This window comes from Pseudomonas sp. SMV71, from assembly GCF_052042015.1.
In the GTDB taxonomy this organism is placed as follows: Bacteria; Pseudomonadota; Gammaproteobacteria; order Pseudomonadales; family Pseudomonadaceae; genus Aquipseudomonas.
The window spans coordinates 57,672-115,342 of record NZ_JBKGGU010000018.1; the positions used below are offsets into that span (position 1 = coordinate 57,672).

The following is a 57,671-nucleotide window of genomic DNA, read 5'->3' on the forward strand; positions in this document are numbered from 1 at the left end:
TGGGTGCCGATTTCGTTCCATGGGTAGATCGACAGGATTACGAACAACGCGCCGACGTAGAACAGCAGAATCCGCCAGAACACCGAGCCGATAGCGTTGGGGATGGTTTTCTGTGGGTTCTTCGCTTCACCGGCGGTCAGGCCGATCATCTCCACGCCCAGGTAGGCGAACATCACCATTTGCAAGGACATCAACACGCCCTGCACGCCGTTGGGCAAGAAGCCCCCGTGGGTCCAGAGGTTGGAAATGCCCAGGGCCACGCCGTCGTTGCCGAACCCGAAGGCAATGATGCCGACGCCACCGATGACCATGGCGATGATGGTGACGATCTTGATCAGGGCGAACCAGAACTCGAATTCACCGAAGGCCTTGACCGCGATCAGGTTGATCGCCCCCATGCTGGCCAACGCGGCCAATGCCCAGATCCAGCGGGGCACATCGGGAAACCAGATGCCCATGTACACCGCCACGGCGGTGATTTCCGCCACGCAGGTCACCAGCCACAGGAACCAGTAGTTCCAGCCGGTCAGGAAGCCGGCCAGCGGACCGAGATAATCCTGGGCGTAACGGCTGAACGAACCGGCCACCGGGTTATGCACGGCCATTTCGCCGAGGGCGCGCATGATCACCAGGATCGCCAGGCCACCAATGATGTAAGAAAGCATGATTGCCGGGCCGGCCATTTCAATGGCCTTGGCCGAACCGAGGAACAGCCCGACACCGATACAGGCGCCGAGCGCCATCAGGCGGATATGCCGCTCGCCGAGTTCACGTTTGAGCGGACCACCCTGAGCGGTCTCGCCATGGGGCAGATGATTGCCGACAGGCATAGGTACAACCTCGTCTTGTTATTGGATTGACCACCGAGTTTCCAAGGCGCAAGCGGGTAAGCCTGCCACCTTGCCGAAACCGGGCCTGTCTCGTGGACAGACCGTCCTGTAGGACAACAGAACAGGATCAGCGGGCCGTGCAGTATAGGAAGCCAAGGATAGAGAGATTCACTGTAAAACCGAATAAATTCAGGCAAAAACCAAAAAAAATACTGTTTTTTGAGAGCCATTGACTGATATTGCCCCCCCTTGAACACATACCCCCGTGGCGAGGGAGCTTGCTCCCGCTCGGCTGCGCAGCAGACGCATAGCCCGATACCTGGGCAATTCAGGTGGCTTAAGAAAGAGCGAGGGCGGCTGCGCCACCCAGCGGGAGCAAGCTCCCTCGCCACAAAAGCGGATCAGTCCTAATAGCGATCAAAGCCAGACAGCATCCCAAAGTGGGTAATCGCCGATGCGCTTAACCAACCCGGCACGAAGAGGACTGGCAATGATGTAGCGGGCAAAGGGCAGCAGATCCTGGTTGTCACGGATCGCGCGGTCGTGAAAGCCGCTTTGCCAGAACGCACCGTTTCTATTCATGGCTCGGTTGACTGCAAGGGTGCTGCGGGATTTAACCGTCTGCATCACTTGAGTAAGCGGGACTTTCTCCAACTGCACCAGCCAATGCAAATGATCGGGCATTACAACCCAGGCAAGTGAGGTGACCTGTCCTCGCTCATGAGCCTGGCGCATTTGTGCAACCAGTAAGCGACCCAGTCTCCAGTTGCGGAAAATAGGCGCACGTCCGTGGACGACCGTTGTAATGAGATAACCGCGTCCATGCTCAGAAGAGCGGCCGCGACGCAATCGATGAGAGTTTGGACGTAGGCGACGCATTCCTTGGCTTCCTGCGATTTAGTTACTGATCACGATAGCGTTACCCAGGACAGTCCGGCGCGCTGATGACGGAACGAAACTTCCGAAAAAAACGTAGTACCCGTGGCGAGGGAGCTTGCTCCCGCTCGGCTGCGCAGCAGACGCATCGACCGATACCTGGGCAATTCAGGTGGCTTAAGAAAGAGCGAGGGCGGCTGCGCCACCCAGCGGGAGCAAGCTCCCTCGCCACAAGAGCCTGTCGACCTGAATACCTTGACCGGATCCCTGCAAAACAGTTGCCCGGCAATTTCCCTCCCCCCACGCCAACCACCGTCTAAGCTTCAAGCAAGTCCGATCAATCTGCTTGAATGGATCAGTCGACTATGGGCGCTTTGTGGCAAACCGATTCGAATAAACCTGTGGTCCCGACTGAACGTATGGAAGAAGCGCCTACACCCCAGAAAAAACGCCGCGCACGGCATGGCTGGCGGGCGTTCTGGTTGTTGCTGTTGATTATCGTCGTGGTAGTCGGCCTGGCGGTGGCCAAGGAAATGCGCACGGCGCAGTTCCAGTCCCGGGAGCTCAGCAAATACGCCGCGTCCCTGAGCTACTCGGTGCAACCGGGGCCCAGCGATTCGATTGTCTATCCCGGTGCAGGCCCATTCGACCGACGGCTGGGCTACAGCGCCCTGGGGGAGTTCCTGCCGCGCCTGCTCAAGCGCGACTACGTGATCCAGGCCCAGGCCCGTTTCTCGCCGGCTCTGATGAGTTACGTCGATAAAGGCCTGTTCGTACCCTACGCAGAAAAAATCCAGGCCGGGCTGACCATCACCGATTGCCGCGCTGCCCCGGTGTATCAGTTCAAATACCCGCAGCAGTTGTATTCAAGTTTCGACGCCATCCCGCCGGTGGTGGTGCAAAGCCTGTTGTTCATCGAGAACCGCTTCTTGCTCGACCCCAAACAACCCTTGGCCAACCCGGCGGTGGATTGGCCGCGCTTCGCCATGGCGGCATGGTCGCAGGTGGCCAAGCTGCTGAGTCTGCCGGGCCAGTCCGCTGGGGGCAGTACGCTGGCGACGCAATTGGAAAAGTACCGCCACTCTCCCGAAGGCCTGACGGTGTCCGGCGCGGAGAAAATCCGGCAGATGATTTCCGCCAGCGTGCGTGCCTACCAGGCCGGCCCGCAGACCCTCCAAGCGCGGCAGCGGGTGGTCCGTGACTACCTCAACAGCGTGCCGCTCTCCGCCGTACCGGGGCATGGCGAAGTGCATGGCATGGCCGAAGGCTTGCGGGTGTGGTACGGGGCCGATTTCAACCGGGCCAATGAACGGCTGTTCAGCACCGCCACCGACCCACAGGCCATGGCGGAAAAAGGCCTCGCGCTGCGGGAAATGCTCTCGTTGATGATCGCCCAGCGCCGCCCTTCCCATTACCTGACCAAGGGCCACGATGAACTGGCAAGCCTGACCGACAGCCACATCCGCCTGCTGGCGCAAAACGGCGTGATCGACGGTGCAATGGCCCAGGCCGCGCTGGCGAGCAAGGTCAGTTACCGCGACTGGGTCCAACAACCGACCATCCAGCCCATCGAAACCAACAAAGGCATCAGCGCTGCCCGCAGTCGCCTTGCCACACTACTCAATCGGCCACTTTACGACCTCGATCGCCTGGACCTGTCGGCGACCAGCACCTTGCAAAGCGATTTGCAGGCCCAGGCCACTGAGTATCTCAAGCGCTTGGCCGACCCGGCGTTCGCCGCCGAGATCGGCCTGATGGGAGAACGCCTGCTGACCCCCACCAGCACCACCCAGGTGCGCTACAGCTTCACACTGCTGGAACTGACCCCGGACGGCTCACGGGTGCGGGTACAGACCGACAGCACCGACCAGCCCTTCGACATCAACGAAGGCAGCAAGCTGGAGCTGGGCTCGACCGCCAAGTTGCGGGTCCTCACGACCTACCTGCAGATCATCGCCGAGCTGCATGATCGCTATGCCCGGCAGACCCCGGCCGAGCTGAAGAAAGCCGACATCGCCGAGCAGGACCGCCTGTCCCGCTGGGCCGTGGATTACCTGATTCAGAACGGCGACCGCGACCTGTCGAAAATGCTCGAGGCGGCGCTGGATCGCACCTATTCAGCCAGCCCTGGCGAGGCGTTTTTCACCGGGGGCGGGCTGCACACCTTCCACAACTTCCGCAACGAAGACAACGGCCGCAACCCCACCTTGCGCGACGCCCTGCGGGAGTCGATCAACCTGCCCTTCATCCGCCTGATGCGGGACCTGGTACGCTATTCCACCTATGGCGGTCCGGATAACAGCGCCGAACTGCTCAAGGATGACAAGGACCCGCGGCGCCAGGAATACCTGGCCCAGTTCGCCGACCGCGAAGGTACTTCGTTCCTGCTCAGGTTCTGGAAGAAGTATCAGAAAAAGGACACGGCCCAGCGCCTGGAAACCTTTCTCGACAGCATGCACCCCACGGCAATCCGCCTGGCCGCCGTGCACCGGTACTTCTTTCCCAATGACAGCCAGGAGAGTTTCAACCTGTTCGTGCGCTCGCACCTCAAATCAGCCAAGAGCAGTGAAAAGCTCACCGACGAACGCCTGGAACGGCTCTACCAGAGCTACGGCCCCGGTGCCTATGACCTGCCGGACCAGGGTTTCATCGCCAAGGTGCACCCGCTGGACCTGTGGTTGATGGGCTACCTGTTGAACAACCCCGACGCCAAGTTCAGCCAGATCGTCAAGGCCAGCCAGTTCGAGCGCCAGGAGGTCTACAGCTGGTTGTTCAAGAGCCGGCACAAGAGCGCTCGTGACAGTCGCATCCGCACCATGCTGGAGATCGAAGCGTTCCTGGATATTCATCAACGCTGGCAGAAAGTCGGCTATCCGTTCGACCATCTGGTGCCGTCACTGGCGACCGCCATCGGCAGCTCCGGTGACCGCCCTGCCGCGCTGGCGGAACTGGTGGGCACCATCCTCAACGACGGGATCCGGCAACCGGCGCTGCGCGTGGACAGCCTCGACTTTGCCGTCGGCACGCCCTACGAAACGCGGCTGGTCAGCAATCCGGACAACGGCAAGCGGGTGATGCCGGTGGAAGTGGCCCGGGCCCTGCGCGGCGCGCTGTCCCAGGTGGTGGATGCCGGCACCGCGAAACGGGTGGCCGGCAGTTTCAAACTGGCCGACGGCACGCCGCTGGCGATGGGGGGCAAGACCGGCACCGGCGACAACCGCATCGAAGCCATCGGCGCCGGCGGACGGATCCTCAGTTCCAAATCCATCAACCGCACCGCCACCTTTGTGTTCTACATCGGCGACAGCCATTTCGGCACCCTCACCGCCTACGTCCCGGGAGCTTCGGCGCAGAACTTCAAGTTCACCTCAGCCTTGCCGGTGCAGGTGCTCAAGGGCATGGCGCCGTTTCTCACCTCTTACTTGCAACCGGGGAGTCATACTCAGTGCAAGCCGTTGGTGGCGCGGCAATGAGTCACGGGAATGTGGTGCAAGGCCCCTGTGGCGAGGGGATTTATCCCCGCTGGGCTGCGCAGCTGCCCCCAAAAAGCGCGCCATCAACCTGATCCACCGTGGTGTCGGCTTTCAGGGCTGCTGCGCAGCCCAGCGGGGATAAATCCCCTCGCCACAAAGTCAGGGGTAGCCCCAGGTCAGGGGTTGACGCGAGGCACCGCATCGAAAATTACCGTGAAGTCCGCGTTATACACGCCGGGAGAAAGGGGGCGGGTAGGCGAGTTTGCAACAACGACACGCATGTCTGCCTGGGTCCCAGGTGTGGACGTGGCATCGTCCACGACTTCCTGAGGCCGGTCATCCAAGGGTACACCGTTGAATAGAACCCTCAGGGACACAATATCGACGCCGTTAGTCAGGTGGATGGCACCTGTCTGGTTAGCATTCTCGATGTACGCGTGGACCGAACCGTCGGTGTTCTTCACATCAAAGGTGTGGCGCAAAGACGTGAGTTTATAGGTGATGGGGTCGTAGTACATGTACTCATCCTTGCCAAACTCCGGATCCCGCGGCTGCACATGGAACTGCTGAGTCGGAATTTTCGCCTCGATATGAATGGCCGAATGTGCATCATCGGCCCCCAAGGCCAGCGCAGGACTCAAGGCCGCGGCGGCCAGAGCGGTAACGGACATAAATTTCTTCAACATGTTTTAACTTCCTTTTTTTCATCGTTATTGGAGAAGCGGCGAAGCAGCATCGGTGCGCCGGCGACGCCGATTGCCCTTGTGGCGAGGGAGCTTGCTCCCGCTCGACTGCGCAGCAGTCGCAGCGACGGCAAGGCCGGAACAAGCACGGGCAGCTTCGCCCGAAGCGTCGAACCGTCCCAATGGGTGCAAGCTCCCTCGTCACGAAGGTTTCGTACTGGCTCGACGAGTGCCGGTCGCCTAGGGCGCGGTGGCGTCGAACACCATGTGCACCGTGCCGTAGTAATCCCCTGGCTTGTAATCGTCATCGGGAGGGACAGCGGCGATCTCCAGTGGCACCTGGCGGCCTGGCCGGGCTTCAGTGGCCGAGACCACCTGAGTCGAATCCAGGGTCAGCTCGACGCCGTTGAACCGTACGCGCAAGTCGATGCGATCACGGCCATTGGACAGGTAGGCCTCCTCCCCGAGGCGCGCGCCAATGGAGCCGTTGCTGTTTTTCACTTCATACGTGGCTCGCAACGGGCTCAGCTGCGAAGTGACCGTGCTGAACGGCAGGCGCTGTTCGCGCTGGACCAGTTGCGGGTCGAGGGGCAACACATAGAAGTCGGCCGTCGGGATGGTCACGTAGAGCTCGAACGTCTCCCGCTCGACAGCCCCCCAGGTCGACGACCAGGGCATGACCAGGGCGGTCAGTGCGAGGGGGCGTAGCCGTGTCTTGATCATTTTGATTTACCTCTTGCGTCAACGACGGTGCGGCGGCGGCAGCCGTCAGCCCTTGATCTCGACGTTCTGGGTTTTGCTGCCTTCGATCAGGGTGAAGCGATACTCACGCCCCGCTTCCTTGTCGAAGGCGAACGTGCGGCCCTTCATCACGTGATGCTTGGTAGTCGGGCGGCAATCGTTGTCCTTCTTCGCCTCGCAGTCCTTGAACTCATCGATCACCACCACGCTGTTGCCGTTGTTGCGCAGTTGGTAGCGCTGGGCGTTGTCATCGATCACGGTGTCGAAGCGGGTGTCCTTGGGCCGCACGAAGAACACCGTGCCGTAGCCCGCCAACACCTTGACCCCGGCCGCCACCCGCTCTTTCTTATAGGCTTCGCGTTCCTCGGCGCTGACGGCGAATTCGTCTTCCGCTTCGGGCACCACCGGCACGAAACGCACGCGGAAATAACGCTCCTTGTCGCGGTTGCCCATGAACAGCAACCGCGTGCCCTGCACCCCGTTGGCCGGCACGATCAGGCGCGCCGGGCTGGCCATCAGGCCATCCCGGGCCTGGGCACTGGCCTGGTTCTGCAGCGGCACCTCGCTGTAGGTGCCGTCTTTGTTGTAGATGATTTCCAGGATGTTCACCTTGACGAAAGCCGTAGACGACCCGCCGTTGAACACCCGTTTCATGTAGGTGGTCTTGTTGCCGTCCAGGTAGTCATAGACCACCCCGACACCGATCTGCGGACCGGCCTGGGCCGCGCCGCAAAACAGGGAAAACCCTACCCATGCCCATAATTGTTTCATCACTTGCTTAACCTCATGCATTGAACGCAACTCACAAAAAACAATTGGCCGACGGGCCGTTCAGACTTCCGAATCCCAGATCACCGTGACGCTGCCGGAATAAGCCTTGGCGCCGGTGTCCAGCATCTGCTCGACGCTGCCTTGGGCCACTTCGAAGTGCAGCATTCCAGACCGACGATCGACGTAGACACTCGGCTGGAACAGCTCGGTGCCGCTGCCGTCACGCAACAGCGGACGACGGACCACCGGCTGCCCGCTGGCATCTGCCAAGCCGTCGGGCAAGGTCACGCTGACGTTCACCGGCACGGCGTGGCCGGTGCCGGTTTCAGAAATCGCGCAGGTATTGCCGCTGACGGCCTGGCATTCGATTGCCATCTTGAAACGTGAAGAGGCCGAGATATGGAAGCGCTGGTCACGGAACAGCCGCGTCGGTTTGCGTCCGCTGTTCAGCCAGGCTTGCCAGCCTTCCTGAGGAACCAGTTCGACACGGTTGCCGCCAGGGGGTACCTCCACCTTGAGGGTGTGCTCGACGTCCAGTTTGAAATTGAGGGTGATCACCGAGTCAGTGGGCATCATCACGTCGCCCATATCGAAATCCTGCCCCGGGCCAACACCATAGGACACTGACCCGATGTACTGGCCAGACGACATTTTCAAAGGATTGGGGGTGCGCAATTCGTAGGCAAAGTCCAGATGACGGTAGGACAGGCTGGGAATCAGGTAACTGGCTTTTTTTGCGCACACGCCTTCGACTGGCGTCTTCCAGAAGAAGTTATAAATCAGGTGATTCAAGGTACCAAAATTGGTGGATCGACAAGGCGCTGGGGCATATCTCCAACTGGAACCGCCCCACAACCGGTTGTGAGCGGTCACGATATCTACACCTCCTCCAACGAGTTCTACCACACTGGTCGGGAGCTGATAGCGCGAACCGATACCGGAAATGCGGACTTGAACCATTTCGGTTTCGCCAGTATCGGTATGAGTCACCTGGGCCAAACGCCAGGTTGCCGGTACATCGAACATTGCACCATGCCGAGTGCTGCCATGGTTGGCCTGGATGGGTCCGGACGAATTGAACGCGATGGGTAGCTGTAGGCTGAACATGTTTTCTCGCTGGCATACGTCCGGATACAGCGCGCAATACCCTGAAATCGGCGTGGTGTTGCGAAACGTATTCTCATTGGGTTTCGAGGGATCAGGCCTGAATAGGGCGTTGATATCCTTGCTGACAGCACTGGCCGTCGACGCACCGGCCAACAGCATCACCGAAACCACGCTGCGCATTGCTATGGGTAAAAGCTTCATATGTCCCTCACCGTCCTTCGCTCAGGCAGGCCAATCCGTGCCCTTAAACTTCCGAATCCCAGATCACCGTGACGTTGCCGGTGTAGGCTTTGGCGCCGGTGTCGAGCATTTCTTCAACGCCGCTTCGAGCCACCTCGAAGTGCAGCATCCCCGATCTGCGGTCGACATACAGGCCCGGCTGGAACAACTCGGTACCACTGCCGTCGCGCAGCAATGGTCGACGGTTGACCGGTTGCCCGGCGCCGTCGGTCAAGCCGTCGGGCAAGGTCACGCTGACGTCCACCGGCACGGTGTGGCCGGTGTCGGTTTCGGAGATCGCGCAGGTGTTGCCGCTGAGGTATTGGCATTCGAGCGCCATCTTGAAGCGCGAAGAAGCGGAAATATGGAAACGTTGATCGCGAAACAGCCGCGTGGGCTTGCGCCCGCTGTTGAGCCAGGATTGCCAACCTTCCTGAGGTACCAGCTCGACGCGATTGCCGCCGGGGGGGACTTCGACCTTGAGGGTGTGCTCGACGTCGAGCTTCAAATTGAGTGTGATCGTCGAATCATTGGGAATCATGACATCGCCCAGATCGAGGTCCTGCCCCGGTCCAACGGTATAGGTCAGCGTCCCCGTGTATCGACCGGATGACATCTTCAACGGGTTCGGGGTGCGCAATTCATAGGCAAAATCCAGGTGGGCGTAGTTCATGGACGGAATCGTATAAAGCGCTTTCTTGGCACACACACCCCCCACCGGCGTCTTCCAGAAAAACTCGTAGTCACTGGGGGTCAGGTAGCCCACACCACTGTAGCGGCAGGGTGTCGGTGCGTTGACCCAGCTTGAACCATTCCATAACTTTCTATGAGCGTCGCGAGCGATCACGCCCCCACCGACCAAATCGATGACGCCCCCAGGAATTCGATATTTCGAGCCAAAACCGGAAAAGCGCACTTCAACGACTTCAGTTTCGCCCGTAGCGGCATGAGTGACCTGTGCTGAACGCCAGTTGGTGGGCACTTTGAACATTGCACCTCGGCGAACATCTCCATGATTGGCTTGAATAGGAGCGGTGGAGTTGGCGGTCAGGGGCAACCGAATGCTGAACATCCTGGCGGTCCCACAATCCTGTGGATGACTTGCACAGTAACCACTGACAGGCGTGGTGTTGAGAAAGGTATTTTCCTGAGGTTTCGAAGAGTCAGGCCTGAATATCGCAGTAATATCTCGGCTCACGGCATTGGCAACGGGCACGCAAGCAAACAACAACACTGAAACCAGGCTGCGCGCGGCTACCGATAAGGGTTTCATCTATACAACCTCATACATCAACGCGAATCCCTGCAAGTTGTGGGAAGAATCCTCTGGCGGGGAGCGCCCTGCTCCCCGCGCCATATGAGAACTCAGGAGCGCTGCCGGCCCTCGTGGGCCGCAGCCAGCGAGCTGTCGGCCAGGCTGTCCGGCGTGCAGCGCAGGTCGCCGATCATCAGCACATCGCCTTCGTTGGTAGCGGTTTCCGGGTCGAGGCGGAAGCGGCAGAACAGCTCGTCGCCATAACGCACTTCCAGGGTCGGCGAGGCAGCATTCATCTCCATGGAGAAGAACCCGTCCGCCTCGCTGACGCCGCGGCTGGCGTGGTTGATCACGTGATGCCCCTTGAGCGGTTCGCCCTGCGGGTCCAGCAGGCGCCCAAGCACGGTCACGGTTTTCATCACGCTGATCTTGCGGTAGTCCACGCCACCCTTGTTCAAGTGATAGCGGGTGCGTGCCGGCTCGATGTTCGCCGCCGGTGGGTGCACGCCCTCGAAATCGAAGGTCACCATGCTGTTGCGGTAGGCGGTGATCGGCACGAAGTTGCGGCCCGGATGCAAGGTAGTGGTGCCGCCGGTCAAGTCGTCGGCGCGCAGGACGATGTCATCCAGGTCGGTTTCCACGTCGACGATCATCCCCGCGCCGCGGCCATGCGGCAGGCCGGTGAAGGCGGCTTTCTGGCCGCCGACCGCCACGGTGCTGCTCAGGTTCAGGCCGCCGGTGAGGTTGTCGTTATAGGACGAGCGCTGGAGGAAGCCGTCGCCGTAGAGCGATTCGGTGCTGAAGCTGGCCATGCTGGACAGGCCCACGCCATAAGTGTCGACCAACGCCGTGGCAGACACGTTTTGCAGGACATGATCCTCAAGGTCCCGGCGGTAGGTCAGCGAGGCATTGTTGTCCCGGTCGCCTTCGCGGGAAGTGCGGGTGCCGATGCTGCCCGACCAGTATTCACCCGGTCCGCCCAGGGCAACGCTGACGCTCAAGTCCACGCCGCGGTTGCGCTGGTCATTGGTGCTTGACGTGCCGGGGCGGTCGAACACCGACAGGCGCCAGTTGGCGTCGCTGCCGCGCAGCTTGCCGCGCTGGGTCCAGCCCAGGTCCAGGCCCAGGCCCTCGACGTTGCCCTCGCTGTAGGCCAGCCGGCCGTTGATCGACGACTTGTTGCTCAGGCGATGGTTGACCGACAGCGACGAGTTGCTGGTCTGGCCGACGAACACGTTGCGCTGGCGAATGCGAGTACCATCCGGCAGGGTCTCGTAGGTGTTGCGGGTATCCAGCCAACTGCGGTTGTGGCTGGCGACGACGCTGCCCTGGCCGTAGCTGTACAGGGCCTGCACGTCCATGCCGTTGCCGTACTGTTCGGTGTGGTAGACGTTGGCGTACAGGTTGGTGTGGGAGGCCAGGGTCCAGTCGATCGACGTGCCGACCTGCAGCTTGTCCTGCACCTGGCGCGTGGAGCCGCCAAGGATCACCCGCGGATGCAGCAGGTAGTTGACGCCAACCCCCGCGGTCGTGAACCCCGAGGGCTGGTCTTCCCAGTTGCTCCAGAGCCGGGTTTCGCGGCCAGCGAACAGGTTATAGCGCCAGCGTTCCTCGGTGCTGCTCCAGTTGTTCGGCTTGTAGACCAGTTCCTGGCTGGTGGCGGTGGTTTGCCCGTCTTCGATCAGACGCACTTCCACTTCATAGATGCCGCCGGGCAATGGGCGGGTGTCCAGGCTCTGCAAGCCGGCGCTGACGGCCTGGGTGTTGATCAACAGGCCGTTGCGATAAATTTCCACCGACGCCTGGCGGCTGGCGGTGACATAAATGGGGTAGACGCTGGGTTTCGGATTGTCGATCACCAGGCTGTCGGAACTGCCGTACATCACGCCCAACGCAGTGTCAGGGTTGGCACCGAACGAGCGGATCTGTCGGTTCAAGCCATCGGAGCTGGGGGTGAAATACCCCAGGCGCAGGAAATTGCCTTCCAGTTCGCGTTGGGTAAAGAGTTCATGGACGGCGTGGTAGAGCTTGTCGTCCGGTCCGCCCAGGCGCGAGAGCTGAAGGTCCAGGGACTGGCTCCAGTTGCCCACGCTGGAAATGGCGTTGAGGCCATAGCGCCCACCTGTGTCCTGCTCCTGGCCACCGTTGAGATTGAGTTGGTTATTGAAGATCAGGCCCAGGCTGCCGTCCTGGGGTTGATCGTGATAACGCAAGGGTTCGGTGCCGCGCTCCACATCTCGGGTGAGGATCGAAACCAGGGAGTTTTCCAGGCTGTAGTGCACGGCAAGCAGCCCGGCGGTGCAACTCCGTTCACAGGCGCCTAACGCCTGTCCCTGCTTGAGTGTCTGCTCCCACTGGTCCCGCTCGACGGCCTTGATCGTGCTGTCATGGGTGTCGGTGAATTCAAGCAGGGTAATGCGATCATCCCGCGTCAAGACCACCATGGCTTCACCGAGGTACTGCTGATTGAGCTCGATACGAACAGCCAGTGGTACATCGAAGAAGTGCGCTTCAAATTCCGCCGGCAGGCCCTTGGCCTGACCCAGCAGGCTACTCGGCGTGGTACCGGGGGCAGTCGGCGCGGCCAATGCATTCGCGCACAACAACAGCGCGAGCGCACCCGCGATGGGTGTCATCGGTAACATCAACGGACTCTCATGATCAGCGAGCTTTCGGGGTGTTTCGGATTCAGGCCGACCGGCCGGGGAGAACCGGTCGACCTGCTGCTGCCCGGTGACGAGGTGAGCGTCACCGGGCGGCGAACGGCCTTACGGGCGCGGCACGGCGTCGAAGATGACGGTCATGTCGGCGGTGTACAGGCCGTTCTGGGTTGCCAGCGGCTTGGCCGGGGTGATGGTCATGTCGGCCTGGGTGCCCGGAGTGGAGGTGGCGTCGTCGACCACTTCCTGGGGCATGGCGGTCAGAGTGACGCCGTTGAAGGCCGTGGTCAGGGCGATCGCATCGCGGCCGTTGTACAGCGAAGCCGGGCCGCCTTCGATGTAGGCATTGACCGAACCTTCGGTGTTTTTCACGTTGTAGGTCTGACGCAGCGAAGTCAGGGTGCCGCTGACCGTGTTGTAGGTCATGGTTTCATCCTTACCCCAATCGGCGTTAGTTGGCTGCACATGGAACTGCTGGCTCGGGATGTTCGCAGTGATGTGGATGGACGAGTGCGCCTCGTCAGCCGCGAACGCCAGCGAAGAACTCAGGGCCGCAGCGGTCAGGGAAGCGGCGGTTACGATTTTCATGAGCATGGGTTAACACCTGTTCATAGCAATAAAGAGAGAAGGGTTGAAGTGGCAGGCCCAATACAACTTGGCGTGCCCCCTCAACGCCGCTGCATGATCGTCGCTCTTTAATTAAAAATAAGCAGGAAAGTTCACCTGTACTTGTAGTAAATCGCGCACGCGGAACTGCGAAAAATCCGCGATTTTTGATAAACCGTAACTTTTAATGTAAGAGACTTCCCACAATCCCGCTAGTTGCGGTTGAAATACCCTTACGCCCATCCGGTTTCGTCCCGCAAACATAAGGGACTGCGCTATGGTCATATTTCATTTGTTGTAGGAACAAACTAAGATATATCGCTTACACAAGATATATCTATATAGGCGAAGATATATCTGAAGTCAAAGATATATCTCAGTTCTATTTATGCAGAACAGAGAGCAGATAGATGACAGTCCTTTATTCCCCTACCACTCCAGAACCCGGTCACCGCGATGGCTTCGACCGGCGCCCTCCCGGTCGCGAGCGCGGCGGCCGCGGCCCCCGGGTCTTCGCTGCCGGCGACCTGAAATTGTTGCTGCTGGCGCTGATTGCCGAGAAGCCCCGCCACGGCTACGAGCTGATCCGCCAGATCGAGTCCATGTTCGACGGCGCCTATACCCCCAGCCCGGGTGTGATCTACCCGACCCTGACCCAGCTTGAAATGGGTAAGATGATCAGCGGCGACGCCGAGGGTGGAAAAAAATGCTACAGCGCGACCGATGCCGGACGTCTATTCCTGCAAGACCAGGCCGAAGCGCTGGATGCCGTGCGCATGCGCATCGAGACCAGCAAGCGCACCCTGCGCGACCAGGATCGGCCGGCGGACATCCATGAGGCGGAGGGCCACCTTCGCCAGGCCTTGCAGAAGCATCAAGGCCGCTGGAGCCCGGAAGAAATCCTGCGGGTACGCGCTCTGCTGAACGACACCGTCAAAGCCATCGTCGACGGCCCCGCCCGTCCTTCTGAATCGGAGTCAAGCCATGACTGAAATCGATCCAAACACCATTCACCGCGTCAATCACCCAATCAAGCGCCGACGCCTGCAAGTATTGCGAGTGATCGACCTGACCCCGCGCATGCGCCGTATCACCGTGGGCGGGCCGGAACTGGCGGGGTTCGTCAGCCTGGGCACGGATGATCATGTAAAGGTGTTCTTTCCTCAGAACGCCGAGGAACACGCCGCGCTGGAATCCTTCGACCCCAGTGCCGGCAAGGACCAGGGACCATTGCCGGCGATGCGCGACTACACTCCGCGCCGCTATGACCTGCAAACCTTGGAGCTGGACCTGGACTTCGTGCTCCACGGCGACGGACCGGCCGCCACCTGGGCAGCCCAGGCCCGGCCCGGACAATACCTGAACATCGGCGGGCCTCGCGGCTCGATGATCGTGCCGGACATCTTCGACAGCTACCTGCTGATCGGCGACGAAACCGCCCTGCCCGCCATCGCTCGCCGCCTCGAAGGCCTGGCGCCGAACCGGCGGGCGCTGGTGGTGGTGGAAGTGGCGAACGGCGCCGAGCAGCAGCTCCTCCAGAGCCCGGCGCAGGTGCACGTGATCTGGGTGCTGCGCGAAGGCCGCCAGGACAGCCTGCTCACCACCGTGCAACATCTGGACATGCCGGGCGGCAAGCTCTACGCCTGGGTCGCGACCGAAAGCAGAGTGTCGCGGCAGATTCGCAAGGTACTGCTGGAGGAGAAAGGGCTGGATCAGGCGTTTGTGAAGGCGGTGGGTTATTGGAAGGCAGAGGGTAGTGACGAGCCATGAACCCACTACAGACTGAACACTTACCCGTGGCGAGGGAGCTTGCTCCCGCTCGAGTGCGTAGCGCTCGCAGGCTCTTTGGGGCCGCTGCGCGACCCAGCGGGAGCAAGCTCCCTCGCCACAGGGGCAAGTCAGTCGATATGTGCGTTGGCCGATAAGCCGCTATCGCGAGCAAGCTTTGCTCCCACAGGGGTTATCATTTGCGTTCGAATATTGCCGAACCAGGTACTCAATGCTTTTCCTGACCGCCTACATCGCCAGCGTCGTGCTGATCAACTACGCCTTCTCCGCCGCGCCGCACCTGGACATCATCTGGTCGGCCTGGGGTGGGCTGGTGTTCATCCTGCGGGACATGGTGCAGACCCGCTTCGGTCATGGCGCCATCGTCGCGATGCTGGCAGCGCTGGTGTTGTCCTACGTCACCTCGGATCCGACCATCGCCCTGGCCAGTGCCACGGCGTTCGCGGTATCGGAGTGCATCGACTGGTTGGTGTTCACCATTACCAAGCGTCCGTTGCATGACCGGCTCTGGATCAGCTCGGCCCTGAGCATCCCCCTGGACACCTTCATTTTCTTCGGCCTGATCGACGCCCTGACGCCCGGCGTAGTGACCACCGCCCTGGCCTCGAAATTCGCCGGGGTCACGGCTGTCTGGCTGATCATGGCCTGGCGCTTACGTCGGCAGGTCATGGCCAATTGAAGCCAAACCCGGCGGTTCATGTAAAATGCCGCGTTTTCTCCCCATGGGAAGCTCGCCCGGCGTGCAACCCTCGATGATCCGCTCCTGTTTGAGGACCTTCAGATGACCCGTATCGGAACCCCATTGTCGCCCACCGCGACCCGCGTATTGCTGTGTGGCAGCGGCGAGCTGGGCAAGGAAGTGGTAATCGAACTGCAGCGCCTGGGTGTCGAAGTGATTGCCGTGGATCGCTACGCCAACGCGCCGGCCATGCAAGTGGCCCATCGCAGCCACGTGATCAACATGCTCGACGGCGCCGCCCTGCGTGCGGTGATCGAAGCCGAGAAGCCGCACTTCATCGTGCCGGAAATCGAAGCCATCGCCACCGCGACCCTGGTGGAACTGGAAGCCGAAGGTTTCACCGTGATTCCTACCGCCCGCGCCGCGCAGTTGACCATGAACCGCGAAGGCATCCGTCGCCTGGCCGCCGAAGAGCTGGGCCTGCCGACCTCGCCGTACTTCTTCGCCGACACCGTAGAGGATTACCGCAAGGCCGTCGAAACCCTGGGTTTCCCCTGCGTGGTCAAGCCGGTCATGAGTTCCTCGGGCAAGGGCCAGAGCCTGCTGCGCAGTGCCGATGACGTGCAGAAAGCCTGGGACTATGCCCAGGAAGGCGGCCGGGCCGGCAAGGGTCGGGTGATCATCGAGGGGTTCATCGACTTCGACTACGAAATCACTCTGCTCACCGTGCGTCATGCCGGCGGCACCACCTTCTGCGCACCGGTCGGCCATCGTCAGGAAAAAGGCGATTATCAGGAGTCCTGGCAGCCCCAGGCCATGAGCCCGGCGGCCCTGGCTGAGTCCGAGCGCGTCGCCAAGGCCGTGACCGAGGCCTTGGGCGGTCGCGGGATGTTCGGTGTCGAGCTGTTCATCAAGGGCGATCAGGTGTGGTTCAGCGAAGTCTCGCCACGCCCACATGACACCGGCCTGGTGACACTGATTTCCCAGGACCTGTCGCAGTTCGCCCTGCACGCCCGGGCAATCCTCGGCCTGCCGATCCCGCTGATTCGCCAGTTCGGCCCTTCGGCCTCGGCGGTAATTCTGGTGGAAGGCCAATCGACCCAGACCGCGTTCGCCAACCTGGGCGCTGCCCTGAGCGAACCGGACACCGCCCTGCGCCTGTTCGGCAAACCGGAAGTCAACGGCCAGCGTCGCCTGGGCGTGGCCCTGGCCCGCGACGAGTCCATCGAAGCCGCCCGTGCCAAGGCGACCCGCGCATCCCAGGCGGTGAAGATCGAACTGTAAAACCGTACACAGTCCCGTGGCGAGGGAGCTTGCTCCCGCTGGGGTGCGAAGCAGCCCCCTGTGTCTGGGCACCACATCGCAGGGGACGCTGGCGCGTCCAGCGGGAGCAAGCTCCCTCGCCACAGAAGCGTTTGTGCAACAATAAAACATCTGCTACACCAGCCGGGGCTTTAACCCAGCTACAAAAAAGGCGACACCCGCAAAGGTGTCGCCTTTTTCATGAGCGCCGGTTTGCTTAATCCGGCAGTTTGTAGGCAATCACATAGTCACCCTGCTTCGTCCCCAGAGAACCATGCCCCCCTGCAACGACCAGCACGTACTGCTTGCCGTCCTTGCCGGTGTAGGTCATCGGCGTGGTCTGGGCGCCGGCTGGCAGGCGGCCTTCCCAGAGTTGCTTGCCGTTTTTCACATCGTAGGCGCGCAGGTACTGGTCGAGAGTGCCGCTCAGGAACGCCACGCCACCGGCGGTGGTGAACGTACCGCCCAGGCTCGGCACACCCATGCTCAGCGGGATCGGAACCGGCGAGCTGTCACGCACGGTGCCGTTCTTGTGCTTCCACAGGGTCTTGTGGTTGGTCAGGTCCACAGCCGCCACGTAACCCCAGGCCGGTGCCTGGCACGGCAGGCCCATTGGCGAGAGCAGCGCTTCGAGGATCACGCCATACGGCGCGCCCTTGTTCGGCTGCACGCCTTCGGTCTCGCTCTTGCGACCCGGGCCGCCAGCGACTTCCGCAGCCGGTACCAGTTTCGACTTGAACGCCATGTAGCTCGGGTTGACGAACGCGATCTGGCGCACCGGATCGACCGAGATGCCGCCCCAGTCGAACACGCCGAAGTTACCTGGGTAAACGATCGAGCCTTGCAGCGACGGCGGCGTGAACATGCCTTCATAACGCAGCGACTTGAAGTCGATCCGGCACAACATCTGGTCGAACGGGGTCACGCCCCACATGTCGCGTTCCTGGAGGACCGGCGGCACGAAGTTCAGGTCGGACATCGGTTGCGTCGGCGACGTATGGTCGCCTTCCACCGCGCCTTGCGGCACCGGGATTTCCTTGATGGGAATGATCGGCTGGCCGTTGCTGCGGTCCAGCACGTAGATGCTGCCCTGCTTGGTCGAAGCCAGCACGGCCGGTTTGACGCCATCGGCGGTCTTCATGTCCATCAGGGTCGGTTGACCGCCGACGTCCATATCCCACAGGTCATGGTGGGTGAACTGGAAGTACCAGCGTACCTTGCCGGTGGCGATGTCCAGGGCGGTCAGGCCGGCGGAATATTTTTCCGACTCCGGCGTGCGATTGCCGCCGAACTGATCGGGGGTCTGGTTGCCCATCGGCAGGTAGAGCATGCCGAGTTTTTCATCGACGCTGAACATGGACCACATGTTCGGCGAGTTGCGGGTGTAGGTCTGGCCTTCGGCAATCGGCGTGGTGTCGTCCGGGTTGCCGCTGTCCCAGTTCCACACCAGCTTGCCGGTGTGCACGTCGTAAGCGCGGATCACGCCGCTGGGTTCATCGGTAGAGACGTTGTCGGTGACGTGGCCGCCGATCACCACCAGGTTCTGGGTGACAGCCGGTGGCGAGGTGGAGTAGTAACCGCCCGCGTTGAAGCCGCCGATATTGGCGCTCAGATCGACCTGGCCCTTGTCGCCGAAGTCTTCGCACATCTTGCCGGTGTCGGCATTGAGGGCGATCAGACGGGTGTCGGCGGTCGGCAGGAAGATCCGCCGTGGGCAAACGGTGCTGGCCGGCGTGGTGCTGGCGGTACCGGTCGGGCTCTGCTCGGCCGAAGCGTACACGGCGTCATCGTGATAGCTCACACCTCGGCAGGTCATGTGGGCCCAGCCCTTGAAGTTTTCTGCCTTCTGGGTAGACAGCTTCGGATCGAAACGCCAGATTTCGTTGCCGGTTTCCGGTTCCAGCGCAATCACCTGGCTGTGAGGCGTGCACACATAGAGCATGCCGTTGACCTTCAGCGGGGTGTTTTCCGCCGTGGTCTCGCCCGGATCGCCTGGCCCCGGCAGGTCGCCGGTGCGGTAGCTCCAGGCTTGCTCCAGCTTGCTGACGTTCTGGGGGGTAATCTGTGCCAGCGGCGAATAACGATCGCCATGGGCACTGCGGCCGTAGGAATTCCAGTCGCCATCCGGCATTGCCGGGGCGGTGTTGGTCATGCCCGGCACGCTGTCACGATCCAGTTGCCCTTTGATTTCACCGGGGTTGGTGAACTGGCTGGCCAGCGCGGCGATACCGGCGATGATCACGGCGGCGCTCAGGGCGCGGGTGCCCATCGGCGAGGCGTCGGCGGTCAGCAGCGGACGACGGAACCATGGCAGCAACAGGACGATGCCCAAGGCAAACAGCATCGCCAGGCGCGGCACCAGTTGCCACCAGTCCAGGCCCACTTCCCACAATGCCCACACGGTACTGGCGAACAGCACCAGTGCGTACAGGCCCAAGGCTGCGCGACGGGCCATGATCAGCAGTACGCCGGTCACGGCCAGACCGATACCGGCCAGCAAGTAATACAGCGAGCCGCCGAGCGTGCTCAGCTTGATCCCCCCGACCAGCAGGGCCAGGCCCATCAATAGAAGCAGAATGCCGAGCAGACTCGGTAGCAGACGGCTTCGACTCAAAGCACCCTCAGTGCTCATAGTGTGATTCTCCGTGAGGTTTTAAGGAGTCCCGCGCAAGGTGTCACTGTAGATGACGATCCTTTGGGGGCTTGGTTCAGTTGAAAGCGATTGAGTGACTGCAATTCCTGTGGGAGCGAGCCTGCTCGCGATGGCGTCAGCACATTCAGACACAAGGTTGGCTGTTACGCCGCCATCGCGAGCACGCTCGCTCCCACAGGTTTTCCCTACCCCAGACAGCGCTATCTTGCAAAGGCTGAACATGGAGCATTCAGGAGGCGTTCTTCGGTCTTTAATCAGGATTGGCTGAGCGCAACAGCTCTGGCATGCGGCAAGAACCGTTTCAGCAACGGCGCAAGGATAATGTCCTGTTACAGATAGAGAAAGGTCTTTTCTTGACATGGATCATTTCGGTTTCAGTAACAGTGTGCAGCTAGCGCGACCACTCAAAGACGCAACTATGCTTTCCCGTTGACGGCACCTCGGCTAAGGTGCGCGGTTTTACACTTTCCTCGCGCAAAGGCCCGCCATGACCGAACCGAACAACAACCCACTGCACGGCGTGACGCTGGAGCAGATCCTCAATGCCCTGGTGCAGCATTACGAATGGTCGGGGCTGGCCGAGCGCATCGATATCCGCTGTTTTAAAAGCGACCCGAGCATCAAGTCGAGCCTGACCTTCCTGCGCAAGACGCCTTGGGCACGGGAGAAAGTCGAGCGCCTGTACATCAAGTTGATGCGAACCAAGCGTCCGGTCTGAGCCGTGATGATCAATCCGGGTCGTCGCCTCACGCTGCGCCAGCGTTTCGTGTCGGTGACCGCGCTGCTGGGCTGGGTGGGGTTGAGCATCCAGTTGTACCTGATCCTGCTCGTTCGCTGGGAATTGGGCGCGAGCCTGCTGGGCGGGCTGGTGAACACCTTCAGCTTCTTCACGGTGCTGACCAACATCCTGGTGGCGGTGGTGCTGACCTGGGAGCTGACTGAGCGCCCTTGCGCCGTGCGCCGCTGGTTCCTGCTGCCGAGCGTACGCAGCGGCATCGCCGTCAGCATCGCCCTGGTCAGCCTGGCCTACAACCTGCTGCTGCGCCACCTCTGGCAACCCGAGGGCTCGCAGTTCGTGGCCGACGAGCTGCTGCACGACGTGGTGCCAGTGTTGTACGTCGTCTATTGGTGGCGCTGGGTGCCCAAGGGCAGCCTGCGCTTGGGCCATGTCGGCCTGTGGATGATTTATCCGGTGGTGTATTTCGCCTATCTCCTGCTGCGGGGAAATTCGCTGGCAACCTACCCCTACCCGTTCATCGACGTGACAAAGCTGGGTTATCCACAGGTGTTCATCAATGCCGGGGGGATACTGGCAGGGTTTGTGGTGATTGCGCTGGGGGTGGTGGGGTTGGATCGGTGGATGGGACGTCGTGCTGAACCCAAGTGAACTCGCTTTTGTGGCGAGGGAGCTTGCTCCCGCTGGGCCGGGCTGGCGTTCCAGTGCGAAGCAGCCCTGAAATGGACCACCCCGGTGAGTCAGGCAGATTGAGCCGACTGTGTTGGGGCCGCTGCGCGGCCCAGCGGGAGCAAGCTCCCTCGCCACAGGGGGCTGTATTCACATTCAGGATCGTGCAGGCAACATCCACACCAAACCACTGGCCTTCGCCCGCTCATGACACAACGCCAGGACGCTGCGTCGTTCGTCATTATCCATCCGGCTCCAGCGAGTGATCTCCGCCACGGTCCGCTGGCAACCAGTGCAGATATCATCATCGTCCAGCGCGCAGATGCTCACGCAGGGCGACGGGACCGGACGTTCGGGTGGGTTCATGGCTCTTGCTCGACCAGGTCGCGGGCATAGCGCTGGGCGTTGTGGACGTAGTGGGCGGCGCTGGCTTCGAGCATCTTCTTCTGCGCCTCGGTCAGCTCACGAACCACCTTGCCCGGCGAACCCATCACCAGGGAACCGTCGGGAATTTCCTTGCCTTCGCCGATGAGCGAGTTGGCGCCGATGATGCAGTTCTTGCCGATCTTCGCGCCGTTGAGGATCACCGCATTGATGCCGATGAGGCTGTAGTCGCCTACCGTGCAGCCGTGAAGCATGGCGTTGTGGCCGATGGTCACGCCGGTGCCGATGGTCAGCGGATACCCCATGTCGGTGTGCATCACCGTGCCGTCCTGCACGTTGCTGTTCTTGCCGATCAGGATCAGCTCGTTGTCACCGCGCAACACCGCGTTGAACCAGACGTTAGCCCCTTCTTCGAGACGGACCTTGCCCACCAGCGTCGCGTTGGGCGCGACCCAGCTGTGTGGGTGGGTTTCGACACGGGCATCGCCCAGGCGGTATTTCATGATGATCCTCGGGCTTCAGGTATGGATGAAGGTTCTGGGCGGTTTGTGCAGGTCGATACCGGCGTCGAACAGCAGGTTGACCAGTTCGACGATCATGATCGCCGTCAGGCCCCAGATCTTGTATTCGCCGAAACGATAACTGGGCACGTACCAGCTGCGACCCTGGTAATCGATGCGATGCGTGTGTTCGCGGGGATCCTTGCGGAAAAACTCCAGCGGCACGCTGAACACTGCGGCGATTTCGGCATCGTTGGCCTGGTATTCGACGTAGTCGGGAATCACCCCGACGTACGGCGTGACCTTGATGCCATGCAGGGAAATCAACGGACTGAGGGGGCCGATCACTTCCACCAGGCCCGGCGGCAGGCCGATTTCTTCCTCGGCTTCGCGCAGGGCGGTGAAAACCAGGTCCGGGTCCTCCGGGTCACGGCGCCCACCGGGGAACGCCACTTCGCCGCCGTGGGTCGAGAGCCCACTGGCGCGCAGGGTCAATACCAGTTCCGGTTCTTCACTGCGGGTAATCGGCACCAGCACCGCGGCTTCGGGGAAACGTCGGTCGGCCTGCAAATCCTGCGGGGTATGGTTGCTTACTCGATGCAGTAGCTCGTCCAGCATGAGACTTCTCGATTTATTCGCTACCTTGCATCATGCACCAATCATTCAAGCGGCCCAACCCCCGTACCGCGTCGTGTCGCGAAACGACAACTTGCCGCACCGGCCCGCCCACGCCAAGATAGGCGCAGCATTCAGGAATCCAAGCATGAAATTCTGCAGCCAGTGCGGTAACCCGGTGACCCAACGCATACCCGAAGGCGACTCGCGCCTGCGCTTTGTCTGCGACGCCTGCCACACCATTCATTACCAGAACCCGAACATCGTGGCCGGCTGCGTGCCGACCTGGGGCAGCAAAGTCCTGCTGTGCCGGCGCGCCATCGAGCCACGGCGCGGCTACTGGACCTTGCCGGCGGGCTTCATGGAGAACGGGGAGACCGTCGAACAGGCCGCCGTACGCGAAACCGCCGAGGAAGCCTGTGCACGGGTGCGCAACTTGAGCATCTATACGCTGATCGACGTACCGCACATCAGCCAGGTGCATGTATTCTTCCGTGCCGAGCTGGTGGATGAAGACTTTGCCGCCGGGACAGAAAGCCTTGAGGTCAAACTGTTCGAAGAAGCCGATATACCCTGGGATGAACTGGCCTTTCGCACGGTGGGCCGCACCCTGGAATACTTCTTCGCCGATCGGCGAGCCGAGGCGTACCCGGTGCGATCCGAGTCGATCCCACCGCTGGCACAGCCCGCCAACTCCTGAAAACCATTTAGCCGCGACACTACCAGGGATATCGTTTCAATGCGTTGGTTGCTTGTGCTGTTCTGCTTGTCGTTCACCGCTGTGTCCCAGGCCTCTGCGTTGGGCACCTATGACGGCAAGGTCATCGAAAAAGTGCTGGTGCTCAAGTCCGCCCATCAATTGCAATTGATCAACGACGGCAAACCGCTCAAGACCTACCGTATTTCCCTGGGCAAAGGCGCCAAGAAGGGCCCTAAGCTGATCCAGGGCGACAAGCGCACCCCCGAAGGCTTCTACTGGATCGACTGGCGCAAGACCAGCGACCGCTTCTACCTGTCGATGCACATCTCCTACCCCAACATCAGCGACGCCGCCCGCGCCCGGCGTGAAGGCGTGGAACCGGGGAGCATGATCATGATCCACGGCACCCCGGACACCGAGGAAAATCCCGAAGAGCTGTTCCACACGCTGGACTGGACCGACGGCTGCATCGCCATGCGCAATGTCGACATGCGTGAAGTGTGGAACCTGGTGCCGGACGGGACGATGATCGAGATCCGGCCATAGCGCTGCGCTTCATCGCCTGAAGCGGAACGTGGAACAGTCCTGGCGGCAGTCGGGTGTGGGAGCGAGCCTGCTCGCGAAAACCACGCCACAGCCAGAATCGATGCTAGCTGCGCCACCGCTATCGCGAGCAGGCTCGCTCCCACCCTACGTGCGATCAGTCGCCGCAAAAAAATAAACAAAGCGCCAAAAGCAACCGGCATCCCTGCCGGCCAATACCACTTCGCCTTTCAATCCCCACGCTTTGCTGGATTCCCTGCCTGCGAAACGCATCGCACTAATACCACTTTATCTCCATCACTTTGAAGCAGTCCCTGAATGTCAAGGTAACGCGAAAAACCAGCATTGACGTGGTATTCAAGTGGTATTAATTTCCGCTTCACTCACCGGGCGAAAACAATCCTACAACCGCATCGGACACCTTATGCATGACATCCTGGCCTTGCGCCCTGACGACACCCAGCCCACACCGCTGTACTTGCAACTGGCCCGTAACCTGGAAGCGGCTATTCATGCCGGCCAATGGAAAGCCGAGCAGGCGATGCCATCCGAGCGCAGCTTGAGCGAACGACTGGGGATTTCCCGGGTCACCGCTCGCAAGGCATTGGAGGTGCTCCTCGAACAAGGCCTGATCCGTCGTCACCAAGGCTCGGGCACGTTCATCACTCCGCGCCTGGAACAGCCGCTGTCTCGCCTCAGTAGCTTCAGCGAAATGCTGCGGCTCAAGGGGTTCGTGCCCGGCTCCCAGTGGCTGCAACGGGAAATCACCCCACCCACCCACGAGGAATTGATCCGCCTGGGCCTGTCGCCCACCGACAAGGTCGCGCGGCTCAAGCGCTTGCGCAAGGCCGACGACACGGTCATGGCCATCGAGATGAGCACCCTGCCCGCCAGCATCGTTCCCAAACCACAGGCGGTGGGGGCCTCGCTCTACGAGTTTCTCGACAGCATCGGCAAACCGGTGGTGCGCGCCTTGCAGCACATCCAGGCCATCAACGCCTCGGACGAATTCGCGGCCCTGGTGGACATCGCCCCAGGCACCGCGATGCTGCTGATGACACGGGTCGGCTACCTGGAAGACAACACGCCCATCGAAGTCACCGACACTTATTGCCGCAACGATTACTACGACTTTGTCGCCGAGCTCCGGCGCTAGCCGCGCTGCCTCCCCAGACACCAGAGACTGCCCATGTCCGAAGACAACATCCTCACCGCCCATGGCTGGGTTCGCGGCCGCCTGATCCATGCCCACGGCAAGGTCGTGTCCGTCGAAGGCCAGCCATGCGATCCGGCTGACAATGACCTGCCTTACCTGTTGCCCGGCTTCATCGACCTGCATGTTCATGGAGGCGGCGGCAAGGACATCATGGAAGGCGCCGCCGCATTCGACACCATCGCCCGTACCCATGCGCGCTTTGGCACGACGTCCCTGCTGGCGACCACCATGACCGCGCCCAGCGATGAACTCGGCCGCGTGCTCGAAGCCTTGGGCGAGTTCTGCGAACAACGGCGCAGCGGCAGCGCCCGAGTGCTTGGCGTGCATCTGGAAGGCCCGTACATCAATCCCGGCAAACTGGGGGCTCAGCCGAACTTCGCCCACACCGCGATGATCGCCGAAGTAGAGGACTATCTGGCCCTGGCCCCCATCCGGGTAATCACTGTCGCTCCCGAAATCGCCGGCCACGATGCCCTGATCCGCGCCCTCAGTGCCCGAGGCGTGCGCATGCAGATCGGCCACACCCTGGGCAGTTACGAGGAAGGCGTCGCCGCGCTGGCCGCCGGGGCCAGCAGTTTCACCCATCTGTATAACGCCATGAGCCCGCTGCATCACCGCGAGCCGGGGATCGTCGGCGCGGCGCTGGCTCATGCGCGCTATGCCGAGTTGATCCCGGACCTGCTGCATGTGCACCCCGGCGCCATGCGCGTGGCCCTGCGCGCGATCCCGTGCCTGTACTGCGTGACCGATTCCACCGCGGCCGCCGGCATGCCCGATGGCGAGTACAAGCTGGGCAGCCACACCGTGACCAAGTGCCTGGGTGGCGTGCGGCTGGCCGATGGCACCCTGGCCGGCAGCACGCTGACCATGGACCAGGCGCTGCGCAACCTGGTGAAGATCGGCCTGTCCATCGCCGAAGCCTCGCAGCGCCTGTCCCAGTTCCCCGCCGACTACCTCGGCCTGCCCGAGCGTGGACGCCTGCAACCGGGTGCCTGGGCCGACTGCGTGCGCCTTGATCGTGCCCTGACCCTGACCGACGTGATGGTCGAAGGAGAAGCCCTTGACTTCCAAAATGCTTGAAGAAGCCCTCGCCGCTGACAAAGCCGTCGAACGCCAGCTGCAGCAACTGGATCCGATCCTGCAGGAGCTCGCCGGACGCCTGCGCCGCCAGCCGCCGCAAGTAGCGATGACCGTCGCCCGTGGCAGTTCCGATCATGCAGCCAGCTACTTCGCCTACCTGGCCATGCAACAACTCGGGCTGCCGGTGGCGTCGCTGCCGATGTCGGTGGTGACCATGCAGCAGGCGCCGCTCAAGGTCAGTGGCCAGGTGGCGTTCGGTTTTTCCCAATCGGGACAAAGCCCGGACCTGGTCAACAGTCTGCGCCTGTTGCGCAAGCGCGGCGCCTTGAGCGTGGCCATGGTCAACGCGCTCGACTCGCCTTTGGAAGCCGCTTGTGAATTCAGCGTGCCGCTGTGCGCTGGCGTAGAAAGCAGCGTCGCCGCCACCAAGAGTTTCATCGCCACCCTCAGCGCCAGCGCACGGCTAGTGGCCCAGTGGAAGGAGGACGCCCAGTTGCTGGAAGCCGGCACCGCCCTTCCCGAGGGGTTGCGCGATGCCAGCCGCCAGGATTGGAGCGCCGCCGTCGAGGCCCTGCGCGGCTGCCGGCAGTTGATGGTGATCGGCCGCGGCGCCGGCTTCGCCATTGCCCAGGAAGCGGCTCTCAAATTCAAGGAAACCTCAGCGATCCAGGCCGAAGCCTTCAGCAGCGCCGAGGTGCGCCACGGGCCTATGGCGCTGATCGATGAGCACTACCCGCTCCTGGTATTTGCCCCTCGCGGTGCCGAACAGGCTGGCGTGCTCAGCCTGGCTGCCGACATGCGCCAGCGCGGCGCACGGGTCTTGCTGGCCGCGCCCGATGACATCGTCGAGCGCGACCTGACCCTGACCTGCGCCGAACACCCGGCCCTGGATCCGATTCTGGCAATCCAGAGTTTCTATGGAATGGCTGCGCGCCTTTCCGTGGCGCGGGGCCTGGACCCGGACCAGCCGCGGCACCTGAGCAAGGTGACCCGCACGCATTGATCCGACAACCGACCGCAAGTCCAAGAAAAGGCCAGATGTGATCCGGGCCCAATGAGAGCAAGCCATGCCTGACAATAATAAAGAATTGACCCTCAGCGCCCCGCTCAGCGGCCCGGTGCTCAGCCTCGCCAACGTCCCGGACGCGGTGTTCGCCAGCGGCGCGCTGGGTGACGGGATCGCCATCGATCCGCTGAACGATACCCTCTATGCGCCTTGCGACGGCGACGTGATCCACGTCGCCCGTACGGGCCACGCCGTCACCTTGCGCGCCGACAACGGTGCCGAGGTGCTGTTGCACCTCGGACTGGACACCGTCGAGCTACGCGGCGACGGGTTTACCATGCTGGTCAAGGAAGGCGCGCGGGTCAGTAACGGTCAGCCATTGCTGCGTTACGACGTGGACAAGGTGGCTAGACGCTGCAAGAGCCTGGTCAGCCTGTTGGTCATCACCAACGGCGAGCACTTCCAGGCGCGACCCGTCACGCTCCTGGGTGTGAAAGTCGGCGAGCCGCTGCTGCACATCGTCGCCAAGAATACCGGCGCGTCCCCGGCCAACGATCAGGACGTCGGGCTGGAAGTCTCCGGCCAGGTCCGCATCGCCCATCGCGGCGGCCTGCACGCGCGGCCGGCGGCACGGGTGCGCCAGACCGCCCAGGGCTTCAAGAGCCGCTCGCAGCTGCATTTCGGCGGCCGGTCGGCATCCTGCGACAGTCTGATGGGAATGATGGGCCTGGCGATCACCGAACAGGCGCAGGTGCAGGTCAGTTGCCGAGGCAGCGATGCCGAAGCGGCGTTGCAAGCGTTACTGACGACCTTGTCCACCGCCTTGGCCGAAGAGACCCATGCACCGGCGCCGGCATTCAAACCGCACCCCCACCCCGCCGAAGACGGCGTGCTGCACGGCGTATGCGCCGCCCCCGGCGTGGCGGTCGGGCCACTGGTGCGGTTGGATGGCATTGTGTTGCCCGAGGACGCGGGCGGCCACGACGTCGAGGCGCAACGCCGACAACTCGACCAGGCTCTGGCGCAGGTCAGCGATGAAATCCGACTCACCCTTGACAGGGCAAGAACCCGGCGCAACAGCGACGAAGAAGCGATCTTCAACGCGCACCTGGCGTTGTTGGATGACCCGGCCCTGCTGGACGCCGCACGCCTGTGCATCGATCAGGGCAGTGCTGCGACTCACGCCTGGAGCCAATCCATCGATGCGCAATGCCGGGTGCTGCAACAACTGGGCAATACGCTGCTGGCCGAGCGCACCAATGACCTACGTGACCTGCGCCAGCGAGTCTTGCGGGCGCTGCTGGGGCAAACCTGGCCATTCGACGTACCGGCGGGCGCGATCGTCGCGGCCCAGGAGCTGACCCCATCGGACCTGCTGCACCTGTGCGCCCAAGGCGTGGCTGGGGTGTGCATGGTCGGCGGCGGCGCCACTTCCCACGTCGCCATCCTGGCCCGAGGCAAGGGCCTGCCGTGCCTCGTGGCGCTGGGCGAGGCCTTGCTGGAACAGCAAGGCCAGACGATGGTCCTGGACGCTGACGAAGGCCGTCTCGAGTTGCACCCCACTGCCGAGCGCCTGGCCCAGGTGCGACAGTTACACGCCGAACACGCCGAACGCCGTGCTCGGCAGCATGCCCTCGCGCACACACCTGCCCAAACCATCGACGGGATCCATATCGAAGTGGCTGCCAACGTCGCTTCCAGCGCCGATGCTGCCCAGGCCCTGGCCGATGGGGCCGACGGTGTGGGACTGCTACGCACCGAATTTCTCTTCGTGGACCGCCACACCGCGCCGGACGAGCAAGAGCAGCGCCAACGCTACCAAGCGGTGCTCGATGCCATGGCCGACAAGCCAGTGATCATCCGCACCATCGATGTCGGCGGCGACAAACAACTGGACTACCTGCCCCTGCCGAACGAAGCCAACCCAGTGCTGGGCCTGCGGGGTATTCGCCTGGCCCAGGTGCAGCCGCAACTGCTGGACCAGCAATTGCGCGCCTTGCTGCAAACCCGTCCGCTGGACCGCTGCCGGATCCTGTTGCCCATGGTCACTGAAGTCGACGAACTGCTGCACATCCGTCGGCGCCTCGACGCGTTGGCCAATGAGCTGGGCCTGAGCGAGCGACCGCAACTGGGGGTAATGATCGAGGTACCCGCCGCGGCCCTGCTGGCCGAACAACTGGCCGAGCACGCGGACTTCCTCTCCATCGGCACCAATGACCTGTCGCAGTACACCCTGGCCATGGACCGCGACCACGCCGGCCTCGCCCCCCGTGTGGACGCCCTGCACCCGGCATTGCTGCGGCTGATCGCCCAGGCCTGCGCCGGCGCGGCCCGGCATGGGCGCTGGATCGGTGTGTGCGGTGCCCTGGCGGCCGACCCGCTGGCGACACCGGTGCTCGTGGGGCTGGGCGTGCGGGAGCTGTCGGTCAGCGCGGCGCAGATCGGCGAGATCAAAGCACGTGTGCGCCAGCTCGACGCCGTCAAGTGCGCGTGCCTGAGCGCCGAACTGCTGACCCTGTCCAGTGCCGCCGCCGTGCGCCAGGCCTGCCACCAACACTGGCCCATGGGCTGAGTGCCTCGAACAACAATAAGGGAGAACCGCCATGTACCAGCACTTCATCGAAGGACTGCAACGCCTCGGCCGGGCACTGATGCTGCCTATCGCGATCCTGCCCATTGCCGGCCTGTTGCTGCGACTGGGCGACACCGATCTTCTGAACATCGTCATCATCCATGATGCCGGGCAAGCGATCTTCGCCAACCTGGCGATGATCTTCGCCATCGGCATCGCCGTGGGTTTTGCCCGGGACAATAACGGCACGGCGGGGTTGGCCGGGGCCATCGGTTACCTGGTGATGATCGCCACGCTGAAGGTGCTCGACGCCAGTATCAACATGGGCATGCTCGCGGGGATCATCAGCGGCCTGCTTGCGGGGGCACTGTACAACCGCTTCAAGGACATCAAGCTGCCCGAGTACCTGGCGTTCTTCGGCGGCCGGCGCTTCGTGCCGATCGTCACCGGCTTCAGTGCGGTGGGCCTGGGGCTGGTATTCGGCCTGGTCTGGCCGCCGATCCAGCACGGCATCAACAGCTTCGGCGCCTTGCTGATGGAAAGCGGCAGTATCGGCGCCTTCGTGTTCGGCGTGTTCAACCGGCTGTTGATCGTCACCGGTCTGCACCACATTCTCAACAACATGGCCTGGTTCATCTTCGGCAGCTTCACCGACCCGCACACCGGCGCGGTGGTCACCGGCGACCTGAGCCGATATTTTGCCGGCGACCCCAAAGGCGGCCAGTTCATGGCCGGCATGTTCCCGGTGATGCTCTTCGGCCTGCCGGCCGCTTGCCTGGCGATGTACCGCAACGCCTTGCCCCAGCGGCGCAAAGTCATGGGCGGGATCCTGCTGTCCATGGCGCTGACGTCGTTCCTTACCGGCGTTACCGAGCCCGTGGAGTTCGCCTTCATGTTCCTCGCGCCGTTGCTGTACCTGTTACATGCCTTGCTGACCGGGCTGTCCATGGCGATCACCGACTGGCTGAACATCCGCCTGGGCTTCACCTTCTCGGGCGGCTTCATCGACATGGTCCTGGGTTGGGGCAAGTCGACGAACGGTTGGTTGGTGGTGCCCGTGGGCCTGGCCTACGCGGTGGTCTACTACACCGTGTTCGACTTCTGCATTCGTCGCTTCGACCTCAAGACTCCCGGTCGTGAAGACGTCCCGACCACCGACAAACCGGTGATCGCCGCCAACCAGCGGGCCGCAGCCTACATCGCGGCACTCGGCGGCGCCGCCAACCTGATCACCGTTGGCGCCTGCACCACCCGCCTGCGGCTGGACATGGTGGACCGCAACAAAGCATCCGATAGTCAACTCAAGGCCCTGGGAGCCATGGCCGTGGTACGCCCCGGCAACGGTGGGAGCCTGCAAGTGGTGGTGGGGCCCATGGCCGACAGCATTGCCGACGAGATCCGCCTGGCACTGCCCGGGACCGCTACGAGCGACAAACCGGTGACCGAGCCGACGCAGGCCCGGTCGAACACCGTCAGCAACGAGCAGGCCGGGCAATGGCTGCAAGCCCTGGGCGGCCGAGACAACGTGCTGGCGCTGGAGTGCGTCGCCCAGACCCGGCTGCGAGTGCAACTGAGTGACGGCCGTCGGCTCTGCGAAGCGGATCTCAGCGCGCTGGGTTGCCAGGGGGTCAGTCCGTTGGAAGGCGGTGTCTGGCATCTGTTGGTGGGGGATAGCGCCAGCGCCATCAGTGACGCGCTGGAGGCGATGGCGAACACTCGTAACACCTATGCGCCCCCCGGCTTAGCCACCCCGTGAACCAGCCTGTGATAGATCTCAGAACCGCGGCCGTCCGCCAGGGTGAGTGCTAATCGCGCCACCACTGTCCACGGCCAAACAAGAAAGTGGCAGCGAGGGACAACCTTGAAACCCTGTCGGGAACTGCGGCGCGTCTGACCGACCTTCGCACCTGTGGCGAGGGGATTCATCCCCGTCGGGCTGCGCGGCAGCCCCTTGGTTGTTTATTCCCGTTTTCGTCGTGCCGCCTCGTCAGTTTCAGGGCCGCTGCGCGCCCAAGCGGGAGCAAGCTTCCTCGCCACGGGTCCTGTGCCTTACAGGCCCGTTTGTATTTATCTTCCGATTGATCGCGAGCAGGGTCGCTCCCACAAGGGCTGGGTGTTGTCCCACAGATGTGGTGATCAACATAGCCAGGTGTGGGAGCGAGCCTGCCCGCGATGAGGCCGGTACTGATTACATCACCCCCCAAACCCACCGTTCGTCTACCGCGCATCCCTTGACAAAACCCTCGATTAAAAGTCATTGATCATGACCCAACAACTGTCAGAAATAACAGGTAACGGATAATTCCGACAGATTGAAACCAATAAACACAACCTGGTTATTCGCGACCGTACCCAACCGATCAGCTTGTTACAAAAAACAGATCTTCCAGCCCGCCGCAGTCATCTACTCTCACCTTCACGCAGTGAACCGAGACGTACCCCAGCGGTACCCTCGCACTGCGCAACAGGTAGTCAAACTGTCAATTCGAAGAATAGGTCGTAATGAAGTATGTGATTCGATTGGCACCCTCGTTTCAAGTTGAGGTGTCCTAATCATGAGTAGAAGCAAAGGTTTTGTACGGGTGGCGGCTGTCGCCGTGGTATTGGCAGGCGCGTGGCAGGCGGGCCCAAATGCGTGGGCAGCGACCCAGGACCCGACGCAGAAAGAGGAGCCCTGGTACCAGGCCTGGCTTCAGGTCACGGCGGATTCGAGCGTGGATATCCGTGCGACCACACCTTCCCTGCGCTGGCGCACCGATATGGACACGCTCTATCGAGGCGACACCACCAATCAGGGGCTGGAGGCTTTCCAGGACGGGTTATTGCCTAAGTCCGTCGCGTTCCCCGAAGACGAGTGGATGTATGACTGGTTCAGCCATGGCGCTGGCGTCCAACGGTCGGTGTATAGCAGCACCACCCGCAATCAACGTATCGCCCAGAGTTTCGCCAATGAATGGGTGTTCGAGTTCAAGGCCCCCCATGGCATCGATCAGGAGCAATCGGGCGGGCCTATTGTCGGTGAGCAAGAGATCAGCTATCCGGGAGGGGTCAAGGGCATCTTTATCAAGCAAGCCTGCAAAAAAACCAACCTCGCCGATTGCATCGCCAACCCGAACTACCGTGAACCCACCGGCCACGAGACGATGCAGGAGGTTGCCGCGACCCGCATTGATTGGGACAAACTCGAACCGGCAGAAGGTCTGGCCTGGACAACGAACAAGCAATCCCTATGGGCAGTCGGCTCGGCACGGATCAATCCCGTCCAAGGAGCGGATGCACTGGCCAATGGCCTACGGGCAAAGAATTCGCAGCCACCGGTCTTACGTTGGGCGAGCAGCCCGGAATCAGCTTCCATTCAATCGGTCGTCGTGGCATTTCGTGACTACAGCGACGCCAAGATCTGGGCGGTCACGGAATCGGCAAACGGCGGCTGGGTGTATGAGGTCAGGCCCAACAGCGTAGCGGTGGATCTGTCAGGTAAGTACACCGGCAACCGTCCAGGGGCTTACGCATTCATTGGCGGTATCAAGAGCGGACTGTTGATGAACGCACGCCGCTTCGAAAAAGGCGTCAGTGAACCGGTCGAGTGCATCGGCATCGAGAAAGAAGCCTGCCGCCTCGAGAACCGGCATCAATAGACGGGCTAGGTAGAACCTCTGTGGGAGCGAGCCTGCTCGCGATAGCGGTGGATCAGCTGACATAGAAAGTGGATGTACTGGCCTCTTCGCGAGCAGGCTCGCTCCCACAGTTTTCGGGCCCACCGGAGATCCCATGTGGGAATCGGCTTGCGCTGGCAGGCATGTTTTAAACTGTTAAACCCGCCCAATAAAAAACCCGCTGAATCAATCAGCGGGTTTTCATCTCAACGGCCAGAGAATCAGAAATCCTCCAACCGCCACACCTCATAGGCTGGCGTCTCGTAGGGATGGCTCTGTTTCAAAGCCTTCACCACCCCCTCGATCAGCTCGTCAGCAACCACAAGCTCCACTTTCCATTCCTCGACCTGCTCGACCTGCCCCACCTCGCCAATGAATGGCTGGCTGCCGTCCAGCGGGCGAAACTGGCCCAGACCCAGCACTTGCCAGGCGCAGCGGTCATAGTCGCCGATTCGCCCGCCACCGGCAGCGAATACGGCGCTTTTGACCACGTCCACGTGGCTGGGCGGGACGAAGAAGCAGAGCTTGTACACGCTTTAGTTCACCCAGACGCGTGCGTTGCGGAACATGCGCATCCATGGCGCGTCTTCGTTCCAGTCGTCCGAACGCCACGAGTTCTGCACCGCACGGAAGACCCGCTCCGGGTGCGGCATCATGATCGTGACGCGGCCGTCGCGGCTGGTCAGGCCGGTGATCCCGCGTGGCGAGCCGTTCGGGTTGGCCGGGTAGGTTTCGGTGACCTTGCCGTGGTTGTCGACGAAGCGCAGCGCCACGCAACCGGACAGATCGGCTTCGAGCAAGGCTTCCTCGCTTTCGAACTCCGCATGGCCTTCACCGTGGGCGATGGCGATCGGCATGCGCGAACCGGCCATGCCTTGCAGGAAGATCGAGTTCGACTCCTGCACCTGGACCATCGCCACGCGGGCTTCGAACTGCTCGGAACGGTTACGCACGAAGTGCGGCCAGAACTCGCTGCCCGGAATCAGTTCGTGCAGGTTGGACATCATCTGGCAACCGTTGCACACGCCGAGGGTGAAGCTATCGGTGCGCTCGAAGAAACCCTGGAACGCATCGCGGGCGCGGCTGTTGAACAGTGCGGACTTGGCCCAGCCTTCACCGGCACCCAGGACGTCACCGTAGGAGAAGCCGCCACAGGCGACCATGCCCTTGAAGTCGTTCAGGTCGACACGACCGGCGAGGATGTCGCTCATGTGCACGTCGATCGCGTTGAAACCGGCGCGGTCGAACGCCGCGGCCATTTCCACCTGGCCGTTGACACCTTGCTCACGCAGGACCGCCACCTGTGGGCGAATACCTTTCTTGATGTAGGGCGCCGCCACGTCCTGATTGACGTCGTAGCTGAGCTTGGCGCTCAGGCCCGGGTTATCTTCTTCCAGCAGGGCGTCGAACTCCTGCTCGGCGCACTCGGCGTTATCGCGCAGGCGCTGGATCTGGTAGCTGGTTTCAGCCCACTGGCGCTGCAACAAGCGGCGCTGGCCTTCGAAGACGGTATCGCCGTTGAAGGTAATGTTGATGTGGGCGTTGTTGATCGGCTGGCCGATCACCGAGACGCAGTCGGCCAGGCCCGCAGCGCTGAACTGGGCGAGGATGTCCGGGGTGGCGTCCTGGCGAACCTGGATCACGGCGCCCAGCTCTTCGTTGAACAGGATGGCCGGGATTTCGGCGGCGGATTCGGCCACGCTGTCCAGGGTCAGGCTCAGGCCGCAGTGGCCGGCGAAGGCCATTTCCACCACGGTGGTCAGCAGGCCGCCGTCGGAACGGTCGTGGTAGGCCAGCAGGTGACCGTCGGCGTTGAGACCTTGGATCACGGCGAAGAACGCCTTCAGGTCTTCGGCATCATCGACGTCCGGCGCCTGCTTGCCGAGCTTGCCATGCACCTGGGCCAGGATCGAGGCGCCCATGCGGTTCTGGCCGCGGCCCAGGTCGATCAGGATCAGGTCGGTGGTGCCCTTGTCCATGCGCAGTTGCGGGGTCAGGGTCTGGCGGATGTCCGTTACCGGGGCGAAACCGGTCACGATCAGCGACAGCGGCGAGGTCACGCTCTTGTCTTCGCCTTGGTCTTTCCAGCGGGTGGCCATGGACATGGAGTCCTTGCCCACCGGAATGGTGATGCCCAGCTCCGGGCACAGCTCCATGCCGACCGCCTTGACGGTGTCGTACAGGCGGGCGTCTTCACCCGGATGACCGGCAGCCGACATCCAGTTGGCCGACAGCTTGATGTCGGAAATCTTGCCGATGCGCGAGGCCGCGAGGTTGGTCAGGGTCTCGCCGATCGCCATGCGGCCCGACGCCGGAGCGTCCAGCAGCGCCAGCGGGGTACGCTCGCCCATGGCCATGGCTTCACCGGTGTAGACGTCGAAGCTGGTGGCGGTCACGGCCACGTCGGCCACCGGCACCTGCCATGGACCGACCATCTGGTCACGGGCCACGAGACCGGTGATGGTACGGTCGCCGATAGTGATCAGGAAGCTCTTGCTCGCCACGGCCGGATGATGCAGCACGCGCTCGATGGAATCGGCGATGTCGAGGGTGGACGGATCGAAATCGTCGCCCAGCTCGGTTTCGCGAACGGCCGAACGGTGCATGCGCGGAGCCTTGCCCAGCAGCACTTCCAGCGGCATGTCCACCGGGCTGTTACCGAAGTGGCTGTCGGTGACGGTCAGTTGCGGCTCGGCAGTGGCTTCACCGACCACGGCGAACGGGCAACGCTCGCGCTCGCAGATGGCCTGGAAGCGTTCGAAATCGGCCGGGCCGACCGCCAGGACGTAACGCTCCTGGGATTCGTTGCTCCAGATTTCATGGGGGGCCATGCCCGGCTCGTCGTTCGGAATGTTGCGCAGCTCGAAGCGACCACCACGGCCACCGTCGTTGACCAGTTCCGGGAAGGCATTGGACAGGCCGCCCGCGCCGACGTCGTGGATGAAGCTGATGGGGTTCTGCTCGCCCAACTGCCAGCAACGGTCGATGACCTCCTGGCAGCGGCGTTCCATTTCCGGGTTTTCCCGCTGGACCGAGGCGAAGTCCAGGTCAGCCGAGCTGGTGCCGGTGGCCATGGAGGACGCCGCGCCGCCACCGAGGCCGATCAGCATCGCCGGGCCACCGAGGACGATCAACTTGGAGCCGACCACGATTTCGCCTTTCTGCACGTGTTCGGCGCGGATGTTGCCCATACCGCCGGCGAGCATGATCGGCTTGTGATAACCCCGGACTTCCTCACCACGCGGGGTGGCGATGGATTGTTCGAAGGTCCGGAAATAGCCGGTCAGGGCCGGACGGCCGAATTCGTTGTTGAACGCGGCACCACCCAGGGGCCCTTCGATCATGATGTCGAGGGCATTGACGATGCGCTCAGGCTTGCCGTAAGGCTTTTCCCACGGCTGTTCGAAACCCGGGATCTGCAGGTTCGACACGGTGAAGCCGGTCAGGCCAGCCTTGGGCTTGGCGCCGCGACCAGTGGCGCCTTCGTCGCGGATCTCGCCACCGGAACCGGTGGACGCGCCCGGGAACGGGGCAATCGCGGTCGGGTGGTTGTGGGTCTCGACCTTCATCAGGATGTGCACCGGTTCCTGGACCGCACCGTACTGGCGGGTCTCAGGGTTCGGGAAGAACCGGCCGGCGACGTTGCCGACGATGACCGCGGCGTTGTCCTTGTAGGCCGACAGCACGCCCTCGTTGTGCATTTGATAGGTGTTCTTGATCATGCCGAACAGGCTTTTTTCCTGGCTCTGGCCATCGATGTCCCAACTGGCGTTGAAGATCTTGTGGCGGCAGTGCTCGGAGTTGGCCTGGGCGAACATCATCAGTTCGATGTCGTGGGGATTGCGCTGGAGGCCCTGGAATGCATTGACCAGGTAATCGATCTCGTCTTCGGCCAGGGCCAGGCCCAGTTCGGCGTTGGCTTTTTCCAGCGCGGCGCGACCGCCGCCCAGCACGTCGATGGCGGTCAGCGGCTTGGGCTCGGCGTGGCTGAATAGGCCGGCGGCCTGCTCCAGGTTACCCAGTACGACCTGGGTCATGCGGTCATGCAGGCCGTCGGCGATCAGTTGGGCCTCGGCCTCGCTGAACTCACCGGCGACATAAAAGGCAATGCCGCGCTCCAGGCGCTGGATTTTCCCCAGGCCGCAGTTGCGGGCGATGTCGCTGGCCTTGCTCGACCACGGCGAAATGGTGCCGAAACGCGGCAGCACCAGGAACAGACGACCGGTCGGCTCCTGGACGGGAACGCTGGGACCGTACTTCAGAAGGCGCGCGAGCACCTGCTGTTCGTCGCCGGTCAACCCGCCGGTGACTTCGGCGAAGTGAGCGAATTCAGCATACAAGCCACTGACAGCCGGAACCTTCTGGCTCAGTTGCTCAAGGAGTTTGCTGTGGCGAAAGGCAGAAAGGGCAGGAGCGCCGCGCAGGATCAACATCTTCGGGACAGCCTCGGGAAGGGGGTGTGCTTTGAGGCCGTGCATTCTAGCCTAAACCGCTGCCAACGGCACTCGAAACGGCACGTACGGTGGCGGCCGAATGTCGGCCTTTGCGCCAAAGGCCTGTTTGGACGCTCGTTCCACGAGTCCCGATGAGATATTTTTCAGCGGCCCGAACCCCGCCGCACGCCGGCCGGCTTGCGTTGCGGGCATGTTTGGCGACCGCTAGCAGACTGGCCTTTTACTGTCGAGATATGGCGGCGCAGGCCGTTTGCGTATACTGCGCAGATGTTTTCCCCAACGGCTTTGCGTCCGCGGTACGCCAGATGGCTGATCGCAACCGGACTCTTCCTGGTGCTCAGTGGTTGTGTTGAGAAACCCAACACACTGGAGCGCGTAAAGGAGGATGGCGTGCTGCGGGTAATTACCCGGAACAGTCCCGCCACCTACTTTGAGGATCGCAACGGTGAAACCGGCTTCGAATACGAGCTGGTGAAGCGCTTCGCCGACGATTTGGGGGTGGAGCTCAAGATCGAGACCGCCGACAACCTCGACGACCTGTTCAACCAGGTCGGCAAGCCCAACGGCCCGGTATTGGCCGCTGCCGGCCTGGTCAGCAGCGAGGCGCGCAAGAAGCAGGTACGGTTCTCCCACCCGTACCTGGAAGTCACCCCGCAGATCATCTACCGCAACGGTCAGTCACGCCCCACCGACGCGGCGGCCCTGGCGGGCAAGAAGATCATGGTGCTCAAGGGCAGCAGCCACGCCGAGCAGCTGGCGCAACTGAAGCAACAATACCCGGGCATCGAATACGAAGAATCCGACGCGGTAGAAGTGGTCGACCTGCTGCGCATGGTCGATGAGGGCCAGATCGACCTGACCCTGGTGGATTCCAACGAAGTGGCGATGAACCAGGTGTACTTCCCCAACGTGCGCGTCGCATTCGACCTGGGCGACGCCCGCAGCCAGAGCTGGGCGGTGGCCCCCGGCGAAGACAACAGCCTGCTCAATGAGATCAACGGTTACCTGGACAAGGTCCAGAAGAACGGCACCCTGCAACGCCTGAAAGACCGCTATTACGGGCACGTCGATGTTCTCGGCTACATGGGCGCCACCACCTTCGCCCAGCATCTGCAACAGCGCTTGCCCAAGTACGAACAGCACTTCAAGGCCTATGCCAAGCAGGAGAAAGTCGATTGGCGCCTGCTGGCCGCCATCGGCTATCAGGAATCGTTATGGCAACCGGCGGTCACGTCCAAGACCGGCGTGCGCGGCCTGATGATGCTGACCCAGAACACCGCTCAGGCCATGGGCGTGTCCAACCGCCTGGATCCGAAGCAAAGTATCATGGGCGGCGCGAAATACCTGGCCTACATGAAGGATCAGTTGGACGAGAGCATCGAAGAGCCGGACCGTACCTGGTTCGCCCTCGCCGCCTACAACGTCGGCAGCGGGCATCTGGACGACGCCCGCAAACTGGCCGCCAAGGAAGGGTTGAACCCGAACAAGTGGCTGGACGTGAAGAAGATCCTGCCGCGCCTGTCGCAGAAACAGTGGTACAGCAAGACCCGCTACGGTTACGCCCGGGGCGGCGAACCGGTGCACTTCGTGGCGAACATCCGTCGCTACTACGACATTCTCACCTGGGTTACACAGCCGCAGCTCGAAGGCGATCAGGTGGCCGAGGGCAATCTGCATGTACCCGGCGTCGACAAGAGCAAGCCGAATCAGGAATCCCCACAGCTCTGAAGCTCGCCAACCAAGCTAAGGAGTTGGGCGATGATCTCGTGGCGAGGGAGCTTGCTCCCGCTGGGACGGTCCGACGCCTCGGGCGCAGCAGCCCCAGTTTTGTGAGTGCTTCGCACTCAAGCGGGAGCAAGCTCCCTCGCCACAGGTTCAGTGGATGCCTCAAGGGAACAATCATTCCCACAAGGGGGGGTGATGGAGGTCAGGCCTTGGCAGCCGCCAGGATCAACGCCTTCATCTCCACCACCGCCGATTTGAACCCGACAAACAACGCATGGGCCACCAGCGCATGGCCGATGTTCAGCTCGTTGATGCCCTTGATGGCTGCCACCGCTTCGACGTTGTGGTAATGCAGGCCGTGTCCGGCGTTGACGATCAGGCCTTGGGCCAGGCCGAAGGTGACGCCATCGGCCACCCGCTGCAACTCATCAGCCACCGCCGTGGGCGTCTCGGCATCGGCGTAGCGACCGGTGTGCAATTCGATGGCCGGGGCACCGACCCGCTTGGAAGCTTCGATCTGCCGCTCATCGGCGTCGATGAACAGCGAAACCTCGGCGCCGGTTTTCGACAACCGCTCCACCGCCGCCCTGATCCGCGCTTCCTGACCCGCCACGTCCAGTCCGCCTTCGGTGGTCAGTTCCTGGCGCGTCTCCGGCACCAGGCAAATGTGCGCCGGGCGGATGCGCTCGGCGAACGCCATCATTTCCTCAGTGACGCCCATTTCGAAGTTCATGCGGGTTTGCAGCACATCCTTGAGCAACAGCACGTCGCGCTCCTGGATGTGCCGGCGGTCTTCACGCAGGTGCACGGTGATCCCGTCGGCGCCCGCCTCTTCGGCGTCCAGCGCAGCCTTGACCGGATCCGGGTAGCGCGTACCGCGGGCCTGGCGCAGGGTGGCGACATGGTCGATGTTCACGCCGAGAAGAATGCGATGGCTGGTGCTCACGTAAAAGCGCTCCTGAATGGACAATATTCGGCCCACAGCATACGGGTTGCTCAGGGCTTGCGAAACAACTCGCGACTGACCAGTGGCTTGCCACCCAGGTGAACCGCCAAGGCCTGGCGCATCAGCCGCTTGGCGGCAGCCAATGCACCTGGGGCACTCCAGTCCGCCTCGGCCATGGCCAGAAGCTCGGTACCATTGAACAACCCGGGTTGCAGCAGGAACACCTGCTCCAGGCCCGCGTCGACTTGCAGGCGGTACAGGCCGTCCGCTGCGATAGGCGCACCGTGCAGATCGGTATCGAGGGCAAAACCGTAGCCCAGGTCGTCCAGCAGCCGCCACTCGAACGAACGCAGCAGCGGCTCCAGCGGACGGCCTTCGGCCAGGGCTTGCAGCGTGGCGGCGTAATGGTCGAAGACCGCCGGGTGCGGGTCTTCGGCAGGCAGCAGGCGGATCAGCAGCTCATTGAGGTACATGCCGCTGAACAGCGCTTCGCCGTTGAGCCAGGCGGCAACGCCGTTGCTTTCCATGCGTGCGACATTCTTCAGCTCGCCGCGCCCACGAAACTCGACCTCCAGCGGCACGAACGGTCGCGCCAGCGTCCCGGCCTTGCCCCGCGCGCCCCGCAACACCGCCCGCAGCCGGCCCTGGGGGGTGAGGAAATCCACCAAGGCACTGCTTTCGCGGTAGGCGCGAGAGTGCAGGACGTAGGCAGGTTGGGCGATGGGTTGGGTGGGTGACATCAGGAGCCTGAGTATCAAAAGACTTCAATGGTTGAGGAGAACCATGTGGCGAGGGAGCTTGCTCCCGCTGGGCTGTAAAGCAGCCCTAAAACCAGCGACTTCGCTCAGCCAGATACACCGCAATGCCCGATATCACGACTGCTTTGCAGCCGAGCGGGAGCAAGCTCCCTCGCCACAACAGCCAGCCCGCACAGAACCTGGAATCAGAGGTCGCCGTAACCCAGCGAACGCAGCGCCCGTTCGTCATCGGACCAGCCGCCCTTCACCTTCACCCACAGGTTGAGCATGATCTTGGAGTCGAACAGCAGTTCCATGTCCTTGCGCGCCTCGGTGCCGATGCGCTTGATGCGCTCGCCCTTGTCGCCAATGATGATTTTTTTCTGGCCGTCACGTTCGACGAGGATCAGCGCATGGATGTGCAGGGTCTTGCCCTGTTGCTTGAACTCTTCGATTTCCACGGTGATCTGGTACGGCAGCTCGGCGCCCATCTGGCGCATGATTTTCTCGCGCACCAGTTCAGCGGCCAGGAAACGGCTGCTGCGGTCGGTGATCTGGTCTTCGGGGAAGAAATGATCGTTTTCCGGCAGATGCTCGGCAATCACTCGCTCCAGCGCATCGAGGTTGTGGCCGTGCTGGGCGGAAATCGGGATGATCTGGGCGTTTGGCAGTTGCTCCTGCAACCAGCTCAGGTGCGGCATCAGCTCAGCCTTGTCTTCGATGCGGTCGGTCTTGTTCAGCGCCACGATCAAAGGACCGGTCACGTACTGGACGCGCTCGAGAACCATTTGGTCTTCCTCGGTCCACTTGGTGCGGTCGACCACGAAGATCACCACGTCGACGTCTTTCAACGCCGCCGAAGCGGTCTTGTTCATGTAGCGGTTCAGGGCCTTCTCGCCGCCCTTGTGCATGCCCGGGGTATCGACATAGATCGCCTGCACGGTGCCCTCGGTCTTGATGCCCAGCATGTTGTGGCGGGTGGTCTGGGGCTTGCGCGAGGTGATCGCCAGTTTCTGGCCGAGGATATGATTGAGCAATGTAGACTTGCCCACGTTCGGCCGGCCGACGATGGCGACATAGCCGCAGCGGGTAACGTTTGTATCAGTCATTGCCATTCTCCACGCCCAGGGCTATCAGTGCTGCGGCGGCCGCTACCTGTTCGGCAATACGACGACTCACGCCCTGACCCCGGCTTTTTTCATTCAGTAAGACAACTTCGCATTCGACGAAGAAGGTGCGGCAATGCGGCTCGCCCTGGATATCCACGACCTCGTAGCGCGGCAGCTCGCAGCTGCGCGATTGCAGGAATTCCTGCAAGCGGGTCTTCGGGTCCTTGTTGGTGTCCACCAGCGTCAGGCTGTCGATCTCGGAGGTCAGCCAGGCCAGCACCCGTTCGCGGGCCACTTCCATCCCGGAGTCCAGGTAGATCGCGCCGATCAACGCTTCCAGGGCATCGGCCAGGATCGACTCGCGACGAAAACCGCCGCTTTTCAATTCGCCGGAGCCCAGGCGCAGGTATTCGCCCAGGTCGAAACCGCGGGCCAGCACGGCCAGAGTCTCACCTTTTACCAATCGTGCGCGCAAACGCGACAACTGGCCTTCGCGGGCCAGGGGGAAACGCTCGAACAGCGCCTCGCCGGCCACGAAGTTGAGGATGGCGTCACCGAGGAATTCCAGGCGCTCGTTGTTGCGACCGGCAAAACTGCGGTGCGTGAGGGCCAGGAGCATCAGCTCCTGATCTTTGAAGGTGTAGCCGAGCTGACGCTCGAGGCGGCTTAGAGAAACGCTCACGGTTTACCCACGCTGAGTTCGTGGCTGGATTCCACCGCCGGGACGGCAATGCACCGTTGGCTTGGGACAATTAACGCTGTGTTCAAAAATGACGTCCTGACTATCGTTGGCGCCTTAGGGTTTGTACGAAAAGTGCCTGCGCAGCGACTTTTCATATAAACCCTAGCAGCCTCCAGAAATGCATTCGGCGCTGTTCAACAGCGCCGTGTGTAGTTACTTGATCAGGCCCACCCGCGAGAAGTTCGGCAGATGACTGAGTTTGGGTTCCGGCCAGCTCATCCATACGGCGAAGGCCTTGCCGACGATGTTCCGGTCGGGGACCATGCCCAGCAGGTCCTTGGGAATGTTCGGATCATCCCAGTAGCGGCTGTCGTTGGAGTTGTCGCGATTGTCGCCCATCATGAAATAGTGCCCCGCCGGCACCGTCCAGGAATGGTCCGGAGTGGCGCGGTAACGGCTCATTTCCTTGCGGATCAGATGCTCGGCCTGGCCGAGTTTTTCCTTATAGAGCTCGGCGCTGCCCAGGGTGCCCGGCTCCGAACCGATCAACTGCTCGGCCACCGATTCGCCATTGACGAACAACCGCTTGTCGGCGGTGTAGCGGACCGTGTCGCCCGGCAGGCCGACCACGCGCTTGATGTAGTTGACGTTCGGGTCGCTGGGGAAGCGGAACACCATGACATCGCCGCGCTGCGGGTCACCCACCTCGATGATTTTCTTGTCGATCACCGGCAGGCGGATCCCGTAGGAAAACTTGTTCACCAGGATGAAATCGCCCACGTCCAGGGTCGGCTTCATCGAGCCGGACGGGATCTGGAAAGGTTCCACCAGGAACGAACGCAGCACCAGCACGATGAAGAGCACCGGGAAGAACGACTTGCCGTATTCGACCAGCAGCGGTTCCTTGTTGAGTTTTTCGACCACCCCGCCATCAGGCTGGCTGACGCTGCCCTGATAAGAGGCAATGGCCGCCCGGCGCCGGGGCGCCAGGAACAACAGATCGAGCAACGCCAACAAGCCGCAGACGAACACGGCGATCACCAGCAACAGCGGGAAATTTAGCGACATAGGACCTAACTATTCCAACCTGAGCACTGCAAGGAAGGCTTCCTGTGGAATTTCCACGTTACCGACCTGCTTCATGCGTTTCTTACCGGCCTTCTGCTTTTCCAACAGCTTGCGCTTACGGCTGACGTCGCCGCCGTAGCACTTGGCCAATACGTTCTTTCTGAGCGCCTTGACGGTTGTCCGCGCGACGATCTGCCCGCCGATGGCGGCCTGGATCGCTACGTCGAACATCTGCCGCGGAATCAGATCCTTCATCTTCTCGGTCAACGCACGTCCCTTGTAGTGCGCGTTGTCGCGGTGCACGATCAATGCCAGGGCATCGACCTTGTCACCGTTGATCAGCACGTCCAGCTTCACCAGATTAGCCGATTGGTAGCGATCGAAATGATAGTCCAGCGAAGCATAGCCGCGACTGGTGGATTTCAAGCGATCGAAGAAGTCCAGCACCACTTCGTTCATCGGCAGGTCGTAGGTCACCTGGACCTGCGACCCCAGGAACAGCATGTCGCGCTGTACGCCACGCTTCTCGATGCACAGGGTAATGACGTTACCCAGGTGCTCTTGAGGCACAAGGATATTGGCGCGAACGATCGGTTCGCGCATGTCTTCGATGGCCGACAGGTCCGGAAGCTTGGACGGGTTGTCGACGTAGATGGTTTCACCGTTCTTGAGCAGCAGCTCGAAGATAACCGTCGGGGCGGTGGTGATCAGGTCCAGGTCGTACTCGCGCTCCAGGCGCTCCTGGATGATCTCCATGTGCAGCATGCCCAGGAACCCGCAACGGAAGCCGAAGCCCAGGGCGTCGGAGCTTTCCGGGGTGTATTGCAGGGACGAGTCGTTCAGGGTCAGCTTCTGCAGGGCTTCGCGGAAATCCTCGAAGTCGTCGGAGCTGACCGGGAACAGGCCGGCATAGACCTGCGGCTGGATACGCTTGAAGCCAGGCAGCACATCGACGTCGGGAGTGGAACTCAAGGTCAGGGTGTCGCCGACCGGCGCCCCGTGGATGTCCTTGATGCCGGCGATGATGAAACCCACTTCACCGGCCTTCAGGTCAGTGGTGGCGGTGTGTTTCGGGTTGAAGACACCGACGCTGTCCACCAGGTGGATCTTGCCGGTGGACTTGACCAGGATCTTGTCGCCCTTTTTCACACGGCCCTGGCGCACGCGGACCAGGGAAACGACGCCCAGGTAGTTGTCGAACCAGGAGTCGATGATCAACGCCTGCAGCGGATCTTCGACATTGCCGGTCGGCGCCGGAATGGTGGTCACCAGGCGCTCGAGCACTTCGTCCACGCCCAGGCCGGTCTTGGCGCTGCAAGTGACCGCGTCAGTGGCGTCGATGCCGATGATTTTCTCGATTTCTTCCTTCACGCGCTCCGGATCGGCCTGAGGCAGGTCGATCTTGTTCAGCACTGGCATGACTTCCAGGCCTTGTTCGATAGCCGTGTAGCAGTTGGCAACCGACTGCGCCTCGACGCCCTGGCCGGCGTCGACCACCAGCAACGCGCCTTCACAGGCCGCCAGCGAGCGGCTGACTTCGTAGGTGAAGTCGACGTGGCCGGGGGTGTCAATGAAGTTCAGCTGGTAGGTGATGCCGTCGCGGGCTTTGTAATAGAGGGTGACGCTGTGGGCCTTGATGGTGATGCCGCGCTCACGCTCGAGGTCCATGGAGTCCAGGACCTGGGCTTCCATTTCGCGTTCGGCCAGGCCGCCGCACATCTGGATGAAGCGATCAGCCAGCGTCGACTTGCCATGGTCAATGTGGGCGATGATGGAGAAATTGCGGATATGACTCAAATCACTCACGGATCAACACTCAAAAAGGCTGCAGGCATGGCCCGCCGAAAAATAGCCGGGAATTGTACCTGATACAGCGCACGAGCGTCACGCTCGCCTGTCGATGAGCGTTTGTGGCGAGGGAGCAAGCTCCCTCGCCACAGAAGCCCGCTCGCCTTGAATTTGGCTCAACCCGCCCGGCGCAGCAGCCAGAGCCCCGCCAGCGCGCAGACCCCGGCCGGCACCAGCACCGCGAACAGCGGCGAGAAACCGAACACCAGGCTCGACGGCCCCAGCAGATCCTGGGCGATACGGAAGGTGAACCCCACCAGCACGCCGGTAAACACCCGCTGTCCGAGGGTCACCGAACGCAGCGGGCCGAAGATGAAGGAGATCGCCATCAGGACCAGGGCGGCGGTGACCAACGGTTGCAACACCTTGACCCAAAAAGCCAGCCAGTAGCGACCGTTGTTCAAACCCTGATCCGCCAGATAGTGGATGTAACCCCACAATCCGGTAATCGACAGGGATTCCGGCGCCATCACCACGGTGCTCAGCAGTTGCGGGCTGATGGACACGTCCCAGCGCTCCTCTGGGGCAGCGACCACTTCGGTGCGTTTGTCGTGGAACAGTGTGGTGGTGACATCAGTCAGCTGCCAGTGGTCCTCGACGAAGTTCGCGCGCTTGGCAAAGCTCGACGAAAGCATGTGCCGCTGGTCGTCGAAGCGATAGCGGGTCACCCCATAAAGCACGCCGTTGGGCTGCACCGAGTTGATGTGGATGAACTCGTCGCCCTGGCGGTGCCACAGGCCATGCTTGGCGCTTTGCGCATCGCCGCCACCCTGGGCCAGGGAGCGGTTGGCCTGGGCGGTATTTTCGGTTGCCGGGGCGACGTACTCACCGATCAGTATGCCCACCAGCATCAGCACCAGCATCGGCTTCATCACCGCCCAGACGATCCGTCCGATGGACACGCCGGCGGCGCGCATGATGGTCAGCTCGCTGTTGCTCGCCAGGCTGCCCAGGCCGATCAGGCAACCGATCAATGCGGCCATCGGCAACATGTCGTAGAGCCGCCGTGGCGCGGTCAACAGCACGTAGCTCGCCACGTCCGCCAGGGTATAGGTATCACTGACGTCGCTCATTTCGTCGATGAAGGCAAACAGGGTCGCCAGGCCAAGGATAATCCCCAGCACCGCGAGGATCGCCATGAACACGCTGCTGCCGATGTAGCGGTCGAGTTTAACCACGGGCCACCTCCGACACGTTGCGGCGGCTGGCCAGTTTCAGACGCAGCGGCTCCCAATAGAGCAGCCCCAGGCCAATGGCCAGGAAGATGCCGTGCACCCACCACAGGCCCAGCGTCGGTGCAATCTTGCCTTTTTCCAGGGCCCCACGGGCGGAGATCAGGATGGTCAGGTAAGCCATATAGAGAAGAATCGCCGGCAGCAGCTTGAGGAAACGACCCTGGCGTGGATTGACCCGCGCCAGCGGGACCGCCATGAGGGTCACGATGAACACCAGCAACGGCAGCGACAAGCGCCATTGCAGTTCGGTGCGGGCGCGAATGTCATCGCTGCCCAACAGGCTGGCGGTGGGCATGGCGTCGCGGTCGGTGACTTCTTCGCTGACCTCGGGCTTGGGCAGCAGCACGCCATAGGTCTCGTACTGGATCGCCCGGTAATCGGCCTGGCCCGGCTTGCCGTCGTAGCGATAGCCGTTTTCCAGGATCAGGTAGCGGTTGCCCTCGGGGCTGATCTGCTGACGGCCCTTTTCGGCCACCAGCACGGAAATGCCGCGGTCCTTCTTCTCATCCGAAGACAGGTTCTTCTGGGTGATGAACACGCCGCCCAGGTTGACCCGGTCATCCGACAGCTGCTCGGTATAGGTCACCCGCGTGCCATCGCGCAAGGCCTGGAAGCGGCCCGGCACCAGGGTGTCGAATTCGGTCATGGCGTCCTGCTGGTTGATCAGCAACTGGAACTGGTTGGCGCCCTGGGGCGACAGACTCAGGCTCAGCCAGGCCACCACCAGCGCCACCAGCGTCGCCGGGAACAGGGTCATGCGAAACAGACGTTGCTGGCTCATGCCGGTGGCCGACAGCACGGTCATTTCGCTGTCCAGGTACAACCGGCCGTACGCCAGCAGGATGCCCAGGAACAACCCCAGGGGCAGGATCAGCTGCAAAAAGCCCGGCAGGCGGAACCCCATAATCAGGAACAGCGAGCCCGGGTCCAGGGCCCCGGAGGCCGCCTGGGCGAGGTACTTGATGAAGCGCCCGCTCATGATGATGACCAGCAGCACGGCGCTGACGGCGCTCAGGGTCAGCAGGACTTCGCGGGATAGATAACGGAAGACGATCAAACCAGACACTCCAGGATTGTCAGGCTCAGGCGGCCAAACAAGCAACGTATCGAGCCGGCCCGCCAGAAGCGCGCCGCCGAAAAAAGAGCCGCATTATCCTGTGATTGGAGGCGCCTGTCACTGCGCACGCTTTAACCCGCTGCTTAAAGCTGCAAAGCGAGGGTTGTCAGGCTCGGGCGCCGGGGTTCAAACTGCGGCCTTTGTCGCCGGCGCGACCGTGACTGCTTCACTCAGGACTTGTGGCGAGGGAGCTTGCTCCCGCCGGACTGCGCAGCAGACCCCGCCTCTTCGCGGTTGCTGTGCGACCGAGCGGGAATCAGCTCCCTCGCCACAGTCAGCGCCTGGCATCTTGACCATTCACTCAGGGATCCGGACATGGAACTGGTTGTAAAAAGCGTCAGCCCAGAAACGTTGAAGACCGCCACACTGGTCGTGGCCGTCGGTGAAGAGCGCAAGCTCGGCGTCGTCGCCACCCAGCTCGACGCGCTGAGCGGCGGCGCCATCGGCGCCGTGCTCAAGCGTGGCGACCTGGCCGGCAAAGTGGGCCAGAGCCTGTTGCTGCACAACCTGCCCAATCTCAAGGCCGACCGCGTGTTGCTGGTTGGCGTAGGCAAGGACACCGAACTGGGCGACCGCCCGCTGCGCAAGATCATCGCCGGCGTGCTCGGTACGCTCAAGAGCCTGGGCGGCGCAGATGCGGTCCTGGCCCTGGATGAACTGGTGGTCAAGGGCCGCGACAGCTATGGCAAGAACCGCCTGCTGGCCGAAACCCTGCTGGACGGCGAATACCAGTTCGACCGTTTCAAGAGCCAGAAAGCCGAACCCCGCGCCCTGAAAAAAATCACCCTGCTGACCATCAAGGCCGCCCAGGCTGAAGTCCAGCGCGCCGTGACCCACGCCACCGCGATTGCCAACGGCATGGCCTTCACTCGCGACCTGGGCAACCTGCCGCCGAACATCTGCCACCCGACATTCATGGGGGAACAGGCCAAGGCGCTGGGCAAGGAATTCAAGAGCCTGAAGGTCGAAGTCTTCGACGAGAAGAAGATCAAGGACCTGGGCATGGGTTCGTTCTACGCCGTCGGCCAGGGCAGCGCCCAGCCACCGCGCCTGATCGTCATGCAATACAACGGCGGCAAGAAGTCCGAGAAGCCTTACGCACTGGTTGGCAAGGGCATCACCTTCGACACCGGCGGCATCAGCCTCAAGCCGGGCGCCGGCATGGATGAAATGAAGTACGACATGGGCGGCGCCGCCAGCGTGCTCGGCACCCTGCGCGCCGTGCTCGAACTGAAACTGCCGATCAACCTGGTGTGCATCCTGGCCTGCGCCGAGAACATGCCCAGCGGCACCGCCTCGCGTCCGGGCGACATCGTCACCACCATGAGCGGCCAGACCGTGGAAATCCTCAACACCGACGCCGAAGGCCGCCTGGTGCTGTGCGACGCCCTCACCTACTCCGAGCGCTTCAAGCCGCAAGCGGTGATCGACATCGCGACCCTGACCGGCGCCTGCGTCGTCGCCCTGGGCGCCCACACTTCGGGCCTTCTGGGCAACAACGACGAGCTGATCGGCCAATTGCTCAGCGCCGGCCAGCAAGCCGACGACCGCGCCTGGCAACTGCCGCTGTTCGATGAGTACCAGGAGCAGCTGGACAGCCCGTTCGCCGACATCGCCAACATCGGCGGGCCGAAGGCCGGGACCATCACCGCCGCGTGCTTCCTGTCGCGCTTCACCAAGAACCTGAACTGGGCGCACCTGGACATCGCCGGCACGGCCTGGACCAGCGGTGGCAAGGACAAGGGCGCCACCGGTCGTCCGGTGCCCCTGCTGACCCAGTACCTGCTGGATCGCGCCAAGGCCTGACACCGATAACCGTTCCTGGCGCCGCCTGCGGGTGGCGCCAGTAACGGCTCAGGAACCGCAATGACCAAAGTCGATTTCTATATCCTGCCCAGCGCCGATCCGGCGGCACGGCTGGATTTCGCCTGCAAGCTCACCGAAAAAGCCTGGCGCATGGGCCACCGCATCTACCTGCATTGCAGCGATGCCGCCCAGCGCGAGGACCTGGATGCACGCCTGTGGGCCTTCAAGGGTGAAAGCTTCGTGCCCCACGGGCCGGCCGAAAGCGAACCCGAAGGGCTGATCGTGCTGGGGCTGGGGGATGACTGCGGTCAGCACCAGGACCTGCTGGTCAACCTCGACCTGAAAGTACCAGCCTTTGCCCCACGCTTTGCCCGCGTGGCAGAAGTGGTGGTGGAAGACCCGACCATCCGGCAAGCCGCGCGCGAGAGTTTCCGTTTCTACCGCGAACAGGGCTATTCTCTGCAAGACCACCGTTTACAGCGACTCTGAGCCTACGATGGACACTCCAAAACCGCCGCAAAAACCCGCACATCTGCTGGATGACCTCGAGTCGATCCGCCAATTGCTCGGCGACGACACTCTGCAACCGCCCCTGTTGACCGACACGGTCGTGCAAGCGCCCGTGCATGAAGAACAGATCCCGCTGCTGTTCGACCCGATCCACGGCCAGCCCGAACCCAAGCCTGTCGCCAAGGCCGAACCCAAGGGTCCCGACGCGCTGCTGCATCTGGACAGCGAGCTGCGGGCCGCCGCGCAGTTGATCATGCAAGACGTCATCGACGACTTCGCCCCGCACATCGAGACCGAGATCAAGCGCCGGCTGGAAGCAAGGATGGAGCGGCTGGTCGCCGCAGCTGCAAGCGGCAAGCTTTGAGCTGCAAGTAAAAGCAAAATCAAAAGCCAGTTTCTCCGCTTGCCGCTTGCCGCTTGCCGCTTATAGCTTGCCGCCGGCCCGGCGGCTATACTTCCCGGCTTTTCCTGAATAAATGCCTATAGGGTCCCGCCGCGCATGGATAAGACCTACCAGCCGCACGCCATTGAAACTTCCTGGTACAACACCTGGGAGTCCGAGAATTATTTCGCTCCGCAAGGCGCGGGCGATTCCTACACCATCATGATCCCGCCGCCGAACGTCACCGGCAGCCTGCACATGGGCCACGGCTTCAACAACGCGATCATGGACGCGCTGATCCGTTTCCGCCGCATGCAGGGTCGCGACACCCTGTGGCAGCCCGGCACCGACCACGCCGGTATCGCCACGCAGATGCTGGTGGAACGCCGCCTCGAAGCCCAGGGCCAGAATCGCCATGACCTGGGCCGTGAGAAATTCCTCGAGAAAGTCTGGGAATGGAAAGACGAGTCCGGTGGCAACATCAGCCGTCAGATCCGCCGCCTCGGCTCGTCCGTGGACTGGAGCCGCGAGCGCTTCACCATGGACGATGGCCTCTCGGAAGCGGTGAAGGAAGCCTTTGTGCGCCTGCACGAAGACGGGCTGATCTATCGCGGCAAGCGCCTGGTCAACTGGGACACCAAGCTGCACACGGCGATTTCCGACCTCGAAGTGGAGAACCACGACGAGAAAGGTTTCCTGTGGAACCTGAAATACCCGCTGGCCGACGGTGCCAAGACTGCCGAAGGCAAAGCCTACCTGATCGTGGCCACCACGCGTCCGGAGACCATGCTCGGCGACGCCGCCGTGGCGGTGAACCCGAACGACGAGCGCTATCAGGCCTTGATCGGCAAGTTTGTCGAGCTGCCGCTGGTGGGTCGTCGCATCCCGATCATCGGGGATGACTACTGCGACCCCGAGTTCGGCACCGGCTGCGTGAAGATCACCCCGGCCCACGACTTCAACGACTACGAAGTCGGCAAGCGCCACAACCTGCCGCTGCTGAACATTTTCGACAAGAACGCCAACGTCCTGCCGGCCGCACAAGTGTTCAACCTTGACGGCACGTTGAACGAAAGCATCGACGGCCAGATTCCGGCTGAGTACGCCGGCCTCGACCGCTTCGAAGCGCGCAAACAGATCGTCGCAGCCTTCGAGGCCGCCGGGCTGCTGGTCAGCGTCGACGATCACGCCCTGAAAGTCCCGAAAGGCGACCGTTCCGGCACCATCATCGAACCGTGGCTGACCGACCAGTGGTACGTGTCCACCAAGCCGCTGGCCGAGCCGGCGATTGCCGCCGTCGAAGATGGTCGTATCCAGTTCGTACCCAAGCAGTACGAAAACATGTACTTCTCGTGGATGCGCGACATCCAGGACTGGTGCATCAGCCGTCAGCTGTGGTGGGGCCACCGCATCCCGGCCTGGTACGACGAATCGGGCAAGGTCTATGTCGGTCGCGATGAAGCCGAAGTTCGTGCCAAGCACAACCTCGGCCCGGACGTTGCCTTGCAACAGGACAACGATGTGCTCGACACCTGGTTCAGCTCGGGCCTGTGGACCTTCTCGACCCTGGGCTGGCCACAGCAGACCGAATTCCTGAAGAAATTCCACTCCACCGACGTACTGGTCACCGGCTTCGACATCATTTTCTTCTGGGTCGCCCGGATGATCATGCTGACCATGCACCTGGTGAAGAACGAGGACGGCACGCCGCAGGTTCCGTTCAAGACGGTCTACGTCCACGGCCTGGTGCGCGACGGTCAGGGCCAGAAGATGTCCAAGTCCAAGGGCAACGTCCTGGACCCGCTGGACATCATCGACGGCATCGACCTGGAAACGCTGGTGCAAAAGCGTACTTCCGGCCTGATGCAGCCGAAACTGGCGAAGAAAATCGAGAAGGCCACCCGCGAAGAATTCGCCGAGGGCATCGCCAGCTATGGCACCGACGCCCTGCGTTTCACCTTCTGCTCGCTGGCGTCCACCGGTCGCGACATCAAGTTCGACATGGGCCGCGTCGAAGGCTATCGCAACTTCTGCAACAAGATCTGGAACGCCGCGCGCTACGTGCTGGACAAAGGTGAAGACTGCGGCCAGAACGGCGAAGCCTTCGAACTGACCCTGGCTGATCGCTGGATCATTTCCCAGCTGCAACGCACCGAAGCCGAAGTGACCCGCCAACTGGACCAGTTCCGTTTCGACCTGGCCGCACAAGCCTTGTACGAGTTCATCTGGAACCAGTATTGCGACTGGTACCTGGAACTGTCCAAGCCGGTGCTGTGGGACGAAAACGCCCCGGTCGAGCGTCAGCGCGGCACCCGTCGTACTCTGGTTCGCGTGCTGGAAGTAGCTTTGCGCCTGGCCCATCCGTTCATGCCGTTCATCACCGAGGAAATCTGGCAGCGCGTCGCGCCGCTGGCCGGTGCCCAGGGCAAGACGATCATGCTGCAACCCTGGCCGATGGCCAACGAAAGCCGCATCGATCCGGCAGCCGAAGACGACATCGAATGGCTCAAGACCTTCATGCTTGGCCTGCGTAACATCCGCGCCGAAATGAACATCGGCCCGGGTAAACCGCTGACCCTGTTCCTGAAGAACGCCAACGCCGAAGACCTGCGCCGCCTCAACGAAAACGAGGCGCTGCTCAAGAAACTGGCGAAGCTCGAGTCGGTGACTGTCCTGGCCGCTGGCGAAGAAGCGCCGCTGTCGGCCACCGCGCTGGTTGGCGAGATGGAAGTGCTGGTGCCGATGGCCGGCCTGATCGACAAGGCCGCCGAACTGGCGCGCCTGGACAAGGAAATCCTGCGCCTCAAAGGCGAAGTGCAGCGGGTCGGCGGTAAGCTGTCCAACTCCGGCTTCGTCGACAAGGCCCCGGCCGACGTCATCGAGAAGGAACGCGCCAAACTGGCCGAGGCCGAACAGGCTTTGGGCAAGCTGGCCGAGCAGCACGTGCGGATCTCTAGCCTGTAAGGGCAGCTCGTAGCTGGAAGAAGGAGGCCCTGGTGGCCTCCTTTTTTCTGCCTGGCACTTTCTCCCAATCACTGAATTCCTTGTGGGAGCGAGCCTGCTCCGGGCGGCGATCCGACGATAGCGTCGGATCAGTGACATCAATGTCGCCTGATCCACCGCTAATCGCGAGCAGGCTCGCTCCCACATTTACCCAAGGCCGCCGTCAGAACCAGCCTGGATATGGGACAATACCCACCACTTTTCCGAACCACCCCCGAATCGACTCGCCCATGACCGCCCCTCGCTCCTCAAAACCAGCCCGCCAGAAGCCCAAGCCCGCCACCGAGGCGAAGACCGTGGCGCCACGGGAGAAAGCCAGCCTGCACCCGCGCAACCGCCACCAGGGCCGCTACGACTTCCCGGCGTTGATCAAGTCAACGCCGGAGCTGGCGAAGTTCGTGATCATCAACCCCTACGGCAAGGAAAGCATCGACTTTGCCAGCCCCGAGGCCGTGCGGGTGTTCAATCGGGCGCTGCTCAAATCCTTCTATGGCATCGCCCACTGGGACATCCCGGCGGACTACCTGTGCCCGCCGGTGCCTGGCCGTGCAGACTATGTGCACTTTCTCGCCGACCTGCTCGCCAGTCATAACGACGGGGAAATCCCACGGGGTGCGGCAGTCAAGGTGCTGGACATCGGCACCGGGGCCAACTGCGTCTATCCGTTGATCGGCCATAGCGACTACCGCTGGCATTTCCTCGGTTCGGAGATCGACTCAGTGGCGATTGCCTCTGCCAAAGCCATCGTTCAATCCAACGGGCTGAACAAGGCCATCGAATTACGCCAGCAAGCCAACCGCAAGCAGATTCTGCTGGGCCTGTTGGAGGCCAGCGAGCGGTTCGACCTGACGATGTGTAATCCACCGTTCCACGCCTCCCTGGAGGAAGCCACCCGCGGCAGCCAGCGTAAATGGCGAGCACTGGGCAAGGCCGATCCGAAACGCAAGCTGCCGGTGCTGAACTTCGGTGGCCAGGCCGCTGAGTTGTGGTGCGAAGGTGGGGAAGCTCGGTTCGTGACGCAACTGATCGGCGAAAGCGCCCAACTGGCCACGCAAGTGCTGTGGTTCAGCACGCTGGTGTCGAAAGCCTCGAACCTGCCGGCGATTCAGGCCGCACTGAAGAAGGCCGGCGCGCTGCACAGCCAGGTGGTGGAAATGTCCCAGGGGCAAAAGCAGAGCCGCTTCGTGGCCTGGACCTTCCAGACAGAGGCGCAGCAACAGGCCTGGCGCCAGGCGCGTTGGATCCGCAAGGATTGAATCGGCTGAGCGCTCACTCCCGTGGCGAGGGAGCTTGCTCCCGCTGGGCTGCATAGCAGCCCCAAGACCTGGCAGCTCGGTGAATCAGGCAGACCAGATTCAGCCTGCCTTGGGGACGCTGCGCAGCCCAGCGGGAGCTTGCTCCCTTACCACAAAAGCCCGGCTATGACGCTTTGGCAAAGGGATTTCTCCCCTCGCCGCTGACCATTTTTCCAAGGCAATAAAAAACCGCGCCCGGATCGCTCCGTGGCGCGGTTTTTCATTAAAGCGGTCTTACTTGTTGATGCCGTCGGTCAGCGCTTTGGCTGGAACGAACTTGACCACTTTCTTGGCAGCGATTTCGATGGCAGCGCCAGTCGAAGGGTTACGGCCGGTACGGGCAGGACGCTCGGTGACTTTCAGCTTGCCGATGCCTGGCAAGGTGATTTCGTCACCATTTTCCAACTGATCGGCAACGATCTGGCCCAGTTGGTCCAGGGCGTTACGCGCGGTGGTTTTCGGCGCGCCGATTGCTTCAGCGATGTCAGCGATCAGTTGGTCTTTAGTAAGAGCCATGTAGTGTTCCTTCCCTATCAAATTCATGTGGATTGCAGAGTGCAGTGTCAGCCATCGAGCCAGATCTTGTAATCGGGCACCCTCGGCAATCACCGCGACGGATCGGGGTAATAGATGCCGAAAACCGGGTTTGGTTCGACCTGACAAATGCTGAATGCACGCTTAACGCAGTGACTTCGCGTAAGACCGGGCAAAACTAGCACAATGCCTTTGAAATATCCGCTTCCAGCTACCCATTTGGTCAGCTTTCTTGCGCTAAAACGGTAAAAAAATGCATATAGGGCGGCGCAACGGCCTGAAAGGGCCTCGGGCGGGTTCCCAAACCAGTGATTGCGGTACACTGGGCCTTTTTCGGGGAGCGCGCCCTCCTCTCTTCCATCAGCCGAGAAATCCATGCCGATCCGCCATTGCATCGTCCACCTGATCGACAAAAAACCCGACGGCACCCCTGCCGTGCTCCATGCCCGCGATTCCGAACTGGCAGAGTCCACGGCCATCGAGAATATGCTCGCCGACCTCAACGAGAGCTACAACGCCAAACAAGGCAAGGCCTGGGGTTTTTTCCATGCCGAATCCGGGGCGCATCCGTTCAGCGGCTGGCTGAAGGAGTATCTCGAAGGCGGCAAGAACTTCACCGCCTTCAGTCGCGTGGCGGTGGAGCACCTGCAAAAGCTGATGGAAGAGTCCAACCTTTCGGTGGGCGGTCACGTGCTGTTCGCCCACTACCAACAAGGCATGACCGACTACCTGGCCATCGCCCTGCTGCATCACAGCGAAGGCGTGGCGGTGACCGATGAGCTGGACGTGACCCCTTCCCGTCACCTGGACCTGGGCCAGTTGCACTTGGCGGCGCGGATCAACGTCTCGGAATGGCAGAACAATAAACAGTCCAGGCAGTACATTTCGTTCATCAAGGGCAAGAACGGCAAGAAAGTCTCGGAGTATTTTCGCGACTTCATCGGCTGCCAGGAAGGCGTCGACGGCCCCGGCGAGACCCGGACGCTGCTCAAGGCCTTCAGCGACTTCGTCGAAAGCGAAGACCTGCCCGAGGACGATGCCCGGGAAAAAACCAAGACCCTGGTGGACTACGCCAGCAGCCAGGCCAAGCTGGGCGAACCCATGGGACTGGAAGAACTTTCCGAACTGATCGACGAGGATCGTCCGAAAGCCTTCTACGATCACATCCGCAACAAGGATTACGGCCTGTCGCCGGAGATTCCGGCAGATAAACGCACCCTGAATCAGTTCCGCCGCTTCACTGGTCGCGCCGAAGGCCTGTCCATCAGCTTCGAAGCACACCTGCTGGGCTCGAAGATCGAGTATGACGAGGAAGCCGGCACGCTGATCATCAAGGGGCTGCCGACTTCGCTGACCGATCAGCTCAAGCGGCGTAACTGATGTTCGGCGGAGTACTGAAGAAGTTTCTGCTGATTCTGCTGGTCGTGGTGGCGTATCAGAATTGGGGCAAGGTCGAGCGATTTCTCAACCCGTCGCAGATGGTTTCGCAGCAGATTCGCAGCAACGCCCACGTCGTGCTGTATGCCACCGACTGGTGCGGCTATTGCAAGGCGACCCGGCGGTTCCTGGATGAGAAAGGCGTGCCGTTTCAAGAGTTCGATATCGAAAAAGACGCCGAGGCGCGCAGGGCCTACGAAGCACTGGGCGGGCGCGGGATTCCAATTCTGGACGTGAATGGTACGTTGATTCGCGGGTATGAGCCGCAGCGGATTCTTGAGGCGCTGTCAGCCACATAGCCCTGGGCCTGGCTTGCGGGCCAATCGCGAGCAGGCTCGCCCCCACATGGGATCGCAGGTGACAAGAGAATCTGTGAACACCGCAAATCCACTGTGGGAGCGAGCCTGCTCGCGATGAGGGCATTGCAGTCACACATACGCTGACTGTCAAACCGCCATCGCGA

At 62.0% G+C, this 57,671-nt stretch carries 47 protein-coding genes (1 of these 47 only partly in view); 23 read left to right on the plus strand and 24 right to left on the minus strand.

What is annotated here, in order from left to right:
- Both ACLEJQ_RS18960 and ACLEJQ_RS18965 read right to left on the minus strand, forming a co-directional pair.
- A protein-coding gene (locus ACLEJQ_RS18960) for an amino acid permease (protein ID WP_440797388.1) crosses the window boundary here: on the minus strand, positions 1-830 show its 5' portion. Its footprint begins 589 nt before the window's first position; only the first 830 of its 1,419 coding nucleotides appear in the window; its start codon is at positions 828-830; the stop codon falls past the left edge of the window.
- A gap of 417 nt (positions 831-1,247) precedes the next feature.
- Positions 1,248-1,709 carry an REP-associated tyrosine transposase gene (locus ACLEJQ_RS18965; RefSeq protein ID WP_440797390.1) on the minus strand — a complete coding sequence of 154 codons (462 nt, stop codon included), beginning with the start codon at positions 1,707-1,709 and terminating at the stop codon, positions 1,248-1,250.
- A 362-nt stretch (positions 1,710-2,071) separates the two neighbouring features.
- Between ACLEJQ_RS18965 and ACLEJQ_RS18970 the strand changes: the two genes are divergently transcribed.
- Positions 2,072-5,179 (plus strand): transglycosylase domain-containing protein, encoded by a 3,108-nt coding sequence (locus ACLEJQ_RS18970; protein ID WP_440797392.1) that lies wholly within the window; start codon positions 2,072-2,074, stop codon positions 5,177-5,179.
- 176 nt (positions 5,180-5,355) lie between these two features.
- Here ACLEJQ_RS18970 and ACLEJQ_RS18975 read toward each other — a convergent pair whose 3' ends face one another.
- The 7 genes from ACLEJQ_RS18975 to ACLEJQ_RS19005 all read right to left on the minus strand — a co-directional run bounded on the left by ACLEJQ_RS18975 (position 5,356) and on the right by ACLEJQ_RS19005 (position 13,209).
- Positions 5,356-5,865: a CS1 type fimbrial major subunit gene (locus ACLEJQ_RS18975; RefSeq protein ID WP_440797394.1), complete on the minus strand. Its 510-nt coding sequence runs from the start codon at positions 5,863-5,865 to the stop codon at positions 5,356-5,358.
- A 237-nt stretch (positions 5,866-6,102) separates the two neighbouring features.
- Positions 6,103-6,585, minus strand: coding sequence for a CS1 type fimbrial major subunit (locus ACLEJQ_RS18980; RefSeq protein ID WP_440797396.1), 483 nt, complete (start codon positions 6,583-6,585; stop codon positions 6,103-6,105).
- 45 nt (positions 6,586-6,630) lie between these two features.
- Entirely contained in the window at positions 6,631-7,374 is a 744-nt protein-coding gene (locus tag ACLEJQ_RS18985; RefSeq protein WP_440797397.1) for a molecular chaperone, read from the minus strand.
- 60 nt (positions 7,375-7,434) lie between these two features.
- Positions 7,435-8,682: a hypothetical protein gene (locus ACLEJQ_RS18990; RefSeq protein ID WP_440797398.1), complete on the minus strand. Its 1,248-nt coding sequence runs from the start codon at positions 8,680-8,682 to the stop codon at positions 7,435-7,437.
- Between the two features lie 43 nt (positions 8,683-8,725).
- A complete protein-coding gene (locus tag ACLEJQ_RS18995) occupies positions 8,726-9,973 on the minus strand; it encodes a hypothetical protein (RefSeq protein WP_440797400.1) in 1,248 nt (415 codons plus the stop codon).
- Between the two features lie 92 nt (positions 9,974-10,065).
- Positions 10,066-12,600 carry a CS1-pili formation C-terminal domain-containing protein gene (locus tag ACLEJQ_RS19000; protein WP_440797402.1) on the minus strand — a complete coding sequence of 845 codons (2,535 nt, stop codon included), beginning with the start codon at positions 12,598-12,600 and terminating at the stop codon, positions 10,066-10,068.
- Between the two features lie 123 nt (positions 12,601-12,723).
- Positions 12,724-13,209, minus strand: coding sequence for a CS1 type fimbrial major subunit (locus ACLEJQ_RS19005; RefSeq protein ID WP_440797404.1), 486 nt, complete (start codon positions 13,207-13,209; stop codon positions 12,724-12,726).
- A 422-nt stretch (positions 13,210-13,631) separates the two neighbouring features.
- Here ACLEJQ_RS19005 and ACLEJQ_RS19010 point away from each other — a divergent pair, with 422 nt between their 5' ends.
- The 4 genes from ACLEJQ_RS19010 to purT all read left to right on the plus strand — a co-directional run bounded on the left by ACLEJQ_RS19010 (position 13,632) and on the right by purT (position 16,972).
- Positions 13,632-14,213 carry a PadR family transcriptional regulator gene (locus ACLEJQ_RS19010; RefSeq protein ID WP_440797406.1) on the plus strand — a complete coding sequence of 194 codons (582 nt, stop codon included), beginning with the start codon at positions 13,632-13,634 and terminating at the stop codon, positions 14,211-14,213.
- On the plus strand, positions 14,206-14,991 hold the full coding sequence (locus tag ACLEJQ_RS19015; RefSeq protein ID WP_440797408.1) for a siderophore-interacting protein: 786 nt from the start codon (positions 14,206-14,208) through the stop codon (positions 14,989-14,991). Before ACLEJQ_RS19010 ends, ACLEJQ_RS19015 begins: the two co-directional genes overlap by 8 nt.
- A 229-nt stretch (positions 14,992-15,220) precedes the next feature.
- Entirely contained in the window at positions 15,221-15,688 is a 468-nt protein-coding gene (locus ACLEJQ_RS19020) for a preQ0 transporter (RefSeq protein ID WP_440797410.1), read from the plus strand.
- Positions 15,689-15,790: 102 nt separating this feature from the next.
- Positions 15,791-16,972, plus strand: a complete 1,182-nt coding sequence (purT, locus tag ACLEJQ_RS19025) for a formate-dependent phosphoribosylglycinamide formyltransferase (protein ID WP_440797412.1) — start codon at positions 15,791-15,793, stop codon at positions 16,970-16,972.
- A 235-nt stretch (positions 16,973-17,207) separates the two neighbouring features.
- Here purT and ACLEJQ_RS19030 read toward each other — a convergent pair whose 3' ends face one another.
- Entirely contained in the window at positions 17,208-19,622 is a 2,415-nt protein-coding gene (locus ACLEJQ_RS19030; RefSeq protein ID WP_440797414.1) for a glucose/quinate/shikimate family membrane-bound PQQ-dependent dehydrogenase, read from the minus strand.
- Positions 19,623-20,130: 508 nt separating this feature from the next.
- Between ACLEJQ_RS19030 and ACLEJQ_RS19035 the strand changes: the two genes are divergently transcribed.
- Entirely contained in the window at positions 20,131-20,361 is a 231-nt protein-coding gene (locus tag ACLEJQ_RS19035; RefSeq protein WP_003205228.1) for a VF530 family DNA-binding protein, read from the plus strand.
- A 6-nt stretch (positions 20,362-20,367) separates the two neighbouring features.
- Positions 20,368-21,030, plus strand: a complete 663-nt coding sequence (locus tag ACLEJQ_RS19040; RefSeq protein WP_440797484.1) for a Pr6Pr family membrane protein — start codon at positions 20,368-20,370, stop codon at positions 21,028-21,030.
- Between the two features lie 174 nt (positions 21,031-21,204).
- Here the strand turns inward: ACLEJQ_RS19040 and ACLEJQ_RS19045 are convergent, their stop codons facing one another.
- Genes ACLEJQ_RS19045 through ACLEJQ_RS19055 form a run of 3 tightly spaced genes read right to left on the minus strand, consistent with a single transcriptional unit; the run spans position 21,205 to position 22,550 of the window.
- Positions 21,205-21,414, minus strand: a complete 210-nt coding sequence (locus ACLEJQ_RS19045) for a DUF1289 domain-containing protein (protein ID WP_440797417.1) — start codon at positions 21,412-21,414, stop codon at positions 21,205-21,207.
- On the minus strand, positions 21,411-21,935 hold the full coding sequence (locus ACLEJQ_RS19050) for a gamma carbonic anhydrase family protein (RefSeq protein WP_440797418.1): 525 nt from the start codon (positions 21,933-21,935) through the stop codon (positions 21,411-21,413). Before ACLEJQ_RS19050 ends, ACLEJQ_RS19045 begins: the two co-directional genes overlap by 4 nt.
- A 15-nt stretch (positions 21,936-21,950) precedes the next feature.
- Positions 21,951-22,550 carry a CoA pyrophosphatase gene (locus tag ACLEJQ_RS19055; RefSeq protein ID WP_440797420.1) on the minus strand — a complete coding sequence of 200 codons (600 nt, stop codon included), beginning with the start codon at positions 22,548-22,550 and terminating at the stop codon, positions 21,951-21,953.
- Between the two features lie 145 nt (positions 22,551-22,695).
- Between ACLEJQ_RS19055 and ACLEJQ_RS19060 the strand changes: the two genes are divergently transcribed.
- From ACLEJQ_RS19060 to ACLEJQ_RS19095, 8 genes are all read left to right on the plus strand, one after another.
- On the plus strand, positions 22,696-23,247 hold the full coding sequence (locus ACLEJQ_RS19060) for an NUDIX hydrolase (protein WP_440797422.1): 552 nt from the start codon (positions 22,696-22,698) through the stop codon (positions 23,245-23,247).
- Between the two features lie 39 nt (positions 23,248-23,286).
- The gene (locus tag ACLEJQ_RS19065) at positions 23,287-23,793 is read left to right on the plus strand and encodes a L,D-transpeptidase family protein (RefSeq protein ID WP_440797424.1); all 507 of its coding nucleotides are present in this window, start codon (positions 23,287-23,289) and stop codon (positions 23,791-23,793) included.
- Positions 23,794-24,214: 421 nt separating this feature from the next.
- Positions 24,215-24,946, plus strand: coding sequence for a GntR family transcriptional regulator (locus ACLEJQ_RS19070; RefSeq protein ID WP_440797426.1), 732 nt, complete (start codon positions 24,215-24,217; stop codon positions 24,944-24,946).
- A 33-nt stretch (positions 24,947-24,979) separates the two neighbouring features.
- Positions 24,980-26,086, plus strand: a complete 1,107-nt coding sequence (nagA, locus tag ACLEJQ_RS19075; protein ID WP_440797428.1) for an N-acetylglucosamine-6-phosphate deacetylase — start codon at positions 24,980-24,982, stop codon at positions 26,084-26,086.
- Entirely contained in the window at positions 26,067-27,089 is a 1,023-nt protein-coding gene (locus ACLEJQ_RS19080; RefSeq protein WP_440797430.1) for an SIS domain-containing protein, read from the plus strand. Before nagA ends, ACLEJQ_RS19080 begins: the two co-directional genes overlap by 20 nt.
- 64 nt (positions 27,090-27,153) lie before the next feature.
- Positions 27,154-29,664, plus strand: a complete 2,511-nt coding sequence (gene ptsP / locus ACLEJQ_RS19085; RefSeq protein ID WP_440797432.1) for a phosphoenolpyruvate--protein phosphotransferase — start codon at positions 27,154-27,156, stop codon at positions 29,662-29,664.
- A gap of 31 nt (positions 29,665-29,695) precedes the next feature.
- The gene (gene nagE, locus ACLEJQ_RS19090) at positions 29,696-31,420 is read left to right on the plus strand and encodes an N-acetylglucosamine-specific PTS transporter subunit IIBC (protein ID WP_440797434.1); all 1,725 of its coding nucleotides are present in this window, start codon (positions 29,696-29,698) and stop codon (positions 31,418-31,420) included.
- A gap of 799 nt (positions 31,421-32,219) precedes the next feature.
- Complete coding sequence (locus ACLEJQ_RS19095) at positions 32,220-33,302, plus strand: scabin-related ADP-ribosyltransferase (protein WP_440797435.1); 1,083 nt, start codon at positions 32,220-32,222, stop codon at positions 33,300-33,302.
- 239 nt (positions 33,303-33,541) lie between these two features.
- On the opposite strand, the gene ACLEJQ_RS19100 is transcribed toward ACLEJQ_RS19095, so the two are convergent.
- Together ACLEJQ_RS19100 and purL are read right to left on the minus strand one after the other, a co-directional pair.
- Positions 33,542-33,853, minus strand: a complete 312-nt coding sequence (locus tag ACLEJQ_RS19100) for an NGG1p interacting factor NIF3 (RefSeq protein ID WP_440797437.1) — start codon at positions 33,851-33,853, stop codon at positions 33,542-33,544.
- 3 nt (positions 33,854-33,856) lie between these two features.
- Positions 33,857-37,753, minus strand: a complete 3,897-nt coding sequence (gene purL / locus ACLEJQ_RS19105; RefSeq protein ID WP_440797439.1) for a phosphoribosylformylglycinamidine synthase — start codon at positions 37,751-37,753, stop codon at positions 33,857-33,859.
- 288 nt (positions 37,754-38,041) lie between these two features.
- On the opposite strand from purL, the gene mltF reads away from it, so the two are divergent.
- Positions 38,042-39,502: a membrane-bound lytic murein transglycosylase MltF gene (gene mltF, locus ACLEJQ_RS19110; protein WP_440797441.1), complete on the plus strand. Its 1,461-nt coding sequence runs from the start codon at positions 38,042-38,044 to the stop codon at positions 39,500-39,502.
- Positions 39,503-39,701: 199 nt separating this feature from the next.
- On the opposite strand, the gene pdxJ is transcribed toward mltF, so the two are convergent.
- The 8 genes from pdxJ to lptF form a co-directional block, all read right to left on the minus strand.
- Positions 39,702-40,445 (minus strand): pyridoxine 5'-phosphate synthase, encoded by a 744-nt coding sequence (gene pdxJ, locus ACLEJQ_RS19115; protein ID WP_440797443.1) that lies wholly within the window; start codon positions 40,443-40,445, stop codon positions 39,702-39,704.
- 50 nt (positions 40,446-40,495) lie between these two features.
- Positions 40,496-41,185, minus strand: a complete 690-nt coding sequence (gene recO / locus ACLEJQ_RS19120; protein WP_440797445.1) for a DNA repair protein RecO — start codon at positions 41,183-41,185, stop codon at positions 40,496-40,498.
- 203 nt (positions 41,186-41,388) lie between these two features.
- Positions 41,389-42,291 (minus strand): GTPase Era, encoded by a 903-nt coding sequence (gene era / locus ACLEJQ_RS19125; protein WP_440797447.1) that lies wholly within the window; start codon positions 42,289-42,291, stop codon positions 41,389-41,391.
- The gene (gene rnc / locus ACLEJQ_RS19130; protein ID WP_440797449.1) at positions 42,284-42,973 is read right to left on the minus strand and encodes a ribonuclease III; all 690 of its coding nucleotides are present in this window, start codon (positions 42,971-42,973) and stop codon (positions 42,284-42,286) included. The genes era and rnc overlap by 8 nt, the downstream gene beginning before the upstream one ends.
- 213 nt (positions 42,974-43,186) lie before the next feature.
- Positions 43,187-44,041 carry a signal peptidase I gene (gene lepB / locus ACLEJQ_RS19135; RefSeq protein ID WP_440797451.1) on the minus strand — a complete coding sequence of 285 codons (855 nt, stop codon included), beginning with the start codon at positions 44,039-44,041 and terminating at the stop codon, positions 43,187-43,189.
- 9 nt (positions 44,042-44,050) lie between these two features.
- Positions 44,051-45,847, minus strand: coding sequence for a translation elongation factor 4 (gene lepA, locus ACLEJQ_RS19140; RefSeq protein WP_440797453.1), 1,797 nt, complete (start codon positions 45,845-45,847; stop codon positions 44,051-44,053).
- 158 nt (positions 45,848-46,005) lie between these two features.
- Positions 46,006-47,067 (minus strand): LPS export ABC transporter permease LptG, encoded by a 1,062-nt coding sequence (lptG, locus tag ACLEJQ_RS19145; RefSeq protein ID WP_440797455.1) that lies wholly within the window; start codon positions 47,065-47,067, stop codon positions 46,006-46,008.
- Positions 47,060-48,181 carry an LPS export ABC transporter permease LptF gene (gene lptF, locus ACLEJQ_RS19150; RefSeq protein ID WP_440797457.1) on the minus strand — a complete coding sequence of 374 codons (1,122 nt, stop codon included), beginning with the start codon at positions 48,179-48,181 and terminating at the stop codon, positions 47,060-47,062. The genes lptG and lptF overlap by 8 nt, the downstream gene beginning before the upstream one ends.
- 375 nt (positions 48,182-48,556) lie before the next feature.
- On the opposite strand from lptF, the gene ACLEJQ_RS19155 reads away from it, so the two are divergent.
- From ACLEJQ_RS19155 to rlmF, 5 genes are all read left to right on the plus strand, one after another.
- Positions 48,557-50,047: a leucyl aminopeptidase gene (locus tag ACLEJQ_RS19155; RefSeq protein ID WP_440797459.1), complete on the plus strand. Its 1,491-nt coding sequence runs from the start codon at positions 48,557-48,559 to the stop codon at positions 50,045-50,047.
- A 60-nt stretch (positions 50,048-50,107) separates the two neighbouring features.
- The gene (locus ACLEJQ_RS19160) at positions 50,108-50,536 is read left to right on the plus strand and encodes a DNA polymerase III subunit chi (RefSeq protein WP_440797460.1); all 429 of its coding nucleotides are present in this window, start codon (positions 50,108-50,110) and stop codon (positions 50,534-50,536) included.
- A gap of 7 nt (positions 50,537-50,543) precedes the next feature.
- On the plus strand, positions 50,544-50,921 hold the full coding sequence (locus ACLEJQ_RS19165; protein ID WP_440797461.1) for a DNA polymerase III subunit chi: 378 nt from the start codon (positions 50,544-50,546) through the stop codon (positions 50,919-50,921).
- A 135-nt stretch (positions 50,922-51,056) separates the two neighbouring features.
- Positions 51,057-53,903, plus strand: a complete 2,847-nt coding sequence (locus tag ACLEJQ_RS19170; RefSeq protein WP_440797463.1) for a valine--tRNA ligase — start codon at positions 51,057-51,059, stop codon at positions 53,901-53,903.
- Positions 53,904-54,172: 269 nt separating this feature from the next.
- Positions 54,173-55,198: a 23S rRNA (adenine(1618)-N(6))-methyltransferase RlmF gene (rlmF, locus tag ACLEJQ_RS19175; RefSeq protein ID WP_440797465.1), complete on the plus strand. Its 1,026-nt coding sequence runs from the start codon at positions 54,173-54,175 to the stop codon at positions 55,196-55,198.
- A 273-nt stretch (positions 55,199-55,471) separates the two neighbouring features.
- Here the strand turns inward: rlmF and ACLEJQ_RS19180 are convergent, their stop codons facing one another.
- Entirely contained in the window at positions 55,472-55,753 is a 282-nt protein-coding gene (locus ACLEJQ_RS19180; RefSeq protein WP_440797467.1) for an HU family DNA-binding protein, read from the minus strand.
- Between the two features lie 393 nt (positions 55,754-56,146).
- Between ACLEJQ_RS19180 and yejK the strand changes: the two genes are divergently transcribed.
- Positions 56,147-57,151, plus strand: coding sequence for a nucleoid-associated protein YejK (gene yejK, locus ACLEJQ_RS19185; protein WP_440797469.1), 1,005 nt, complete (start codon positions 56,147-56,149; stop codon positions 57,149-57,151).
- Positions 57,151-57,507: a glutaredoxin family protein gene (locus ACLEJQ_RS19190; RefSeq protein WP_440797470.1), complete on the plus strand. Its 357-nt coding sequence runs from the start codon at positions 57,151-57,153 to the stop codon at positions 57,505-57,507. The genes yejK and ACLEJQ_RS19190 overlap by 1 nt, the downstream gene beginning before the upstream one ends.
- Positions 57,508-57,671: the final 164 nt, after the last annotated feature.

What these genes read in the sequence shown, in the direction of transcription:
- ACLEJQ_RS19020 (WP_440797410.1), top strand. Translation starts at nt 15,221, where the DNA reads ATGCTTTTCCTGACCGCCTACATCGCCAGCGTCGTGCTGATCAACTAC.
- yejK (WP_440797469.1), top strand. Translation starts at nt 56,147, where the DNA reads ATGCCGATCCGCCATTGCATCGTCCACCTGATCGACAAAAAACCCGAC.
- ACLEJQ_RS19015 (WP_440797408.1), top strand. Translation starts at nt 14,206, where the DNA reads ATGACTGAAATCGATCCAAACACCATTCACCGCGTCAATCACCCAATC.
- purL (WP_440797439.1), bottom strand. Translation starts at nt 37,753, where the DNA reads ATGTTGATCCTGCGCGGCGCTCCTGCCCTTTCTGCCTTTCGCCACAGC.
- mltF (WP_440797441.1), top strand. Translation starts at nt 38,042, where the DNA reads ATGTTTTCCCCAACGGCTTTGCGTCCGCGGTACGCCAGATGGCTGATC.
- ACLEJQ_RS18975 (WP_440797394.1), bottom strand. Translation starts at nt 5,865, where the DNA reads ATGTTGAAGAAATTTATGTCCGTTACCGCTCTGGCCGCCGCGGCCTTG.
- ACLEJQ_RS19030 (WP_440797414.1), bottom strand. Translation starts at nt 19,622, where the DNA reads ATGAGCACTGAGGGTGCTTTGAGTCGAAGCCGTCTGCTACCGAGTCTG.
- ACLEJQ_RS19050 (WP_440797418.1), bottom strand. Translation starts at nt 21,935, where the DNA reads ATGAAATACCGCCTGGGCGATGCCCGTGTCGAAACCCACCCACACAGC.
- nagA (WP_440797428.1), top strand. Translation starts at nt 24,980, where the DNA reads ATGTCCGAAGACAACATCCTCACCGCCCATGGCTGGGTTCGCGGCCGC.
- ACLEJQ_RS18995 (WP_440797400.1), bottom strand. Translation starts at nt 9,973, where the DNA reads ATGAAACCCTTATCGGTAGCCGCGCGCAGCCTGGTTTCAGTGTTGTTG.
- ACLEJQ_RS19170 (WP_440797463.1), top strand. Translation starts at nt 51,057, where the DNA reads ATGGATAAGACCTACCAGCCGCACGCCATTGAAACTTCCTGGTACAAC.
- ptsP (WP_440797432.1), top strand. Translation starts at nt 27,154, where the DNA reads ATGCCTGACAATAATAAAGAATTGACCCTCAGCGCCCCGCTCAGCGGC.
- ACLEJQ_RS19000 (WP_440797402.1), bottom strand. Translation starts at nt 12,600, where the DNA reads ATGTTACCGATGACACCCATCGCGGGTGCGCTCGCGCTGTTGTTGTGC.
- ACLEJQ_RS19160 (WP_440797460.1), top strand. Translation starts at nt 50,108, where the DNA reads ATGACCAAAGTCGATTTCTATATCCTGCCCAGCGCCGATCCGGCGGCA.
- ACLEJQ_RS18970 (WP_440797392.1), top strand. Translation starts at nt 2,072, where the DNA reads ATGGGCGCTTTGTGGCAAACCGATTCGAATAAACCTGTGGTCCCGACT.
- ACLEJQ_RS19155 (WP_440797459.1), top strand. Translation starts at nt 48,557, where the DNA reads ATGGAACTGGTTGTAAAAAGCGTCAGCCCAGAAACGTTGAAGACCGCC.
- ACLEJQ_RS19040 (WP_440797484.1), top strand. Translation starts at nt 20,368, where the DNA reads ATGATCAATCCGGGTCGTCGCCTCACGCTGCGCCAGCGTTTCGTGTCG.
- ACLEJQ_RS18980 (WP_440797396.1), bottom strand. Translation starts at nt 6,585, where the DNA reads ATGATCAAGACACGGCTACGCCCCCTCGCACTGACCGCCCTGGTCATG.
- era (WP_440797447.1), bottom strand. Translation starts at nt 42,291, where the DNA reads ATGACTGATACAAACGTTACCCGCTGCGGCTATGTCGCCATCGTCGGC.
- ACLEJQ_RS19060 (WP_440797422.1), top strand. Translation starts at nt 22,696, where the DNA reads ATGAAATTCTGCAGCCAGTGCGGTAACCCGGTGACCCAACGCATACCC.
- ACLEJQ_RS19165 (WP_440797461.1), top strand. Translation starts at nt 50,544, where the DNA reads ATGGACACTCCAAAACCGCCGCAAAAACCCGCACATCTGCTGGATGAC.
- ACLEJQ_RS19055 (WP_440797420.1), bottom strand. Translation starts at nt 22,550, where the DNA reads ATGCTGGACGAGCTACTGCATCGAGTAAGCAACCATACCCCGCAGGAT.
- ACLEJQ_RS18965 (WP_440797390.1), bottom strand. Translation starts at nt 1,709, where the DNA reads ATGCGTCGCCTACGTCCAAACTCTCATCGATTGCGTCGCGGCCGCTCT.
- lepB (WP_440797451.1), bottom strand. Translation starts at nt 44,041, where the DNA reads ATGTCGCTAAATTTCCCGCTGTTGCTGGTGATCGCCGTGTTCGTCTGC.
- ACLEJQ_RS19190 (WP_440797470.1), top strand. Translation starts at nt 57,151, where the DNA reads ATGTTCGGCGGAGTACTGAAGAAGTTTCTGCTGATTCTGCTGGTCGTG.
- ACLEJQ_RS18990 (WP_440797398.1), bottom strand. Translation starts at nt 8,682, where the DNA reads ATGAAGCTTTTACCCATAGCAATGCGCAGCGTGGTTTCGGTGATGCTG.
- ACLEJQ_RS19180 (WP_440797467.1), bottom strand. Translation starts at nt 55,753, where the DNA reads ATGGCTCTTACTAAAGACCAACTGATCGCTGACATCGCTGAAGCAATC.
- ACLEJQ_RS19065 (WP_440797424.1), top strand. Translation starts at nt 23,287, where the DNA reads ATGCGTTGGTTGCTTGTGCTGTTCTGCTTGTCGTTCACCGCTGTGTCC.
- rlmF (WP_440797465.1), top strand. Translation starts at nt 54,173, where the DNA reads ATGACCGCCCCTCGCTCCTCAAAACCAGCCCGCCAGAAGCCCAAGCCC.
- nagE (WP_440797434.1), top strand. Translation starts at nt 29,696, where the DNA reads ATGTACCAGCACTTCATCGAAGGACTGCAACGCCTCGGCCGGGCACTG.
- purT (WP_440797412.1), top strand. Translation starts at nt 15,791, where the DNA reads ATGACCCGTATCGGAACCCCATTGTCGCCCACCGCGACCCGCGTATTG.
- ACLEJQ_RS19045 (WP_440797417.1), bottom strand. Translation starts at nt 21,414, where the DNA reads ATGAACCCACCCGAACGTCCGGTCCCGTCGCCCTGCGTGAGCATCTGC.
- ACLEJQ_RS19035 (WP_003205228.1), top strand. Translation starts at nt 20,131, where the DNA reads ATGACCGAACCGAACAACAACCCACTGCACGGCGTGACGCTGGAGCAG.
- ACLEJQ_RS18985 (WP_440797397.1), bottom strand. Translation starts at nt 7,374, where the DNA reads ATGAAACAATTATGGGCATGGGTAGGGTTTTCCCTGTTTTGCGGCGCG.
- ACLEJQ_RS19010 (WP_440797406.1), top strand. Translation starts at nt 13,632, where the DNA reads ATGACAGTCCTTTATTCCCCTACCACTCCAGAACCCGGTCACCGCGAT.
- ACLEJQ_RS19095 (WP_440797435.1), top strand. Translation starts at nt 32,220, where the DNA reads ATGAGTAGAAGCAAAGGTTTTGTACGGGTGGCGGCTGTCGCCGTGGTA.
- ACLEJQ_RS19005 (WP_440797404.1), bottom strand. Translation starts at nt 13,209, where the DNA reads ATGCTCATGAAAATCGTAACCGCCGCTTCCCTGACCGCTGCGGCCCTG.
- ACLEJQ_RS19070 (WP_440797426.1), top strand. Translation starts at nt 24,215, where the DNA reads ATGCATGACATCCTGGCCTTGCGCCCTGACGACACCCAGCCCACACCG.
- recO (WP_440797445.1), bottom strand. Translation starts at nt 41,185, where the DNA reads ATGTCACCCACCCAACCCATCGCCCAACCTGCCTACGTCCTGCACTCT.